This is a genomic window from Aeromonas sp. LsrichE-8G (genome assembly GCF_022869435.1).
GTDB lineage: Bacteria > Pseudomonadota > Gammaproteobacteria > Enterobacterales > Aeromonadaceae > Aeromonas > Aeromonas caviae.
This window is the reverse complement of the sequence record NZ_JALIHH010000046.1, coordinates 56,790-114,272: the sequence shown is the minus strand read 5'-3', so window position 1 is coordinate 114,272 and position 57,483 is coordinate 56,790. Positions and strand designations below refer to the sequence as shown.

The window sequence follows — 57,483 nt, the reverse complement described above, 5'->3', positions numbered from 1 at the left end:
GGATTACTCACCCTTGGCGGCTTTGAACGCTTCCATCATGGCATTGCTGAACACAACTTCTTCTTGTTGGTTCAGGCTGTCGATGGCGACACGCTCGTCAGCCTCGTCCTTGGCACGGACAGACAGGCTCACGGTGCGGTTCTTGCGATCAACGCCCATGAATTTGGCTTCAACTTCGTCACCAACAGACAGCACCAGAGTGGCGTCTTCTACGCGGTCACGAGCAGCGTCGGAGGCACGCAGGTAGCCTTCTACGCCGTCAGCCAGTTCGATCACGGCACCCTTGGCATCAACCTCGGTAACCTTGCCCTTCACAATAGCACCTTTCTTGTTGTCAGACAGGTACTTATTGAACGGGTCTTCTTCGATCTGCTTGACGCCCAGGGAGATGCGCTCACGCTCCGGGTCCACTTGCAGAACAACGGCTTCGATCTCGTCGCCCTTCTTGAATTCACGCACGGCTTCTTCGCCCTGGTTGTTCCAGGAGATGTCAGACAGGTGAACCAGGCCGTCGATGCCGCCATCCAGACCGATGAAGATACCGAAGTCAGTGATGGACTTGATCTTGCCGGAAACACGGTCGCCCTTGGCGTGAGTTTCGGCAAACAGCTGCCACGGGTTGGATTTGCACTGCTTCAGACCCAGGGAGATACGACGACGCTCTTCGTCGATGTCCAGAACCATCACGTCAACCACGTCACCAACGTTAACAACCTTGGACGGGTGGATGTTCTTGTTGGTCCAATCCATCTCGGATACGTGTACCAGGCCTTCAACGCCTTCTTCGATTTCAACGAAGCAGCCGTAGTCGGTCAGGTTGGTCACGCGGCCAGACAGACGGGTGGTCTCCGGGTAACGCTTGGCGATAGCAACCCAGGGATCTTCGCCCAGCTGCTTCAGGCCCAGGGATACACGGGTACGCTCGCGGTCGAACTTCAGAACCTTGACAGCGATCTCGTCGCCAACGTTGACGATTTCGGAAGGATGCTTAACGCGCTTCCACGCCATGTCGGTGATGTGCAGCAGGCCGTCAACACCGCCCAGATCTACGAATGCACCGTAGTCGGTCAGGTTCTTGACGATACCCTTAACTTCTTGACCTTCTTGCAGGTTGGCCAGCAGGCTTTCACGCTCGGAGGTGTTCTCGGTCTCGATCACGGCACGACGGGAAACAACAACGTTGTTGCGCTTCTGGTCCAGCTTGATGACTTTGAACTCGAGTTCTTTGTTTTCCAGGTGAGCGGTGTCACGGATCGGACGCACGTCAACCAGAGAACCCGGCAGGAAGGCACGGATGCCGTTCAGTTCAACGGTGAAACCACCCTTGACCTTGCCGTTGATGATACCGATAACGGTAGCTTGCTCTTCGTAAGCTTTTTCAAGCTGCAGCCAGGCTTCGTGGCGCTTGGCTTTTTCGCGGGACAGCTTGGTTTCGCCGAAACCATCTTCGATAGAGTCCAGAGCCACGTCAACGGAGTCACCTACGTTGATTTCCAGCTCGCCCATGGCGTTCTTGAATTCTTCAGCCGGGATAGCAGACTCGGATTTCAGACCGGCATCAACCAGTACGAAACCGTTCTCGATAGCAACGACAGTGCCCTTGACGATGGAACCTTGACGGGTTTCAACGGCGTTCAGGGACTCTTCAAAGAGTTGAGCAAAAGATTCGATCATTGTTTATGTCACAAATGAAACATCCACTTGCAATCCGGCACAAGCGGGGTTGTTTTAAATTATCTGCGCCATCCTTGGTGCAGACGACTGACATCAGTTTGCGCTGACATCACCAAGTTGTTGCTCTGCATAGGCAAGCACCGTTGCCAGCACTTCATCTATGGTCATGGACGTTGAGTCTACAACAAGAGCATCTTCCGCGGGTTTCAGGGGAGCGACGGCGCGATTTCTGTCGCGATCGTCACGTTCCCGAATCTCGGTTAAAAGACGCTCAAAGTTAACATCAAAGCCCTTATCTTGCAACTGCTTATAGCGGCGCTGGGCCCGCTCCTCGGCGCTGGCGTCGAGGAAAATCTTCACATCCGCCTCGGGGAAAACCACTGTACCCATGTCGCGACCGTCGGCGATGAGACCGGGGGCTTGGCGAAATGCTCGCTGGCGACGCAGCAGGGCTTCACGTACCCGGGGAAACGCCGCGATTTTGCTGGCCGCGTTGCCCACTTCTTCAGTACGAATGGTGCGGGAAACATCCTCCCCTTCGAGGATCACCTTGACCAGCTCCCCTTCTACCTGGAATTGCACATCCAGATTGGCGGCCAGGGGAACCAATGCGGCTTCGGAATCGAGCTCCACATCGTGATGCAGGGCTGCCAGGGAGAGCACCCGGTAGATGGCACCGGAATCGAGCAGGTGCCAGCCCAGTTTTTCAGCCAGCAACTGGCACAAGGTGCCTTTTCCTGCTCCACTTGGGCCATCAATAGTCATCACGGGGGCCATCTGAGCCATAACGTTTCTCCTGCGCACTCGGCATCTTGACTGGTTGCACACATCCCTGTCGGGATGGGTTAATGGGCGCCGATTATACCCGAATGCGCCGTCGCTGGCAGTTGTCAGGGCACACAATTGCGCAAAAGTCGTCGTGATTGTACCTATTCTGACCAATCGGGTTAACCCACTTCTCACGCAAGGTTTTGTTCTTATGGTTGTTCCGGACAATGCGCGCTAAACTGGCCGCCCTTTTTTAAGCAGCTGTAGTCAGGAGCAACCATATGAGCAGCGTTACCCTCGTGGCCAAATCCAAGTTGCCGACCCCCTGGGGCACTTTCACGCTGGTTGGTTTTCAGGAAACCGGCACGGGCAAGGATCATGCCGCGCTGGTGATGGGCGATATCGCAGACGGCGAACCCGTGCTGGGACGCATTCATTCCGAGTGTCTGACCGGGGATGCCCTGTTCAGTCTGCGTTGTGACTGCGGCTTCCAATTGCAGGCCGCGCTGGAAAACATCGCCAAGGCGGGCCGCGGCGTCCTGCTGTATGTCCGTCAGGAAGGGCGAGGCATCGGCTTGCTCAACAAGATCCGGGCCTATCATCTGCAGGATCAGGGGGCCGATACCGTGGAGGCCAACGTGGCGCTTGGCTTTGCCGCCGACATGCGCGACTACACCATCTGTGCCGACATGCTCAAGGCGCTCGAGGTCAAGTCCCTGCGCCTGATGACCAACAACCCGCGCAAGTTGAAGGCGATGGAATCCTTTGGCATCCCGGTGGCGGAGCGCGTGCCCCTTCAGGAAGGTCGCAATCCCCACAACGAGTTTTATCTCTCCACCAAGGCAAACAAGCTGGATCACCTGTTCAAGAAGTAAGGTTGCATCCACCTTGTCAGCATACGCCTCCAGATTGGAGGCGTTTTTATTGGTGATACCACTCAATCATTGAGTATCTGTAGCGCAATGGTGAGAAACATCCCCTTGTGCCAGCAAAAAATCCCGCAATGCCCGGTTCGCCATGGAGAGCGGATCCCCCCGTCGCCAGGCTACGCAGAGATCAAGGAAGATGGGGGGTGAAAAAGGGATGCCGGTGAGGGCCGGCTCCTCTTCCAGCGCCATGCGCAGGAAGGTGGTCACGGCGAATCCCTGACGCACCACCGCCTTGAGCAGCGGGATGAGATTGCTTTCGAACGCGATGTCAGGCTCTACCCCCAGCCCCTGCGCCAACACCTCCATGTGTTCCCTGTGGTAGAAGCCTCGCCGGAACATGGCGAGCTCCTGGCCGAAGAACTGTGGCAGCGAGACCGACTCAGCGCCGCGCAGGGGGTGCTCCTCCCCCACCACCATCAGCATCTCTTCCCGCAGCAGTTGCGCCCCCTCGAGGGCCGGTGGCAGATCGCTGGTGATGAGGATGGCGAGATCCAGACTGCCATCCACCATGCGGCTGAGCAGCTCCCGGGTGCCCGCCTCCTCCACCCGGATCTTCAAGCCGGGGTAGCGATGCTTGAACGCCATCAGGATTGGCGGGAAGTAATAAGAGCCCATCATGTAGGGGATGCCGATGCGCACCTCCCCCCGCTCCAGCCCCTTGAGCTCGGCCATCTCGGCCTCGGCCTGGTGCATCTGGCGCAGCAGCCGTTCGGCGTGGCGACAGAGGACCTCTCCCTCCGGGGTGAGGCGCACGCTGCGGTCCTGCCGGTCAAACAGCCGCAGATCGAGCTGCTGCTCCAGCTTGGCGATGGCCATGCTGACGGCAGGCTGGGCCACGTTCAGCCCCTGGGCCGCCCTGGTGAAGGAGCCGGCATCGCGCACCGCCAGCAGGTATCCGAGCTGTTTCAGATCCATATCAATTTCATTTATCAGGGTGATAACTTAAATATATTATATTTATACGTTTCGTCGCACTACCCTGCACAAAAGTCGTCGGGACAACTCCATATGATCGAAGTAGGCAGTCGCGAATGGATACGCGCCACCCTGGCCCTCAGCCTGGGCTCCTTCCTGGTATTCCTCAACCTCTACCAGACCCATCCCCTGCTGCCGCTCCTGGCAGAGGTCTTCTCCGTCAGCGCCCTGTCCGCCAGCTGGACGCTGGCAGGCTGCACCGCAGGGCTTGCAGGCTCCCTGCTCGTCTGTGCCCGTCTGGCTGATCGGTTCGGACGGCGGCGGATCATGCTGTGGACCCTGGCGGCCGCCATCCTGCTCTCCCTGTGCATCCCCTGGGTCACCCACTTTGATGTGCTGGTGAGCCTGCGCATCCTGCAAGGCGTCCTGCTGGCAGGTCTCCCCGCCACCGCCATTGCCTACATGGGGGAAGAGTTCAGCAAACGTGCCCTGATCGTAGCCGTCGGCGTCTATATCGCGGCCAACTCCCTGGGGGGCATTGCGGGCCGGGTGGTCGGCGGTCTTCTGGCTGGCTGGTTTGGTGACTGGCAGCACACCTTCCTCGGTATCGGGATCATCAGCCTCGCCCTGCTGCCACTGGTCATCTGGCTGCTGCCCGCCCAGCGCTGCTTCGTGGCCGTGGAGGCAGCGCCTGGGCAACTGCACCACGCCATCCAGAGTCACCTTGGCAACCCCTTGCTGGTGGGGGCCTATCTCATCGGCGGCCTCAACTTCATGGTCTTCCTGAACCAGTACAGCTATCTCACCTTCCTGCTGGCCAAGGCCCCCTTCTCCCTGCCGACCCAGTGGCTCGGTATGCTGTTTCTGACCTACCTCACCGGCACCGTCGCCTCTTCACTGAGCGGCCGCGGGGCCCATCGCTGGGGAGCACATCGTCTGCTGCTGGCGGGAATAACCTTGATGGCACTCGGCAGCCTGGCCCTGTTGCAGGGGAGCCTTGTCGCCATCATCGGGGGATTGCTTGTCTCGAGCTTTGGCTTCTTCCTCGCCCACGCCTGTGCCAGCGCCTGGGTCGGCCAGCACGTGGAGCACAACCGGGCGCTCGCCTCATCGCTCTATCTGGTGGGGTATTACCTGGGAGCCAGTCTGGGTGGGCTTTATCTGCACCCCTTCTGGGAGCAAGGGGGGCTCTGGGGTCTGGTGCTCGGCATCGAGCTGGTGTTGATGATCACCGCGGGGTTGAGCCTCTGGCTCGGTCACTTGAAAGGACGTGTGGCGCCAGCTTGTGCGTTGACGCCACAGGGTCAGGCTCCCGTCAACGGGCCCTCCCCTCACAGACCGTCATAATAGTCCGCCGGTACCGGCACCACGGCGCCGGTGCAGAGCTCTTCGTCGATCACCTCATCAAGCGGGCGCAGATGAAACTTGATCTGCCCAGAGGGCAGCATCAATCCTATATCCGGATTGCGTCCGTCATCGATGTTGCCGCTCTTGAAGGGGACATCGGGATGCGTCGCCACCAAGGCCGTGAGCGAGGGCACCACCAGCTCGATATGTTCGAGCCCGGCCTGATGGCTTCTACCCGCCTTGGGGGCGGCCAGTTCGATGCAGGGGACGGTCACCTGCTCCCAGCAGACAGGCTGGTGCAAGCGATAGGTGGCGATGGGACGACCGCCTATCATCCCCTCCACCAGCAAGACTCCGTGGGCGGCCAGCACCGCTTTCAACTCCAGATATTCCGGCAGGGTGGCGGCGCGGTAGCAGAGGTGATCCACCACGGGGGAGTCATTGACTCCCATGACGGCACGCATTTCCGTGAGCAGTTGGCAAACAAATGGGGCCATGGGCCCCAGTGTGGAATCCAGGGGATGTGACATGATCACCATTTCTTCTTCGGTTGGAACAGGACGTCCAGTTCGTCCGTCTCTTTGTCCTTGATGTTTTGCAGCTCCTTCTCGCTGTGCTGCTGCAGGTGTTCTTCCAGCTGGCGCATCCCCTGACGCATGTCCTCTTCCCGCGCCAGCAGGTAGGGATCCTTGTCGGTGACATTGGCCAGCACCCCCAGTCCCTTGGTGTAGAGCTGGCGGCAGGTGCCGTACTGCCCCTGGATCTGAGCATCCATGGCCCGCTTGAGCAGGTTGGCGATGTTGATCTTGAGCTGCATCAGCTCGAGGCGGCGATCCTCCTGGGCAAAGCCCTGAGGATCTATCTTGCCCTTGTTGTGCTCGACCCGCAGCACGGCCCGCATCTTCTTGGCCAGTTGCAGCATCTGGATGGCCTGGCGGTCGGACTCCGGCGTCTTGAAATGTCCCTCGTCCTGGCTGCTGTAGTTCTCCTGCACGTTCTTGATCTGGAGCTGGACATCGGCGATGCGCTGCTTGACCTGTGCATTGGGCATCACCAGCGCGATGGCGCGGTAGGCATCCAGGATCCGGTGTTGCAACAGCAGCACCATGTTTTTGGAAAAGGGCACCAGGTTGACGTTCAGCAACACCTCTTCGGTCTCGTCTGCCACCGCCTTGTGACGGGCAATGGCCTGGCGCTTGTCCGATTCGGCCTTCTGCTTGTATTGCTGCACCACGTTATAGGCGATGACCAGAAACAGGAGTGCGCCGATTGACAGCAATATCAGGGTTAAAATCATAGGGTGTTCACACTCCAGTCCCAATCCAATTGCGAGATCCTACAACAGCTTAGCCTCATAGGGTAGCGCCCAGATCCCGTATTGCCTCACAAGAACGCTCCCAGGCGGTGACCGCATCCGGTGCGTCTTGCTCCATATCGCCCGCCGCCCCCATTACTTGAGGCAAAAACCCTTCGACTGCAGGAATCCCAGCATGAAGGGCCTCGCCTCCTTGCCCAGGATCCCCCTGATCTGCCCGCTCCAGGTCTGATCCTTGTTGTTGCTGCTGCGGGCCTGGTAGTAGTCGTGGATCTGCCGATCATATTGGGCCAGCAGGGCGCGATCGAGCGTCTCTGGATAGCGGTTCTCGTGCACCACCAGCGCCCGGGGCAGCCGCGGTTTTTGCTCCGGCCGCTGGGCGGGATGACCCAGGCAGAGGCCAAACAGCGGGATCACCTGATGGGGCAGACCCAGCACCTCGCTCACCTTGGCCGGATTGTTGCGAATGCCGCCGATATAGACCCCCCCCAGCCCAAGTGACTGGGCCGCCAGCAAGGCATTTTGCGCCATCAGGGCGCCGTCGATGGCCCCGATCATGAGCTGCTCCACGAAGCCGGTGCGGGCCTCCGGCACTATCTGGCTGTGACGATGGTAGTCGGCGCAAAACACCAGAAACTCCGCCGCTTCGACCACATAGGCCTGATGGCCGGCCAGCTCCGCCAGGGTGGCCCGCAGCCCCTTGTCGGTGACCCGGATGATGCTGTTGGCCTGGAGGAAGCTGGAGCTCGCGGCGCTCTGAGCGGCGCTCAGGATCTGATCCAGCTGCTCTGCGCTGACGGGCTCTGGGGTGAACTGGCGAATGGAGCGATGGGAAAGAATGAGATCGATGGTCGGGTTCATGGTACCTCCGGAATGAAGGTCACACTCTACCCAAAAAAAGCGGGGGGCCCAAGGCCCCCCGTCACCCTCAAGGGGCAGGATAGACATAGGGGGCCTGCAACCCAAGCGGGAACCCCAGCGCCCAGTAGAGCAGCAGGAAGCCCGTCCAGCTCACCAGGAAGGCCAGGGAGTAAGGCAGCATCATGGAGACCAGGGTGCCGATGCCTGTGCTCTTCACATACTGCTGGCAATAGACCACCACCAGGGGGAAGAAGACCATCAGCGGGGTGATGATGTTGGAGGCGGAATCCCCCACCCGATACGCGGCCTGAGTCAGCTCGGGCGAGATCCCCACCGCCATCAGCATGGGCACCAGGATGGGGCTGATGAGGGCCCACTTGGCGGAGGCCGAGCCCACCACCAGGTTGACAGTGGCCGTCAGCAGTATGATGCCGACGATGGTCACCTCTCCCGGCAACGCCAGGGCGTGAAGCACCTCGGCACCGGAGAGCGCCAGCAGGGTACCGAGGTTGGAATCCCCGAACGCCTTGATGAAGAGGGCGCAGAAGAAGGCCATCACCATGTAGGAGCCCATCTTGTTCATGGTGGCCGACATGGCGTCGATCACATCCTTGCCGCTCTTGAAGCTGCCGGCGACAAAGCCATAGACGATCCCGGGCAGGATGAAGAGCAGGAAGATGAGGGGCACGATGGACTTCATCACCGGCGCGGCGAAGGTGGTGAGGGAACCGTCCGGTGCCCTCATCGGCGAGTCGCCGGGGGCCAGCGCCAGCCCCAGCAGCACCACGGCCGCCAGCATGGCGAACCCGGCCCAGTTGAAGGCCCGGCTCTCCTGGGCGCTGTAACGACCCATCTCGTCGGCGCTCTCCAGATCCTCGTTGAGAGGCACTTGCTTGAGGCGCGGCTCGACAATCTTCTCGGTGACAAACCAGCCCACGCAGATGATCAGCAAGGAAGAGGCGCCGGTGAACATGATGTTGCACAGGGTGTTGACCATGTAGTCAGGGTCGAACAACTGGGCTGCAGACTGGGTGAACCCCTGAAGCAGCGCATCCCCGCCTGAGGGCAGAAAGTTGGCGGCAAACCCGCCGGAGACCCCGGCAAAGGCCGCGGCAATCCCCGCCAGCGGGTGGCGACCCGCCGCATGGAAGATGATGCCGCCAATGGGGATCACCAGCACATAGCCCGCATCGGCGGCGGTATGGCTGACGATGGCCACCAGGATCAGCATGGGGGTCAGAAAGCGCGCCGGCGTCACCTTGAGCAGCTTCTTGAGCCCGGTGTTGATGAAACCGGACTGCTCAGCCACCCCGACCCCCAGCATGGCCACCAGCACGATGCCAAGAGGAGCAAACCCGGTGAACGTGGTGACCATGCTGGCGAGAAAGTCCGCCAGCCCTGCCCCGGTCAACAGGTTGTTGATGACCACGGCCTCTCCGGTGCGGGGATTGACCAGATCGAAGGAGAACTGGGAACCTATCCAGGAGCCGACCCAGACGATCAGCAAGGCATAGAGGAAGAGCATGGCGGGATCCGGCAGCTTGTTGCCCGCCTTCTCGACCCCGTTCAGAAAGCGGTTCAACCAGCCGTTGGGAGGGGCCGGACGCTCGTTCACTGCAGCTTGACTCATTATGGTGATACTCCATTACCAAGGAATGAGCGCGCATACTAGCGATAACGTCTAATGGATCCCATGATATGAGACAAAAATTCGATTAATTATGTTTAATTTGGCATCTCGCACTTCATAAATGGGAGATGCCGCACATTTATCGACAACTTGCTCAATGGTTTGCGAGGGGGTAGCGACCCAGTCGGCACTGTACAGCGAACCCCGCCGCCGCCACCTCTTCCGGGGTCATGGGACGGCTGAACAGGAACCCCTGGAAGACATGGCAACCCTGGGTCTGCAGGGCCGCGAGCTCGTGCTCCTCCTCCACCCCTTCCGCCAGGATCCCGAGCCCCAGACTGGTGGCCATGGCCACCGTCGCCCGGATCACCGGCAGGTTGAGTCCCACCACGAAGGAGCGGTCCAGCTTGATGGTGTCGATGGGCAACCGGTTGAGGTAGGCCAGGGAGGAGTAGCCCGTCCCGAAGTCGTCGATGGCGATCTTGATCCCCTGCTCGCTCAGGGCGTCGAGGATCTCGATGCACCCCTTCATGTCGAGCATCAGCACCGTTTCGGTCAGCTCCAGGGTCAGCAGCGCCGCCTCCACCGAGAATACCTCGAGCAGTTGGGCCACCAGCTCCGGCAAACTGGCAGAGAGCTGGAAGCCCGAGAGATTGACCGACACCGGCACCCTCACCCCGTCCTGTCGCTGCCACTCCCCCATCTGGGCCAATGCGGTGGAAAGCACCCAGCTTCCGATTTCCCGGATGAGCCCCATCTCTTCGGCCAGCGGAATGAACTCCGCCGGCGACACATGGCCGAGCACGGGATTGTACCAGCGTACCAGGGCCTCGAAACCGATGACCCGACCTTGCGCCACATCCACCTGGGGCTGATAGCGCAGGCTGAGCTCCCCCCGACCAACGGCCTTGGCCAGAAACTGCTTCAGGGTCAGCTTGCGATGCAGGCTTTGCTGCATGCTGGGGGTGAAGCGCTGCCAGCGAAGCCGCCCCATCTGCTTGGCCTGGTACATGGCCATGTCGGCACGGGTGATGAGGTTGTCGCCGTCATCCGCGTCGTCCGGGTAGATGGCGATGCCGATGCTGCCGCCGATAGTGACCTCGGGGACACCGCTCAGCTGCAGTGGCTTGCTCATCTGGGAGAGCATGAGATCCGCCACCTCCTGGGCCCGATCGCTCGCCTGGTTGAGAGGCACCAGGGCGGTGAACTCGTCCCCGCCAAGGCGCGCCAGCTCCACGTCCCGCGGGCAGATCTGCTTGAGCCGTCCGGCGACCCGCTCCAGCAGGCGATCCCCTGCCTTGTGGCCGTAGTTGTCATTGACCAGCTTGAAGTTGTCCAGATCCATGAACACCAGGGCAAAGCGCCCCCCGAGGCCGCAATAGGCTTCCAGGGATTTCATCAGGCCGTAGCGGTTGAGCAGCCCGGTGAGGGAGTCGTGCCAGGCCAGGTGGCGATGCTCCAGCTCTTCGAGCTTGCGATCCGTGATGTCCCGCATGGTCAGCAGGATCCGTGCCCCCTGCTGGATATGGCGAAACTGGTACTGGAACCAGCGCATCCCCTTCTGGGTGCGACACTCCCCTTCGGCCACCACTTCGTCCAGACGGGAGAGGCGACGATAGAAGGCGTCGTCCGCACCGGAGAAGATCTGGGGCAGCGTCAGAATGCCGGTGCCAAAGCACATGTCGAAGTGATGGTTGCCGCTCTCGAGGCGCCCCTCGTTGTCAAAGAGACAGGCCAGGGTGTCGCCGGTGGCGAGGGAGGACTCCTGATAGAGGGTGTCGGCATCGATGACCGCTTCCGCCATCATCATCTGCCGTCCGGCAAGCTGGATCCCGGAAAGACGCAGATAGACCTGCTTCTTGACCCCCTTGGGCGAGAGGGTCCACCACTCGTTGTAACTGCGCTCCTGCTGGAAATCACCGAGATAGCGCTGCAGCAGCAGATCGATGGCGGCGGCCATGTCGGCGGAGAAATCCCGGGACTTCAGCTCGGCCAGGGAGCTCGCCTCCCAGAGCCCGAGGGCAGCATCGTTGGCCCAGTAAATATGATGACGCTGGATGTCATAGACCCAGACAGGCGTGTGGAGGACATCCATCACGGTGAGCAGGCGTTCGTCTAGCGTATTCATGTTGAGTGATGATTCATGCTGAAAGCTCATGGTCGAACCAGTCGCTTGCGCCCCCTGACAGGAGCATTCACGCTGGTACAAAATCCGTTCCGGCCCATAATCGGATAACAAACGGATGAAAAAAGGCCGAAATCATATGAAAACGCTACATGTGATCCCCATGGTACGAAGAAATGGACTCACACTGGTATTGTTGGGCATGGTGATAACCATTGCTATGATTTTTATACTTTTTTTTCTTCGTGAACAACTACTAATCCCCGCCATTTCCCTCCTCCTGGCGGGCCTGATGACAATTCTTGTCGGGGTTTGGAAACTGGGCGAGCCTCATTTTAGTCTCTCTTTGTGTCAGGACTGCCTGCAATACCATCACAAGTACGGCGGCTGGATCCTGAAATGGAGAAATATTCAGCGAATTGACCAACCACGTATCCATTTGGGGTGGGATCTGGTGGAGCTGCCCTACATCGGCTTGAAAATAAAGGATTACGACGCTTTTTTGACGCTGATCACACCCCGGCTCGCCGTCCGTCTGCTGACCGAGCAGCGCGCCGTGCTGATGCAGGCCATGCGAAGCGAGCGCTCCGACTGCCCGACCGGAGGGTGCGGCAGTGGGCTCCTGGGAGAGGGACTGCTGGAGGAGAGCCGCTTCTGCTCACCCTCCGGCCAGCGCTATGAGGGGGTGATCGCCATGCTCGGCAACCGCATGGCACGGCTGCGTGATCTGTTGGGGTACGATCTGCTGGTGCCCGACAACAGCCTGGACAGATCCCCGGAAGATTTCGTCCATCTGCTCCAGCAATACCAGCGCGAGTCGAATCTAATCCAGATCAATTAAACGCCGGATTGCGCTTGCCAAGCCCGGTGACTCTTCATAAGGTCACTGGCTTGTTACAGCCAGAACACCCCCTAAAACCGCTTATGAAGTACATCGAAGAGTTCTATCTGTTCGTCAAGGTGGTGCAAGAGGGCGGTTTCTCCCACGCCGCCGCTGCGCTGGGCATGCCGACCGGCACCATCAGTCGACGTATCTCCCAACTGGAAGAGCAGCTCGGATGCAGCCTGCTGCACAGATCCACCCGCAAGCTGCGTCTCACGGACGAAGGGCTGCGCTATTACGAGCGCCTCTGTACCCCCCTTGCGGAAATAGAGCAGGCCACCGGCGAAATTCGGGGTGAGGAGACGGACATCAGCGGCCTCATCCGCCTCGCGGCCCCCATCGCCCTCTCCAACACCATCCTGGTCGACATGCTGGTGGACTTCGGCCTGCGCTATCCCGGGGTACAATTCGACATCCGCCAGTCCAACGACCATGCCCTCCAGGCAGATCAGGACAGGGACCTGGTCTTTTTCAACGGCGAGCTCCCCCAGACCCTGCCCAACGCCCTCTGTCTGGGTCACATCCAGTACGGTCTGTTCGCCTCCCCCCTCTATCTGGAGAAGATGGGTGTGCCCTCCCACCCGACCCAGCTGGAAGAGCACGATCTCATCTACTGCTGGCCCCACCAGCACTGGCAACTGAGCGGGCGGGACGAACAGACGATCTGCATCAAGCGCACTCCCCGCCTTTGCATCGACCAGACCCAGGCCGCCGTGCGGGCAGCCCAGCGCCACCTCGGCATCGTCAACGCCCCGCAGCACTATGTGCACCCCTTCCTGCAAGATGGTCAGCTCGTCCCCGTCCTGCCGGACTGGCAGTCGGGAAAACGTCCCTTCTACATGCTCCATTGTCAGCCCCGGTTCACCCCGTTGCGTGTTAAGATGTTCGCCGATTTCGTCGAGAAGCACTCTGAGCGCTATCGTACCCGCCAGCAGAACGATCAATTTTCACCGGCGCAGCCGCTGCCCGTTGCATCTGACGGCTGATGACCCACACTTAGCGCAATCCTCGTTACACAGGTCGGCTAACACTATGAATGTATTGATATGTGATGACTCCGGGTTCGCGCGCAAACAGCTGGTGCGCGCCCTGCCCGCCGATTGGGGTGTCACCTTGCACCAGGCCGCGGACGGACTGGAAGGGGTCGAGCAGATCCTGATGGGGCACGGGGACCTGATCTTTCTCGATCTCACCATGCCGGAGATGGACGGTTATGGCGTGCTCGAGACCCTCAAGCGAGAGGGGGTGCGCAGCAAGGTGATCGTGGTTTCCGGCGACATCCAGCCGGAAGCCTATGAGCGTGTCATGGCTCTTGGCGCCCTCGATTTCATCAAGAAGCCGGCTTCCCCGGACACCCTCCTTGCCTTGCTCAAGCGCCACGGTCTGTGGCAATCAGCCACCCAGGTGACGGCCATCCAGCACCAGCCCGTCGCCAGCCACCAGGCTGCCCAGAGCAGCATCCAGTTCACCCCCGAGCTGCGGGATGTCTATCAGGAGCTGGCCAACGTCGCCATGGGCCAGGGGGCGGATCTGCTGGCCCGCCTGCTCGGCGCCTTCGTGCTGCTCCCCATCCCCAACGTCAACGTGCTGGAGGTCTCCGAGCTGCACATGGCGCTCTCGGCCGCCGCCGAGTCGGAGACGCTCTCTGCGGTCTGTCAGGGCTTCATCGGGGCCGGGATCGCCGGGGAGGCCCTGCTGCTGTTCCACGATGCCAGCTTCCAGGACCTGGCCCGCCTGATGAACCATCAGGGGGAGCTGGATCACGGCGCCGAGCTGGAACTGCTGATGGACACCGCCAACGTGCTGATTGGCGCCTTCTTGCGCGGCTATGCCAACCAGCTCGACACCCCTTTTAGCCAGGGTCACCCCGTGGTGCTGGGCCAGCACAGGCCCATTCAGGATCTCATTCGGACCAACCAGAGCCGCTGGCGCCGCACTCTGGCCATCGAGATCAACTATCGGGTGCAGGGCTATGCGGTGCAGTGCGATCTCTTGCTGCTGTTTACCGAAGATTCCATCGCCACCATGAACAACAAGATCATGCACATGCTCTGACCGCCCCGCGGCAGCAACCACCAGGAGTGACCATGGACATTCGGGAGTTTCATTGGCTGATGAACATCGTCCAGAATCTGGACGTGGGGCTGGTCGTGCTCGACAGGGAGTACCGGATTCAGGTGTGGAACGGCTTCATGGAGAGTCACAGCGGCCGGCTGGCAGGCGAAGTGCGCGATCAGGGGCTGTTCTCGCTCTTCCCCGATGTGGACAAGACCTGGTTCGAGCGCAAGGCCAACATGGTGTTCAAGCTCAACAACCGTGCCTTCAGCACCTGGGAGCAGCGCCCCTACCTGTTGCGCTTCTCCAACTACCGCCCCATCACGGGATCGGCCCCCTACATGTACCAGAACCTGACCCTGGTGCCGCTGGCCGACTTCGCCGGAGAGGTCACCCACCTGGCCATCATGATATATGACGCCACCGACGAGGCCATGCTGATCACCGGCCAGCGCCAGGGATGACCGACCCTGCCATGACAACAAGGGCGCCCGATGGCGCCCTTGTTGTTGCGATGGGGAATGGCGTCAACCACTCAGGTACTCGGTGAAGGCGTCGATCACCTCGTCGATGTCATCGTCGGTGATCTGCAGATGGGTCACCAGCCTGAGCTCCCCGTAGCCGGAGAAGAGAATACCGCGCTCCTTCATGAAACCCAGCAAGGTGGCGGGATCTCCCTGGGTCAGGCGCAGGAATACCATGTTGGTCTGCACCTCCCCCATGTTGAGTGTGATGCCTGGCAACGCGGCCAGCCCCTCTGCCAGACGCCTGGCGCGGCGATGATCATCCGCCAGCCGGGCAACGTGCTGATCCAGCGCGAACAGGGCGGCCTGGGCCAGGATCCCTCCCTGGCGCATGCCGCCCCCCAGCATCTTGCGCAGCCGTCTGGCGCGGGCGATGAACGCAGCCGATCCCACCAGCAGGGAACCCACCGGTGCCCCCAGTCCCTTGGAGAGGCAGACAGAGATGCTGTCAAAAGGCGCCGCGATGGCGGCCACCGGTTCCCCGCTCGCCACCACCGCATTGAAGAGGCGAGCCCCGTCCAGGTGCAGCTTCAACCCCTTCTCGTCGACGAATTCGCGCATGGCGCGCAGGTAGGTCAATGGCAGCACCTTGCCGTTATGGGTATTTTCCAGGCAGACGAGGCGCGTCTGGACGAAATGGGGATCATCGGGAGCGATGGCCCCCCGCACATCCTCGATGGCCAGAGTGCCGTCCGCCTGCATGGGGACCGATTGCAGGGCCACCGAGCCCAGCACGGCAGAGCCCTGGGCCTCGTAGCGATAGATGTGGGAAGCCGCCCCCAGCACGGCTCCTTCCCCACGCTGGCAGTGACTCATCATGGCCAGCAGGTTGGACATGGTGCCGGAGGGCACGAACAGAGCCGCCTCCTTGCCAAGCAGTTCGGCGCCGCGGCGCTCCAGCGCATTGATGCTGGGATCTTCCCCATAGACATCGTCTCCCACCTCGGCATGCAGCATGCTCTGGCGCATGGCTTCCGTGGGTTGGGTCACGGTATCACTTCGTAAATCGATATAGCGCATGTCATCCTCCTGATGCAGGACGATGACATTAACCAGCCGACACCCGGCTGGCAAGAAACGGCAAGCGGGAATGTGAGCCCGGCGGCTCACCAGGGCAGCGACTGACCCTGCAGATCCACGAAACGGCCCGAGTGCGCGGGCGTCAGTGTGGCCATCAGATCCAGCAGGCGGACGGCGACCTCGGCGGGGTCCTGCAGCAAGGTGGGATCCATCTCCTGAAGAAAAGGTTGCTGCATGGGGGTATTCATGAGGCCGGGATGCACGGTGATGACACCGGCGCCGGGAAAACGTCCTGCCCACTCACCCGCCAGGATCCGGGATCCCATGTTGAGGGCGGCCTTGCTCATGCGGTAGCTGTAGTGGCACATGGCCTCCTCGCCCCCCTTCTCCAGGCTTCCCGCCCGATCCGAGAGAGTGCAGAGCCAGAGCGTGCTCTGGGACATCATGCGCCGGCTGAGGTTGGCACCAAGGGCCAGGTGGGGCCAGGCATTGGCCAGCAGACTCTCTTCGAGCCATTGGGGGGTCACCTCCTCCACCCGCCGCTCCGGCATGTGGGCAAGATCGTGCAGCAGGCCTATGGTGTTGATCACCACTGTGGGCAGGGAGTCCCCGTCATAGAGGGTGAACAGGGCCTCGAAGGAGAGCGGGTCCACCTCCTGCAGCGGAAAGTAGCAGGCGGGATCCAGCCCCCTGGGCAGTTGCCTGCCCGCCAGCAACCACTCTTCGCCCCGTCTGGCCAGCTCCCGTGCCAGCGCACTGCCCAACCCGCCACTGCCCAGGATCAGATAGCTCATCTGCGTGTCCTTGGATTTGATCACTGCTTAGAGGGTATCAGAAGAATGGCGGACTGCCGGGAACACTCGTCAGGCTCAGGCCTCGGCCAGATGGCGCCCAAACTCCCGCGCCCGGGCCAGGTCCAGAAAACCGTCCGCCTGCTTGTGGCTGCGCAGGAACTGATAATAGGCGAGCAGGGTCACCAGTTGCTCCTCGTCCGGCATGGGCTTTCCCGGACGGGTCTCCTGCACCAGCGCCCCCGCCGCCGCCAGCGCGTCCCTGTCCACCACCTCGGCCTGACGATAGAGATACCCGCAACCGGTGGCGAGCCACTCCAGCGAGCAGTTGGCCCCCATGGCAATCTGGTTCGCCTTGCCAAGGCCGGGCTCGGCCCCTTTCAGATACTTGCGGATCAGGGCTTCACTCAACCCCACCTTGCGGGCAAAAGCGCTCACGCTCCCCTCCCCGATCAGGCTTTGCAGCCTGGCGGCAAATCCTTCCATCACCCCTTCTCCTCTCACTGACACCGGGAGCTTGACCCGTCGGAGTCAGAACCATAGTTCGAATTCGCGAAGGGGGCATTATTGCCTTGTCCGCCGGAAGAGACCAAGATGCTGGCACATGATTTTGCCCCTTTGTTTTCGCATTGTTATCTCCAGAGGAGTCACCATGTCCGTATCCCGTCTAGCCCTGCACGAGCAAGGCCCCACCTTCTCCCGCCTCATCATGGGCTACTGGCGCCTGATGGAGTGGCAGCTTTCCCCCGCCGCCCTGCTGGACCTGATGAAATATCACCTTGATCTCGGGGTCACCACCATCGATCACGCCGACATCTACGGTGGCTACCAGTGCGAGGAGGCCTTCGGCCATGCCCTGCGCCTGGAACCCTCCCTGCGCGATCGGATGGAGATCGTCAGCAAGTGCGGCATCGCCCTCACCGCCAATCCGGCCCACGCCCTGAATCACTACAACACCGGCAAGGGACACATCGTCGCCAGTGCCGAAGCCTCCTTGCAAAAGCTCGGCACCGATTATCTGGATCTGTTGCTGATCCATCGCCCCGACCCCCTGATGAACGCCGACGAGGTGGCCGACGCCTTCATCACCCTCAAGCAGGCAGGCAAGATCAAGCACGCCGGGGTCTCCAACTTCACGCCCCATCAATTCGCCCTGCTGCAATCCCGCCTGCCCTTCCCCCTGGTCACCAACCAGCTGGAGATCTCCCCGCTCCATCAGGAGGGGACGCTGGATGGTGCCCTGGATCAATGCCAGCAACTGCGCATCAAGCCCATGGCCTGGTCCTGCCTTGGCGGCGGGCGGCTGTTCCATGCCCCCGACTATGTCCCGCTGCGAGCGGAACTCGAGCAGATCCGCCAGGAGGTGGGCGCCGACTGTCTGGAGCAGGTGGTCTACGCCTGGGTGATGATGCTGCCGAGTCAGCCGCTGCCCCTCATCGGCTCCGGCAAACGGGAGCGGATCGCCGCCGCCGTGGCAGCCGAGTCCATTGAGCTCACTCGCCAGCAGTGGTTCCGCATCCGCAAGGCCGCTCTGGGTTATGACGTTCCCTGAGTCTGCACCAGACCCTGAAAACAAAAACGGCATGGAGGATTCCATGCCGTTTTCCGTTATCGAGACGATTCAACGATGGCGCTGGGGGCGACCACGGGGTGCATCCGTCTTCGGTTTGGCCTGATTGACCGTGATGGTGCGGCCGCCGACCTCGGTGCCGTGCAACTCGGCGATGGCCTTCTCGGCCTCACCATTGACCGGCATTTCAATGAAACCAAACCCCTTGGACTGACCGGTATCGCGGTCGATGATGATATCGACCTTGTCTACCTGCCCAAATTGGCTGAACACGGTTGTCAGTTCGTCGGCCGTCATCCGGTACGACAGATTACCTACGTAAATCTTCATGCCATCCACTCTCGATTCAAGGTGCCTTATCTATGCATCCACCGACCTGGGAGTAAGGGCACAACCCCCCTGCCGGACCAGCCACGGCATCATGCCATGGCACTTCCAGCTTCGTATCCCAAGTCCTTGATCTCTTGGGTTATCAGAGCAGGAAAGATCAAATCGAATCAGAGGCAGTATCTGAGCATTGGGATGAATTGTCGAGAAAATAGTCAGAGTGGGTGCAGTTCGGCCAGCAATGTGCCGAGGGCACGACGCCCATGCCAGGCACGTTTGAACCCGAATCGATAGACCCCGGGGGCCACTTCGTGAGTCCCTTCCCGGGACAACCCGAGCAGGCTGGTGGCCGTCGCCAGGGTCACCTCATCCAGCCCGAGATCCAGGCTGAAATCGAGCCACTGGCCATCGTGTCCCACCTTGCGATCCCGCTCCATGCCCACCAGCACGGCCCTGGGCAGCGCCAACGCCCGGTCTTCGCCACCATTGAGCAGATAGAGATGGCGTTCATCCCAGGCAAGCTCCGCCAGACGCCAGCGCTGCCAGTTGCGCGGCAACACCATCATCACCAGCACGATACCGCCAAAGACCACCCCGACCCAGGGCAGCAGGCCCATGTCGGGATATCCCAGCCAGAGGGCGGCCACCACAGTGGCGAGACTCGCCAGCAACAGGCAGATCATCACCCCGTAAAACCGCCGGGCCGGGGGCATCAGCCAGCGCACGTTCTCTTGCGCTGCCAGCTCACTGACTCTCATCTTCTCTTCTCCTTCTGTGATGCGAACGGCCTTGCCGTCGCTGCGTTGCCGCGCATTGTGCGCGAGCGACGCGCCGCGATGCAACCGCCACCGCGACACGGATGACGGCCAGCCGCCACTCTTGGTATGCTTGGGGCTGTCTGAGCCCGCACTGGGCGCCATCCCGGGAGTCCCATGTTCGCCACCGCCCTGCTCTTGTCCGCGAGCACACTCTATGCCGAGGCCATCGGCGGCTACTCCGCCGGCTGCCTGAAAAATGCCGTGGCCCTGCCCCTCGAAGGTCCTGGTTATCAGGTGATCCGCACCAAACGGCTGCGCTATTACGGTCACCCCGACCTCATCCATTACCTGCAGCATCTGGCCAACCAGACCAGACTGGCCGGCATGCCGGATCTCTATATCGCAGACCTCGCCATGATGCACGGGGGACCCTTTACCTCAGGTCATCGCAGCCACCAAACCGGCCTGGATGCCGACATATGGTTCAGGATGGCTGACAGGCCCATCAGCCGCTGGGAGCAGGATGCCCCCAGGGAGTGGGCGCTGATCGACGAACCCAGCTACCGGATACTGCCCGGCCGATTCGGCCCCAGGCAACTCAATCTGCTGCGCCTTGCGGCTGATCGCCCCGAGGTGGCGCGCATCTTCGTCAACCCCGTCATCAAGGCCGAGGTGTGCAAACAGGCACCCGGTGAAGCCTGGGTCGGCAAGCTGCGCCCCTGGGTCGGCCACTTCAGCCACTTTCACGTGCGCCTGCGCTGCCCGGCAAACAGTCCGGACTGCCAGCCCCAGGCTCCCATTCCCCCTGGCAATGGCTGTGGGGAGGAGCTGGCCTCCTGGCTCAAGGACAAACCCCAGCTGCCCAAGGTGTCGATGAGCTACCGCGCCCCCCTGTTACCCAGGCGTTGTGAGGGCTGACCACAAGCTGTTATGGTGAACCTATTTCCGAGAGAAATATCAATGGAGAACAACAAGATGGCCACTTCACTCTGGCAGCGTGGTACCCGTGCCCTGCTGACCCTGACCCTGCTGCTGGGCTTGACCGGCTGCGGCATGAACACCATTCCGACCCTGGATGAGCAGGTCAAGGCGAGCTGGGGACAGGTCGAGAACCAGTACCAGCGCAGGGCCGATCTCATTCCCAACCTGGTGGCCACCGTCAAGGGGTACGCCAGCCACGAGCAGGAGACGCTCAAGGCGGTCACCGATGCCCGTGCCCGAGTCGGCAGCGTGCAGGTAAGTGACCCCTCCCAGCTCAAGGCGTTCGAGGCGGCGCAGGAGCAGCTCTCCAGCGCCCTCTCCCGGCTGATGGTGGTAGTCGAGCGCTACCCGGATCTGAAGGCCGATCAGCAGTTCCTGACCCTGCAGGCCCAGCTGGAAGGCACCGAGAATCGCATCGCGGTGGCCAGACGGGATTACATCGAAGCAGTACGCCAGTTCAATACCGAGATCCGTACCTTCCCCGGGGTCATCTGGTCCAAGCTGCTCTACTCCGATCTGGAAGCCAAACCCACCTTCAGCGCCAAACCCGGTGCCGATGAGGCGCCCAAGGTCAGCTTCCAATGAACGTGATGAGACGCTGGCTGGCGCTCTGTCTGCTGCTCTGTGCCACGGCGCTGCATGCCGCCCCCGATTTCCCGGCCCTGACAGGGCGAGTGGTGGACGAGGCCAATCTGATGTCCCGCAAGCAGGCTCACCAGCTCGCACAGCAACTGGCCGTCTTCGAGAAGCGCAGCGGCGTCCAGCTGGTGGTGGTCTCCATCGACACGCTGGCGGGGGATACCATCGAAGAGTACGGCTACCAGCTCGGTCGCCACTGGGGCATCGGCCAAAAAGGCAAGAACAACGGCGTTCTGCTGATCATCGCCCAGGACGAGCGCAAGGTGCGCATCGAGGTGGGTTATGGCCTGGAAGGTGCCCTGCCCGACGCCATCGCCGCCAATATCATCCAGACCCGGATCCTGCCCGCCTTCAAGCGCGGTGACATGGTGGCCGGCATCCTCGCCGGCAGCCAGGGCATCATGCAGGCCCTGGCCGGGGAGTATCAGCCCGTGGACAACACCAGCAAGGCCGACAAGCAGGGCGGTCCCTGGCTCTTCATCCTGGTGGTGATTGCGATGATCGTGCTGCACAACCTGCGCGGCGGCGGCGGTGGGCCGGGAGGACGTCGCCAGGCCGCCTACATGGCCGGTGGATTCGGTGCCGGCTCCTTTGGCGGCCGCACTGGCGGTGGTGGTGGCGGTTTCAGTGGTGGCGGCGGCAGCTTTGGCGGCGGCGGTGCATCTGGCGGTTGGTAATCAGGGAAAAAGAGACAACAAGATGATTTCGAAACAGTTTTTCCACACCTTGCAGGCCAGGGTTCGACAGGCCGAGCAGGCCACGGATGCCGAACTGGTCACCGTGCTGGCCCCGGCCAGCGATGGCTATCGCTATATCCCGACCCTGTGGGCCGCCCTGCTGGCCATGCTCACCCCCCTGCTGGTCTTCCAGCTCGGCTTCTGGCTTGGCTGGTACGAGATCCTGCTGGTGCAGTGGTCGGTCTGGTTGCTGCTGAGCCTGCTGTTCCACTGGACGCCCATCAAGATGCGACTCATTCCCAACAAGGTACGCCGTCACCGGGCCGCCCTGATGGCCCGCCTGCAGTTTGTCGAGCAGGGACTTCACCGCACCCGGGACCGGCTCGGGGTGCTCATCTTCGTCTCGGTAGCGGAGCACTATGTGGAGATCCTGGTAGACGACGGGATCGCCCAGCACATCGACAACACCCAGTGGCAGCAGATCATCGACGACTTCGTGGTTCGGGTACGCAACAAGGAGGTCGAGCAGGGGTTCCTGGAGTGCGTGGAGCGCACCAGCGCCATTCTGACCGACGCCTTCCCCGCCACCCGGGATCAGAACGAGTTGCCTGACAGCCTGATCATTCTCGACAAGCCTTGAACGGGCTTAAAAAACCGGCATTCTGTTCAAGGGATAGGCACTCGATAAAGATTATGAAAAATAAGGGGAAAAGTGGTTGACCCAGGCAGCCCTTTCCCCTAAATTACGCCCCGTTCCAGCGCAACGGCGCAGCGAACACCGTGTTGGCTGAACACGTTAAACCACAGACCAGAATTTGGTGAGGTGTCCGAGTGGCTGAAGGAGCACGCCTGGAAAGTGTGTATACGGCAACGTATCGAGGGTTCGAATCCCTCCCTCACCGCCAAATAAAGTAAAAGGCCCCGTCGCAAGACGGGGCCTTTTACTTTTTCCGATGATGGGCGGCTCGGTTCGCCCCCTGTCGACAGGCGGGCAGGATAGCCCGACTGGACGGCCAGAGGCCGCCCGCAGGGCGAGCGCCAGGGATGGTGCGAGTCAATCCCGAACCAGCTTACAGCTTGAAGAACCGACCTCAGGGTCGGTTTTTGCTTCAAGGAGTCTGCCAACCCCCTGGCAGGAGAAACCCGTCATCGGCGGGGCCAGAAAAAACGGCTTGCCGCGATACCTGGCCAAGTGCCGCCCAGCCAATCCCATCCCTTCCGCCTCTCTGCTCGCTGTTCTCTGCTCTCTGTCGACAGGGGATATGTCCCGAGGGCAGCCAGCTCTTTCTCGTTGACAGCTCATTACGCCAAGAAAAGAGAAAGTGACGATATAAATAACCAATATCCTCTCACAGATAGCACAGTATATTGTGATATCACTTGGATAACCGCCTCGTCCTGCCATGCCGGCACCGTCAACCTGCTCTGCTGACCAGGCGGCACAGGCCGATGCCACCGGACAATACCGGGTCTGCGCAACCTCTCGGATATTGCTCACCGATTGGATATCGTTTTGAAAAACTGATAGTTAAATGGCTACACTAGCCTCACACATCGCATAGGGATATGGACAAATGAGTCTTATTGGCTTGCTGCTGGCCCTGGCAGCCATTCTGGGTGGCAACATGATAGAAGGGGGGCACCCCAGCGCCCTGCTCGATCTACCCGCCTTTCTCATCGTGATCGGCGGTACCGTCGGTGCCGCACTGACCCAGTTTCCCTTCTCCGTGGTTGGTAAAACCCTCAAGCGCTTCAAGTGGCTCATCACTCCCCTGCGCCTCGACATGCTGGAGCAGGCCCAGCTGCTTGAAACCCTGGCGGGCAATGCACGGCGCAGTGGCATGCTGGCACTGGAGGGCATGATCGACGACATCAAGGATCCCTTCCTGCAAAAAGGGGTACAGATGATGGTCGATGGCTACGAGAAGACCAAGATCCACGAGGTACTGGAAAACGAGATCGAGTTCGAGCAGGAAGATATCGAACAGACCGTCAAATTCTACGAGGCCATGGGGGGCTACTGCCCGACCATGGGGATCGTCGGGGCCGTATTTGGCCTCATTCACGCCATGGGCCTGCTGGATGCCCCCGACAAGCTGGGGGGCGCCATCGCGGTGGCCTTTATCGCCACCATCTACGGGGTGTCGGCCGCCAACCTCATCTTCCTGCCCTTCGGCAACCGCTACAAGTCGTTTGCCCACCAGATCCGCCACTACAAGGAGATGACCCTCACCGGCATCCTCTGCATCGTGGACGGCGAATCACAGCAACGGCTGCAAGTGACCCTTGAGCCTTACCTCGGAGGCCACGGTGGCGAAAAAGAAAAAGGCTGAGGCGCCGGAGAACCACGAACGCTGGCTGGTCTCCTACGCCGACTTCATGACACTGCTGTTCGCCCTGTTCGTGGTGCTCTACTCCTTCGCCATGGCCAAGCAGTCGGAGACTCGCGTGCTCATTCAGGGCTTTATCGAATCTCTTGGCAAGATAGGGCTGGTCTCCCTTCCCGCCGGCTCCCCCGTGATGCAAGGGGGCACAGGCATACTGGAACCCGAGTCCAAGACCACCCCCAATACCTCCCAGAAAGAGCAGGTGCTGGATACCCAGACGCCCGCAGCGGCGGCCGACCCTTTCAACGAGACCATCGGCTCCTCGGAGAAACCTACGGCCACGGAGTCCTGGCCCCACAAGACCAAGGAGCAGAATTGGGTCACGGTCACCAAGCAGAAGCTGGATCAGCAGCTCAAGAGCCAAATCGAGTCCAAGGAGATCGAGGTGGAGCAGCTTGGCAGCCAGCTGGTGATCCGCATCGGCGAAAAGACCTTGTTCCCCGCCGACTCCGCCTTCTTGCAGCCCCAGTTCATTCCCCTGGTCAACAAGGTCTCGGACGTGCTGGCGGACATCCCCGGCATGGTGGTGGTCACCGGTCACACCGACAACTCCCAGGCGCCGGTGGAGCTCTATCGCAACAACTGGGAGCTGTCAGTGCTGCGGGCGGCCACCATCACCCACACCTTGTTGACCAACCCCAAGCTGGATTCACGACGGCTGATCGCCCAGGGGGTGGCGGATACCCAACCCCGTTATCCGAACGATACCCCGGCTCACCGCCAGGCCAACCGCCGGGTGGAGATCGTGCTCTCCCAGGGCAAGGCGGCAGAGCAGAGCCTCCCCGTTCTTCAACCCTGAAACAGACCCCGCCATGCGGGGTCTTTTGTTTCCTGCCATCCCCCGGATTTTCAAACTATCCGGTTTTTTTCTGCTACATAAAAACGATTGAAAACAATTCTCAAACGAGAAAGTTGACCCCGCTAGCAAAACACAATTTTCATCCCGTTGATTAATAATTAATCCTTTGAAATGACATGTAAATCAGTACGAAAGTGGCATACTACGTAACATCATTGTTAAGTCACATGATTAATTTGGTTAGGGAAAAACCTATATGTTTGCTGATATTGCCGTCCAGCACTGGGCTTTTGCTGTCTATGTCATTGGCGCCATCTGTATCTGCTTGACCATGATAGGCCTGGCGGCCTTGCTGGGGGGACGCGCCTATGGCCGTGCCAAGAACAAACCCTTCGAATCCGGGGTGGATTCCGTCGGCAACGCCCGCCTGCGCTTCTCCGCCAAGTTCTACCTGGTCGCCATGTTCTTCGTCATCTTCGATGTCGAAGCCCTCTATCTCTTTGCCTGGTCCGTCTCCGTTCGGGAGAGCGGCTGGGTCGGCTTCATCGAAGCCACCATCTTCATCACCCTGCTGCTGGTAGGCCTCCTCTACCTGTGGCGCATTGGTGCCCTTGACTGGGCCCCGAAAAAGCGTGTCCTGACTGACAAGAAACCAGACTGAACTACCGATTATCTCTTTGAGGTTGCACCATGAAGTACACCCTGACCCGGATTGACCCGGATGCGCCCGTTGAGCGCTACCCCCAGGAACAGCGCCAGACCGTCGATGATCCACTGGCGCAGCAAGCGACCCGCGGCATCATGATCGGGCGCCTCGAAGAGGTGCTGCAAGACACCGTCAACTGGGGCCGCAAGAACTCCCTCTGGCCCTACAACTTCGGCATCTCCTGCTGCTACGTGGAGATGTGTACTGCCTTCACCTCTCCCCACGACGTGGCTCGCTTCGGCGCAGAGGTCATACGAGCCTCCCCCCGTCAGGCCGACTTCATGGTGATTGCCGGCACCCCCTTCATCAAGATGGCCCCTGTCATCCAGCGGCTCTATGAGCAGTTGCTCGAGCCCAAGTGGGTCATCTCCATGGGGGCCTGCGCCAACTCCGGCGGTATGTATGACATCTACTCCGTGGTACAGGGGGTGGACAAGTTCCTGCCGGTCGATGTCTACATTCCGGGCTGCCCGCCCCGCCCCGAGGCCTTCCTGCAAGCCCTGATGCTGCTGCAGGAGTCCATCGGCAAGGAACGCCGCCCCCTCTCCTGGGTGGTGGGGGATCAGGGGATCTACCGTCCCCAGATGCAATCCGAGAAGGAACGCAAGCGCGGCGAGCGGATCAACGTGACCAACCTGCGCACGCCGGATGAGATCTGATCATGAAACTGACTCGAGAATTCCCAAGCAATTACACCATGGCCCAGTGGCAAACCGCCGATCACGCCGATGCCCAGGTGGTCGGCGAGCTGTTCGCCCACTTCGGTGCCGAGCGCTTCACCGTGCAGAGCACCCGTACCGGCGTGCCGGTCATCTGGCTCTCCCGGGATCTGCTGCTGGACGTGATGGGCTTCTTGCAAAAGCTGCCCTCCCCCTTCGTGATGCTGTTCGATCTCAGCGCCACCGACGAACGGATGCGCAGCCATCGCCACGGCCTGCCGGAGAGCGACTTTACCGTCTTCTATCACCTCATCTCCATCGACCGTAACGCCGACGTGATGCTGAAGGTGGCGCTCAAGGAGAGCGATCTCCATCTGCCCACCGTCAGCCGCCACTTCCCCAACGCCAACTGGTACGAGCGGGAAGTGTGGGATCTGATGGGGATCACCTTCGATGGCCACCCCCATCTGACCCGCATCATGATGCCCAAGAGCTGGCAAGGGCACCCCTTGCGCAAGGACTACCCGGCGCGCGCCACCGAGTTTGATCCCTTCATGCTCGATGCGGTCAAGCAGGATCAGGAGCAGGACAACCTGCTGTTCAAGCCGGAAGAGTGGGGCATGGCCCGCGGCAACGAGAATGAGGACTACATGTTCCTGAACCTCGGGCCGAACCACCCCTCCGCCCACGGCGCCTTCCGCCTGGTGCTGCAACTCGACGGGGAAGAGATCCGCGACTGCGTGCCCGACATCGGCTATCACCACCGCGGCGCCGAGAAGATGGGCGAGCGACAGTCCTGGCACAGCTACATCCCCTACACCGACCGGGTCGAATACCTGGGCGGTGTGATGAATAACCTGCCCTATGTGCTGGCGGTCGAGAAGCTGGCCGGCATCAAGGTGCCGGCGCGGGTCGACATGATCCGGGTGATGATGGCGGAGCTGTTCCGCATCCAGAGCCACCTGCTGTTCCTTGGCACCTACATTCAGGACGTGGGGGCCATGACCCCGGTCTTCTTCACCTTCACGGACCGCCAGAAGATCTACACCATCATCGAGGCCATTACCGGAGCCCGCATGCACCCGGCCTGGTTCCGCATCGGCGGCGTGGCCCACGATCTGCCTGCCGGCTGGACCCGCCTCATCCAGGACAACCTGTTGAGCTGGCTGCCCAAGCGGTTGATGGAGTATGAAAAGGCGGCCATGCGCAACAGCATACTGCGGGGCCGCACCATAGGCGTCGCCGCCTACAACACGGCCCAGGCCCTGGCCTGGGGCACCACGGGGGGCGGTCTGCGGGCCACGGGGCTCAACTTTGACGTGCGCAAATGGCGCCCCTATTCCGGTTACGATCAGTTCGAGTTCGAGGTGCCGGTGGGCAGCAACGGGGACGCCTACGACCGCGCCACCGTGCGCATTGAGGAGATCCGCCAGAGCCTGTCCATTATCGAGCAGTGCATGAAAAACATGCCTGAGGGCCCCTTCAAGGCGGATCACCCGCTTACCACGCCACCGCCCAAAGAGCGCACCCTGCAGGACATCGAAACCCTGATCACCCACTTCCTGCAAGTCTCCTGGGGGCCTGTCATGCCGGCCGCCGAGTCCTTCCAGATGATAGAGGCGACCAAGGGGGTCAACAGCTATTACCTGACCAGCGATGGCTCCACCATGAGCTACCGGACCCGGATCCGCACCCCGAGCTTCGCCCACCTGCAGCAGATCCCCTCGGTGATCCGCGGCCAGATGGTGTCGGATCTTATCGTCTACCTGGGCAGTATCGATTTCGTTATGTCAGATGTGGATCGTTGAGTCCTCTCGCCCCGGCAGCCGGGGCGAAGGGCAAGACGCGCAGTAAAGGGACAAGCCACAAAAGGTCAAGTCATGAGCCAATGTCAGTGTCACAATAACCAGACCCCACAAGGGCAAGGGGCATGCAGCAGCCAGCAGGGAGATTTCGTCCTGAGCCAGGCTGAGCGCGATGCCATCGAACACGAGAAACACCACTACGAAGATCCCCGTGCAGCCAGCATCGAAGCGCTCAAGATAGTGCAACAGGCCCGTGGCTGGGTGCCTGACGGCGCCATTCACGCCATCGGCGCCGAGCTCGGCATCCCCGCCAGCGACGTGGAAGGGGTCGCCACCTTCTACAGCCAGATCTTCCGCCAGCCGGTGGGTCGTCACATCATCCGCGTCTGCGACAGCATGGTCTGCTACATCAACGGCCACGAGCAGTTGCTTGCTGGTCTGAAAGAGGTCGTCAATCTGGCCCCCGGTCAGACCTCCCCGGATGGCCGCTTCACCCTGTTGCCCGTCTGCTGCCTCGGCAACTGCGACAAGGGGCCGGCCATCATGATCGATGACGATACCTATGGCGGACTCGATGCCGTCAGCCTGCTGAAAACCCTGGAGGCTTACCCATGAGCATTCAGCCAGGCAAGACGCTTGCCTCCCTCGGCACCGCCAACCGCATCCCCCGCACCGCCGAGACTCACCCTCTCACCTGGCGCCTGCGGGACGATGGTCAGCCGGTGTGGCTCGAGGAGTATCAGGCAAAACAGGGCTACGAAGCCGCCCGCAAGGCCCTTGGCCAGATGAGCCCGGATGACATCGTCAGCACCGTCAAGGACGCCGGCCTCAAAGGACGCGGCGGCGCCGGTTTCTCCACCGGCGTGAAGTGGGGCCTGATGCCCAAAGACGAGAGCATGAACATCCGTTACCTGCTCTGCAACGCCGACGAGATGGAACCCAATACCTACAAAGACCGCATGCTGATGGAGCAGCTGCCTCACCTGCTGATCGAGGGGATGATCATCAGTGCCCGGGCTCTCAAGGCCTATCGCGGCTACATCTTCCTGCGCGGCGAGTACGTGGATGCCGCCATCCACCTGCGCCGCGCCGTGGAAGAGGCCAAGGCCGCGGGGCTCCTTGGCAAGAACATCCTGGGCTCGGGCTTTGACTTCGAGCTGTTCGTCCACACCGGCGCAGGTCGCTACATCTGCGGCGAAGAGACGGCCCTCATCAACTCCCTGGAAGGACGGCGCGCCAACCCGCGGGCCAAACCCCCCTTCCCCGCCGTCTCCGGCGTCTGGGGCAAGCCCACCTGCGTCAACAACGTCGAAACCCTGTGCAACGTCCCCGCCATCATCGGCAACGGTGTGGCCTGGTATCAGGGGCTGGCACTGCCGGGTTCGGAAGATCACGGCACCAAGCTGATGGGCTTTTCCGGCAAGGTCAACAATCCCGGCCTGTGGGAGCTGCCCTTTGGCATCACCGCCCGCGAGCTGTTCGAAAACTACGCCGGTGGCATGAAGCCCGGCTATCGCCTGAAAACCTGGCAACCGGGCGGCGCCGGCACCGGCTTCCTGCTGCCCGAGCACCTGGATGCCCAGATGTACGCTGGCGGCATCGGCAAGGTGGGCACCCGCATGGGTACGGGCCTTGCCATGGCGGTGGATGACAGCATCAACATGGTCTCCCTGCTGCGCAACATGGAGGAGTTCTTTGCCCGCGAATCCTGCGGCTGGTGCACCCCCTGCCGCGACGGCCTGCCCTGGAGCGTCAAGATCCTGCGGGCGCTGGAGCGGGGCGAGGGCCAACCCGAGGATCTCTCGACCTTGGAACAGCTCGTCAGTTTCCTGGGCCCGGGCAAGACCTTCTGTGCCCATGCCCCCGGCGCCGTCGAGCCCCTTGGCAGTGCGATGAAGTATTTCCGGTCCGAGTTCGAGGCCGGGGTCAAGGCCCCCCATGACAATCACAAGCTGTTCAAGGGTATCCAGCCCAACCTGCTGGGCGAGCGCTGGTAAGCGCCAGGACGCATCGGGCAATAGCCGATTTCATAAAACAGGTTTCAGGGAAGTTGTATGGCAACCATTCATGTAGACGGTAAAGAGTACGAGGTAGACGGGGCAGACAACCTGCTGCAAGCCTGTCTGTCGCTGGGTCTGGACGTCCCCTATTTTTGCTGGCACCCGGCGCTGGGTAGCGTCGGTGCCTGCCGCCAGTGCGCGGTCAAACAGTATCAGAATGCCGACGACAAGCGCGGCCGCCTGGTCATGTCCTGCATGACCCCCTCCACCGATGGCACCTATATCTCCATCGAGGATGAAGAGGCGAAGGAGTTTCGCAAGACGGTGGTGGAGTGGCAGATGACCAACCACCCCCACGACTGCCCGGTGTGCGAAGAGGGTGGCGCCTGCCACCTGCAGGACATGACGGTGATGACCGGCCACAACAGCCGCCGCTACCGTTTCACCAAGCGCACCCACCAGAATCAGGATCTGGGCCCCTTCATCAACCACGAGATGAACCGCTGCATCGCCTGCTACCGCTGCGTGCGCTATTACAAGGATTACGCCGGTGGCGAGGATCTCGGGGTCTATGGCGCCCATGACAACGTCTACTTCGGCCGGGTCGAGGATGGCACCCTGGAGAGCGAATTCTCCGGCAACCTGGTGGAGGTCTGTCCCACTGGCGTCTTCACCGACAAGACCCACTCCGAGCGTTACAACCGCAAGTGGGACATGCAGTTCGCCCCCAGCATCTGCCAGGGGTGCTCGGTCGGCTGCAACATCAGCCCGGGTGAGCGCTACGGCGAGCTGCGCCGCATCGAGAACCGTTTCCACGGCGCCCTGAACCACTATTTCCTCTGCGATCGCGGCCGCTTCGGCTACGGTCACGTCAATCTGACCGACCGCCCGCGCCAACCCCTGCTGCAAGATGGCAGTGACAAGCTGGCCATCACGGTGGATGGCGCCCTGAACCGGGCCGCGGATGCGCTGCGCACCGCCAGCGGCGTCATCGGCATCGGCTCACCCCGCGCCTCCTTGGAGAGCAACTTCGCCCTGCGCGAACTGGTGGGGGCCGCCAACTTCTACTCCGGGGTCGAGCAGAGCGAATGGAAATGCCTGCAGAAGATGCTGGACATTCTGGAGCACGGCGGCGTGCGTACTACCAGCCTGCGCGACATGGAAGAGGCCGACGCCGTGCTGGTGCTCGGGGAAGATGTCACCCAGACCGCCGCCCGCATCGCCCTGGCCCTGCGTCAGGCGGTGAAAGGCAAGGGGCGCGACATTGCCCGCAAGCTGAAGGTGGACCTCTGGCAGGTCGCTGCCGTGCAGACCCTGGCCCAGAACCAGCGCTACCCCTTGCTCATCACCAGTCTGGATGCCACCCGCCTGGATGACGTGGCGAGCAGCACCCTGCACGCCCCCCACGCGGATCAGGCGCGCCTCGGGTTTGCCATCGCCCACCTGCTGGATGCCAGTGCACCTGCACCAACGGATCTCTCCCCCGAACAGCAGGCCCTCGCCGCCCAATGGGCCGACCTGCTTGGCAACGCCAAAAAGCCCCTCATCATCGCAGGCAATGGTGCCCGCAACGAGGCGCTGATCGAAGCGGCCAGCAACATCGCCCGCGCCCTCAAGGGCCGTGGCCAGGCCGCGGAACTTGCCCTGGTGGCTCAGGAAGCCAACAGCCTGGGGCTGGCCATGCTGGCCCGGCATGCCGCCCCGCTGGAGGCAGCCCTCGAGCGCATGGAAGGGGAAGAGAGGCTTGCCCTGGTCGTTCTTGAGAACGACCTCTACCGCCGAGCCCCCCGCAGCCGGGTGGACGCCGCCCTGGATCGCCTGCAACACCTGCTGGTCATCGACCATCAGGAGACGGCCACCGCGAAGAAGGCGGATCTGGTGCTGCCTGCCGCCAGCTTTGCCGAAGGCGACGGGACGCTTATCAACATGGAAGGCCGCGCCCAGCGCTTCTTCCAGGTCTATGCTCCCGCCTTCTACAACGCCGATATCCAGGTGCGCGAGAGCTGGCGCTGGCTGGATGCCCTGCAAGGGAGCCAGCAACCGCGTTCGGTTCGCTGGAACACCTTCGACGATGTGAGTCGCGATTGCGCCGCCAGCGCCCCGCTGCTCACCACCATGGGTGAAGCTGCACCCAACGCCGGCCTGCGCATTCGCGGCATGAAGCTCGCCCGGGAGCCGCACCGCTACAGTGGTCGCACCTCCATGCTGGCAAACCAGAACGTGAGCGAGCCCAGAGTCGCCCAGGATCCCGATTCGCCGTTCGCCTTCTCCATGGAAGGCTACGCCGGTGCCCGCCAGCCCCTCTCCCAGGTACCGTTTGCCTGGGCGCCGGGCTGGAACTCCCCCTCCGCCTGGAACAAGTTCCAGGACGAGGTGGGTGGCAACCTGCGTGCCGGGGATCCCGGTCGCCGCCTGCTGGAGCCGGGCGAAGGCAACCTGGGCTGGTTTGGCGCCATCCCGGCTCCCTTCCAGCCCGCCGCATCCCTGCAGGTGGTGAGCTATGACCAGCTGTTCGGTGGCGAGGAGCTCTCCGCCAGAAGCCCGGTCATCCAGGCTCGCATGGGGGAACCCACCCTGGTACTGAACCCGGCGGATGCCGAGCGCCTGGCACTGTCCCCTGACGCGCTGGTGGCCTTCTCCTGGGGTGGCAACCACTGGCGCCTGCGTCTGCGCCTGAGCGATGCGCTGGCTCAGGGCCTGGCAGGGTTGCCACTCGGGGTGAACGGCCTGCCGACCGCCCTGCACCACGCCCTGATCGATAACCTGCAGGAGGTCATCGCATGAGCGACTCTCTGATGGATCTGCTGATCGAGGTCGGCAAGGCCCTGGTCGTGCTCGTGGGGATCGTGGGGGCCGGCGCCTTCATGAGCTTCATCGAGCGCCGCCTGCTGGCACTGTGGCAGGACCGTTACGGCCCCAACCGGGTTGGCCCCTTCGGCCTGCTGCAACTGGCGGCCGACATGGTCAAGATGTTCTTCAAGGAGGACTGGATCCCGCCCTTTGCGGATCGCCGGATCTTCGTGCTGGCCCCCATCATCGCCTTCACCGCCTTCATCCTGGCGTTTGCGGTGGTGCCCATCACCCCCACCTGGGGCGTGGCGGATCTCAACGTGGGGCTGCTCTATATCCTGGCGATCGCCGGGCTGGCGGTCTATGCCGTGCTGTTCGCCGGCTGGTCGAGCAACAACAAATACTCCCTGCTCGGCAGCCTGCGCGCCTCGGCCCAGACCCTCTCCTACGAGGTGTTCCTTGGCCTCTCGCTCATGGGCATCGTCATCCAGACCGGCAGCTTCAACCTGCGTGACATCGTCGAGGCCCAGGCCGGCATGTGGAACGTGATCCCCCAGATCCTGGGCTTCGTCACCTTCCTGTTTGCCGGGGTCGCCGTCACCCACCGCCACCCGTTTGACCAGCCGGAGGCCGAGCAGGAGCTCGCCGACGGCTATCACATCGAGTACGCGGGCATGAAGTGGGGTCTCTTCTTCGTGGGGGAGTACATCGGCATCGTGCTGATCTCTTCCCTCATCGTGACCCTCTTCTTCGGTGGCTGGCACGGCCCCTGGCTGCCGCCCTTCATCTGGTTCGCCCTGAAGACAGCCTGTTTCATGGTGTTCTTCATCCTGCTGCGGGCCTCCCTGCCCCGCCCGCGCTTCGACCAGGTGATGTCCTTTGGCTGGAAAGTGTGCCTGCCCCTGACCCTGCTCAACATGCTGGTCACCGCTGCCGTGGTGCTGATGAATGCGTGAGCAAAACGAGATGGACATGACGATGATTCGGCCGTCTGCGGCAAGGAAACGCCCAGGCGCCAGTGCTGATAAATGTGCAGTGAGGCACCTATGAAAATTACGAGCATTATCAAGGGTGTTGGCACCCAGTTGCGCAGTCTTGGGATGGTCTTCTCCCATGCCTGGCGCCCCCGTGAAACCCTGAGCTACCCGGAGCAGCCGGTCTACGCCGCCCCCCGCTTTCGCGGTCGCATCGTACTGACCCGGGATCCCGATGGCGACGAACGCTGCGTGGCGTGCAACCTGTGTGCTGTTGCCTGCCCGGTCGGTTGCATCTCTTTGCAGAAGTCGGAGCGGGAAGATGGCCGCTGGTACCCGGAGTTCTTTCGCATCAACTTCTCCCGTTGCATCTTCTGCGGCCTGTGCGAGGAGGCCTGCCCCACCACCGCCATCCAGCTGACGCCGGATTTCGAGATGGGGGAGTATCGTCGCCAGGATCTGGTGTACGAGAAGGAAGATCTGCTGATCAGCGGCCCCGGCAAATACCCGGACTACAACTTCTACCGCATGAGCGGGATGGCCATCGACGGCAAACCCAAAGGGGATGCCGAGAACGAAGCCAAGCCCATCGATGTCAAGAGCCTGCTGCCCTAGGAGTCAATCATGGAACTGGCATTCTATGCCGCGGCCCTGGTCGCCGTTTACAGCACGCTGCGGGTGATCAGCACCAGCAACCCCATGCATGCGCTGCTCAATCTCATCATCTCCCTCATCGCCGTGGCCATGATCTTCTTCTGCCTGGGCGCCGCCTTTGCGGGGGCCCTGCAGGTGATCGTCTACGCCGGCGCCATCATGGTGCTGTTCGTGTTCGTGGTGATGATGCTGAACCTGGGGAGCGCCCAGGATCAGGAGAAGAAGTGGCTCACCCCCATGACCTGGGGTGGCCCGGCCCTGCTCTCCCTCATTTTGCTGGGCTTTCTGGCCCACGGCATTCTCGGCGTGACCGGCGGTGAACTGGGTCTGACCGAGGTCAGCGCCAAGGAAGTCGGTATCGCCCTGTTCGGCCCCTATGTGCTGGCGGTGGAGCTCGCCTCCATCCTGCTGCTGGCGGGTCTGGTCACCGCCTATCACCTGGGCCGCGAGGACAAGAGCGGGGAAGTGCTCTCCGTGCCTCGCACCACACAGGAAGGAGGTCAGCAATGAGCGACATCCCCGTGGTGAGGCATGGCCTGCTGCCGGCAGCCCGCCCCCTTTCCATCCAGCAAGCACAAGGAGCATGGCGATGAGTGGAATTCCCATGGAGCACGGCCTCCTGCTGGCGGCTATTTTGTTTGCCATCGGCCTGTGCGGCCTGCTGATACGCCGCAACCTGTTGTTTATCCTCATGAGTATCGAAATCATGATGAACGCGTCCGCCCTGGCATTCGTGGTGGCGGGTAGCCGCTGGGCCCAGGCCGACGGCCAGATCATGTACATACTGGTGATTTCTCTGGCGGCAGCGGAGGCCAGTATCGGCCTCGCCCTGTTACTGCTGCTCTATCGTCGTTACCACACCCTGAACGTGGACACTGTGAGCGAGATGCGCGGATGAGCCTCCTATATCTGACTTTCCTGTTCCCGCTGCTGGGATGGCTGCTGCTGGCCTTCTCCCTCGGCCGCCTCGGCGAGCGCACCTCGGCGCTCATCGGTGTCGGCAGCATCGGTCTCTCGGCCCTCACTACCCTGTGGGTCGGCATCGATTTTCTCAATACCATGCCGGAAGGCGGCGTCTATACCCAGACCCTGTGGCAGTGGATGACGGTGGGCGAGTTCCAGCCCGCCTTCCGTCTCTCCCTGGATGGGCTGTCGCTGACCATGCTGGGGGTCGTGACCGGGGTGGGCTTCTTCATCCACCTGTTCGCCTCCTGGTACATGCGCGGGGAAGAGGGGTATTCGCGCTTCTTCACCTACACCAACCTCTTCATCGCCAGCATGCTGTTCCTGGTGCTGGCCGATGACCTGCTGTTCGTCTATCTGGGCTGGGAAGGAGTGGGGCTGTGCAGCTACCTGCTGATCGGCTTCTACTACAAGGATCGCAACAACGGCGCCGCCGCCCTCAAGGCGTTCGTGGTGACCCGGGTCGGCGACGTCTTCCTCGCCATCGGGCTCTTCGTGCTCTACCGCGAGCTCGGCACCCTCAACATTCACGAGCTGCTGGTGCGCGCCCCCGCGATGTTCGCAGAAGGCTCCCCTGCCCTGTCGTTTGCCTGCCTGATGCTGCTCGGCGGCGCGGTCGGCAAGTCAGCCCAGCTGCCGCTGCAGACCTGGCTGGCGGACGCCATGGCGGGTCCGACCCCGGTTTCGGCGCTGATCCACGCGGCCACCATGGTGACTGCCGGCGTCTACCTGATAGCCCGCACCCACGGCCTCTTCCTGCTGGCACCGGAGATCCTCCATCTGGTGGCGCTGGTTGGTGCCATTACCCTGGTACTGGCGGGCTTTGCGGCGCTGGTGCAGACCGACATCAAGCGGATCCTGGCCTACTCCACCATGAGCCAGATTGGTTACATGTTCCTGGCCCTGGGGGTCGGTGCCTGGGAAGGGGCCATCTTCCACCTGATGACCCACGCCTTCTTCAAGGCGCTCTTGTTCCTCTCCGCCGGGGCCGTCATCGTTGCGACCCACCACGAGCAGAACATCTTCAAGATGGGAGGTCTGCGGCATCGCCTGCCGCTGGTCTATGCCTGCTTCCTGGTGGGGGGCTCGGCCCTGGCCGCGCTGCCGCTGGTGACCGCCGGTTTCTACAGTAAAGACGCCATCCTCTGGCAGGTGCAGGCCAGCGGCCAGAGCGCCCTGCTGTGGGCCGGTCTGGGTGGTGCCTTCCTCACCTCCCTCTACACCTTCCGCCTCATCTTCATCGCCTTCCACGGCAAGGAGCAGACCCAGGCTCACGCCGGACAGGGCCTTGCCCACCATCTGCCACTGCTGGTGCTGCTGGTGCTCTCCACCGGGGTGGGTGCATTGATAGTGCCGCCGCTCGCCGGAGTACTGCCGGCAGGCCCGGGGGATCACATCGAAGAGGGACGCCATGGCCTCGAGATCCTCTCCGGCGTCATCGCCGTGGCAGGCATTGCGCTGGCCGCCTTCCTCTTCCTCGGCGAACGTCGCCTGGCGAAGGGGATCGCCGAGAGTGCACCGGGGCGGGCTCTGTCCACCCTCTGGTTCAATGCCTGGGGCTTTGACTGGCTTTATGACCTGATTTGGGTCAAGCCCTACCTGCTGGCGACTCGCCTGCTCGGCAAGGATCCGCTGGACAGGATGATGAACCTGCCCGCCGTGCTGGCCCAGGGGGGGCATCATCTGCTGGCCTGGACAGTCTCCGGCAAGTTGCGCTGGTACGCAGCCTCCATGGGGATGGGCGCCGCCCTGATCCTGGCCCTGCTGCTGCTCGGCTGATCCATGAGCCCAATATTGTGTGGCAGGCTCAGCGCCTGCCCGACTAGAACCTAGATGAGAGCTGATATCGTGACCTTACTCTGGATCTTGCTAATTCCCTTCATCGGCGGCTTGCTCTGCTGGCAGATGGAGCGGCTCGGCGGACAATTCGTTCGCTGGGTGGCCCTCGCCTCCATGAGCGCCTGTCTGGTGCTCTCCAGCGCCATCTGGCTCGGTGGTGACTTCACCCTCGCCAACCCCGGCCTCCCCGTCTGGGCAGCCGAGTGGCAACAACCCTGGATCCCCCGCTTCGGCATCTCCCTGCACCTCGCCGTGGACGGGCTGTCGCTCCTGATGGTGATCCTCACCAGCTTCATCGGCGTGTTGGCCATCCTCTGTTCCTGGAAGGAGATCGTCCAGCGCATCGGCTTCTTCCACCTCAACCTGCTGTGGATCCTGGGGGGCGTGCTCGGCGTCTTCATGGCGGTGGATCTGTTCCTCTTCTTCTTCTTCTGGGAGATGATGCTGGTGCCGATGTACTTCCTGATCGCGCTCTGGGGCCACTCGGTCACCGATGGCAAGTCGCGCATCAACGCCGCCACCAAGTTCTTCATCTACACCCAGGCGAGCGGCCTCATCATGCTGGTGGCCATCCTGGGCCTGGTACTGACCCACCACGCCGCCACCGGTGTCTTCACCTTCAACTATCAGGAACTGCTCAACACCCCCATGAGCAGCACGGTACAGTGGCTGCTGATGCTGGGCTTCTTCATCGCCTTCGCGGTCAAAATGCCCCTGGTGCCGCTCCATGGCTGGCTCCCTGATGCCCACAGCCAGGCGCCCACCGCAGGCTCCGTGGACTTGGCGGGCATCTTGCTGAAAACCGCGGCCTACGGCCTGCTGCGCTTCACTCTGCCGCTTTTCCCCGAGGCGTCCGCCGAGTTTGCCCCCTACGCCATGGTGCTCGGCCTCATCGGCATCGTCTATGGCGCCCTGCTGGCCTTTGCCCAGACCGATATCAAGCGGCTGGTTGCCTACACCAGCATCTCCCACATGGGCTTCGTGATGATCGCCATTTACTCCGGCAGCGAGCTCGCCCTGCAAGGGGCAGTGGTACAGATGATTGCCCACGGGCTCTCGGCCGCCGGCCTCTTCATCCTGTGCGGCCAGCTCTACGAGCGCCTGCACACCCGGGATCTGCGCCAGATGGGCGGTCTCTGGGGACGGTTGCGCTACCTGCCCGGCGTGATGCTGTTCTTCTCCGTCGCATCCCTCGGGATGCCGGGGACCGGCAACTTCGTCGGCGAGTTCCTGATCCTCATCGGCAGCTTCCAGGTGGCCCCCGTCATCACCGTCATCGCCACCTTCGGGCTGGTGCTGGCCTCGGTCTACTCCCTCATCATGCTGCAGCGGGCCTGCTTCGGGACGCCCCGGGAAGAGAGCATGCTCAAGGGGCTGGATACCCGGGAACTGACCATGATGCTGACCATCGCCGGCCTCTTGGTGCTGCTCGGTCTTTATCCCCAGCCGGTGCTCGACACCGCCAGCAGCAGCCTCCTGAGCGTGCTGCACTGGTACGCGCTGCCGGGCACGGGGGCGCTGCAATGATGCTTTCTCTTTCGCCTTCCTTGTCCATGTCGGGAGCACTGTCATGACGTTTACTGTTTCTCAACTGCTGGCCCTGCTGCCCCTGTTGCTGACCACGGGGGCCATGGTGGCCCTGATGCTGGCCATCGCCTGGAAGCGCTGTGACGACACCGCCTTCGTGGTCACCATCATCGGCCTCAACCTCGCGCTCTTCTCCCTGCCCATCGTGATGGCCCAGGGGGATCAGGGGGTCACTCCCCTGCTGCAAGTGGACGCTTACGCGGTCTTCTACATGGGGCTGGTGCTCATCGGGGCCCTGGCCACCTGCACCTTCGGTCGCACCTGGCTCAAGGGCTATCCGGACAACCGGGAAGAGTTCTACCTGCTGCTGCTCATCGCCACCGCAGGTGGTCTGGTACTGGCGGCCTCCCGTCACCTCGCCTCGCTCTTCATCGGGATCGAGATGCTGACCCTGCCCATGTTCGGTCTGGTGGGGTATGCCTATCGCGAGCGGCACTCGCTGGAAGCCAGCATCAAGTACATGGTGCTCTCCGCCAGTGCCACCGCCTTCCTGCTGTTCGGCATGGCACTGCTCTACGCCCAGGCCGGAAGCCTGAGCTTCAGCGATCTCGGTGTGACCCTGGCCCAGAGCCCGGCTCACCATCCGCTGCTGATGGGGGGCTTTGGCCTGATGCTGGTCGGCTTTGCGTTCAAGTTGTCCCTCGCCCCCTTCCACCTCTGGACCCCGGACGTCTATGAAGGGGCGCCGGCACCGGTGGCCACCTTCCTCGCCACAGTGAGCAAGATAGCGGTGTTCTGCGTGCTGCTGCGCTTCTACCTGGCAGTACCCGCCACCTCAGATCCCATGATCCACTGGCTGCTGGCGGCCATGGCGGTCGTCTCCATCGTGGTCGGCAACCTCCTGGCGCTGATCCAGACCAACATCAAGCGGATGATGGGTTACTCCTCCATCTCCCACTTCGGCTATCTGCTGGCGGTGGTGGTGGCAAGCCGCCTCGGCGAGATGCCGGTGGAAGCGGCGGGTGTCTACCTGCTGATGTACCTGTTCACCAGCCTGGGGGCCTTCGGCGTCATCAGCATGATGTCCAGCCCCTATCGCGGCAAGGATGCGGACTCCCTGCACAGCTATCGCGGTCTGTTCTGGAAGCGCCCCTATCTGACGGCGGTGATGACGGTGATGATGCTCTCCCTCGCGGGGATCCCCATGACACTGGGCTTCATCGGCAAGTTCTACCTCATCGGCGTCACCGTCGATGCCAAGCTGTGGTGGCTCAGTGGCGCCATCGTGCTCGGCAGTGCCCTGGGGCTCTACTACTACCTGCGGGTCATGGTCACCCTCTACCTGCGTGAACCCGGTATGCAACTGCGCGATGCCAGGGCCGACTGGGCCTTCTCCTCCGGGGGCCTGGTGGTGCTGCTCTCCGCCATTCTGGTGGTATTGCTCGGCATCTACCCCCAGCCCGTCATCAGCCTGGTGCAGGGCTTCCAGCACGTGGTGCTGCGCTAGCCTCAGGTTCACAGTTCACACAGCAAAACCGGCCTCCGTGGCCGGTTTTTTATGTCCGCCAAGGCCCGGTCCGGCTTGCCCGTCTGGCAGGCGATACTAGATCGGCCCCCTCAATCCATCCCATATCCTCCAGCAAGCAGCTGGCGGAGCAGCGAGCTGAAGACGGCCTCGCCCCCATCGTGATCGTCTCCTCCTGCCCTCCCCATTCTCAGACCCATGCCCATAAAAAAACCGGCCACAAGGGCCGGTTTTTGGTTTCTTGCTGGCGCTTAACCCAGGCGAACCCGAGCATTGCGGAACATGCGCATCCAGGCGCCATCCTCACCCCAGTTGTCCGGGTGCCAGGAGTTGGCCACGGTGCGGAACACCCGCTCCGGGTGCGGCATCATGATGGTGGCGCGACCGTCCGCACTGGTCACCGCGGTGATACCGTCAGGGGAGCCGTTGGGGTTGGCCGGGTATTGCACGGTGACGTTGCCGCGGTTGTCCACGAAACGCAGCCCCACCAGACCGCTTTGTTGCAGCGCAGCCAGGTGAGCGGCATCGCGCACTTCCACGCGCCCTTCCCCGTGGGAGACGGCAATCGGCATCACGGAGCCCGCCATCCCGGCGAAGAAGGCGGACGGGGAGTCCTGCACTTCCACCAGGCTGAAGCGCGCCTCGAAGCGCTCGGAGCGGTTGCGCACGAAGCGCGGCCAGAGATCGGCCCCCGGGATGAGGTCACGCAGGTTGGACATCATCTGGCAGCCGTTGCACACCCCCAGGGAGAGGGTATCGCCGCGCTCGAAGAAGCGCTGGAACTGCTCACGGGCGTTGTCGTTGAACAGGATGGACTTGGCCCAGCCTTCACCCGCCCCCAGCACGTCGCCGTAGGAGAAGCCGCCACAGGCCACCAGGGTCTGGAAATCTTCCAGCTTGATGCGCCCCTCGAGGATGTCGCTCATGTGCACGTCGACAGCGGTGAAGCCGGCGCGGTCAAAGGCGGCCGCCATCTCCACGTGGGAGTTGACCCCCTGCTCGCGCAGCACCGCCAGACGGGGAGAAACCCCGCGAGCGATATAGGGCGCGGCCACGTCGTCGGACGGGTTGTAGGTGAGCCTGGCCTGCAGACCCGGATCGGTGGCGTCCTGGCGGGCGGCATGCTCCTGATCGGCGCACTCCGGGTTGTCCCGCAGGCGCTGCATCTGCCAGCTGGTCTCGCCCCAGATGGTGCGAAGGGCGGTGCGGCTGGCGCGATAAACCTCGCTGCCGGCACGCTGGAACAGGATGAGGTCGTCTTCGCGCACCGTGCCCAGCACGTGGGAGCAGGCTGCCAGACCGTGACCGGCCAGCAGGGTCAGCACCGCTTCCTTGTCTTCGCGACGAACCTGGATGACGGCACCCAGCTCCTCGTTGAACAGGGCCGGCAGCAGGTCGCCACCCACGCGATCGAGCTGTATGTCGAGGCCGCAGTGACCGGCAAACGCCATCTCGGTCAGGGTGACGAAGAGGCCGCCGTCGGAGCGGTCGTGGTAGGCAATCAGCTTGCGATCCGCCACCAGCGCCTGGATGGCGTTGAAGAAGCCCTTGAGCTGGACCGGGTTGTCCAGATCCGGGGCACTTTGCCCAAGCTGGCGGTAAACCTGGGCCAGGGCCGAGGCGCCGAGGCGCTGCTTGCCGTTGCCAAGGTCGATGAGGATAAGGTCGGTCTCACCGAGATCGGTGCGCAGTTGCGGGGTCACGGTATTGCGCACGTCCTCGACCCGGGCAAACGCCGAGATGAGCAGGGAGAGCGGCGAGGTGACGCTGCGCTCTTCCCCGTCCTGCTGCCAGCGGGTCTTCATGGACATGGAGTCCTTGCCCACCGGGATGGTGATGCCAAGGGCCGGGCAGAGCTCTTCGCCCACCGCTTTCACGGCTTCGTAGAGACCCGCATCTTCCCCCGGGTGGCCGGCTGCGGACATCCAGTTGGCGGAGAGCTTGACCCGCTTGAGGGAGCCGATATTGGCCGGTGCCAGGTTGGTCAAGGCCTCGGCCACCGCCATGCGGGCGGAGGCGGCATGAGAGAGCAGCGCCACCGGGGTGCGCTCGCCCATGGACATGGCTTCACCGTGGTAGCTGTCGTAGGTCGCGGCGGTGACGGCGCAGTCAGCCACCGGGATCTGCCAGGGGCCGACCATCTGGTCGCGGTTGACGAGGCCCGTTACGGTGCGATCGCCGATGGTGATGAGGAAGGACTTCTCCGCCACGGTCGGCAGGCGCAGCACGCGCTCGGCGGCGTCGCTGAGGGTGATGCCGTCCAGTTGCAGCGCCTTGCCCTGGGCGGGCAGGCTCTGCACGTCGCGGTGCATCTTGGGCGCCTTGCCAAGCAGCACGTCCAGCGGCAGATCGATGGGCTGGTTGTCAAAGTGATCATCAGAGAGAGTGAGATGCTTCTCTTCGGTGGCGGTGCCGATGACGGCATAGGGGGCGCGTTCGCGCTCGCACAGGGCCTTGAACAGAGGCAGCTTGTCCTGGGCCACAGCCAGCACATAGCGCTCCTGGGATTCGTTGCACCAGACTTCCAGCGGGCTCATGCCCGGCTCGTCGTTCGGAATGGCACGCAAGTCGAAGCGACCACCACGCTCCCCGTCGCTCACCAGCTCCGGCATGGCGTTGGAGAGACCACCGGCGCCCACGTCGTGGATGAAGACGATGGGGTTGTCGTCCCCTAGTTGCCAGCAGCGGTCGATCACTTCCTGGCAGCGACGCTCCATCTCGGGGTTGTCACGCTGCACGGAGGCGAAGTCGAGATCTTCGGCAGACTGACCGGACGCCATGGAGGAGGCTGCGCCGCCACCCAGGCCGATGTTCATGGCCGGACCACCCAGCACGATGAGGGCAGCCCCCACCGGGATCTCCCCTTTCTGGACGTGCTCGCTGCGGATGTTGCCGATGCCACCCGCCAGCATGATGGGCTTGTGGTAGCCGCGCACCTCGACGCCGTTGTGGCTCGGCACCTGCTCTTCGAAGGTACGGAAGTAACCCAGGATGGCAGGGCGACCGAATTCGTTGTTGAAGGCGGCGCCGCCAAGGGGCCCTTCCTGCATGATGTCAAAGGCGCTGACGATGCGGCTCGGCTTGCCGAAGTCCTGCTCCCAGGGCTGCTCGAAGCCGGGAATGCGCAGGTTGGAGACGGAGAAGCCCACCAGGCCCGCCTTGGGTTTGGCGCCACGCCCTGTCGCACCCTCGTCGCGGATTTCGCCGCCGGAGCCGGTGGCGGCACCCGGGAAGGGAGAGATGGCGGTCGGGTGGTTGTGGGTCTCCACCTTCATCAGGATGTCGACGCGCTCCTGGTGATACTGGTACTCACCGTTGGCGGGGCTCGGGAAGAAGCGGCCACCCTGGCTGCCTTCCATCACCGCGGCGTTGTCTTTGTAGGCAGACAGGACATGGTCCGGCGTCTGCTCGAAGGTGTTCTTGATCATCTTGAACAGCGACTTGGGCTGCTGTTCGCCGTCGATGGTCCAGTCGGCGTTGAAGATCTTGTGACGGCAGTGCTCGGAGTTCGCCTGGGCAAACATGTAGAGCTCGATGTCGTTGGGATTGCGACCCAGCCGGGTGAAGTTGGTCACCAGGTAATCTATTTCGTCATCGGCCAGGGCCAGACCCAGGGTCACGTTGGCCTCTTCCAGGGCGGCGCGACCACCACCCAGCACATCTACCTGGGTAAAGGGGCGCGGCTCGTGGTGAGCAAACAGGGCGGCGGCCTCGTTCATCTCGGCAAAGACCACTTCCATCATGCGATCGTGCAGCAGGGCCGCGATCTCGCTACGCTGGGCCACGCTCAGCTCACCCTTGGCCTGCACGTAATAGGCAATGCCGCGCTCCAGCCGCTTGACCTGTTTCAGGCCGCAGTTGTGGGCGATGTCGGTTGCTTTGGAAGACCAGGGGGAAATAGTGCCGGGGCGGGGGGTAACGAGGAACAGCTGACCGCTGGGGGTGTGTTCCGGGATGGTCGGGCCGTAGCGCAGAAGCTGGCCCAAGGTCGCTCGCTCGGGGGGCGACAGCGGGCTCGTCAGCTCGGCAAAATGCACGTATTCCGCATAGACGCTTGCTATCTCTACTCCTCTCTGTGCGCAGCTCTGCAGCAGCTTGTGGACACGAAACTCAGACAGTGCTGGGGCACCACGCAAGATTTCCATATACCTTTCTCACCAAGTTTTAGAGTGTGGGGGGATTTGAGACGCGCGTATTATAGGGATCAGGCCCATCCTGAACAAACGTTTTTCTCATCTCGCGCGGTGTGACTCCCTTCATACTCTCTGGTATAAAGGTGCCTCTTTTTTGACAAATGCCGTTTTTTTCAACAAGGGTACTCACCTACTTGCGCTGCATTTTTCGACTGTTCATCGGGATGATGTTGACGCTGGCCCTGGCCGGTTGCGACTTCTACCACCCCTCCAGCCAACTGGAGCAGATCCGCCAGCGAGGCGAGATCCGGGTTGGCACCCTCTATGGCCCCACTTCCTATTACCAGCGTGACGACACCGCACTGGGGTTCGACTACGAGCTGGCGCAGCTTTACGCCGACTGGCTGGGGGTCAAGCTGACCATAGTACCGGCCTACAGCACCGCCGAGCTGGTCGAGCAACTGCAAAAGGGCAAGCTGGATCTCGCCGCCGCCGCCATCGTCGTGACCCCGGAGCGGCGCAAGCTGTTCCGCTTCGGTCCTGGCTTCTACCAGGTCTCCCCCAAGCTGGTCTATCGCAACGGCTCCCCCAGGCCCAAGAACCTCGGTGACATCAAGGGCAGCATAGTGGTGCCGGCGGGCTCCACCGGCGAGGACCTGATGAAGGAGCTGGCCAAGCAGTACCCCAACCTGAAGTGGAGCACCAATCGGGATGCGGACGTGGAGGAGCTGCTCAAGCAGGTGGCCGACGGCAAGGTGGACTACACCGTGGTGCAGGACACCATACTGGCCCGTACCCAGCGCTACTACCCCGAACTCACCGAAGGCTTGACCCTCGCCAGCAAGCAGACCGTGGCCTGGGCCATGACCAAGCTGCCCGACGACAGCCTCTACGCCAGCATCATCGACTTCTTCGGTCAGCGCTTCATGGATGGCGCCATCGCCAAGCTCGACGAGAAGTACTTCGGCCACGTGCAGAACTTCGACTTCGTCGACACCCGTACCTTCCTGCAACGGGCCAAGAGCCTGCTGCCCAAGTACCAGGCGCTGTTCCAGACCCACGCCAAGGATATCGACTGGCGGCTGCTGGCCGCCATCAGCTATCAGGAATCCCACTGGGATCCCCAGGCACGTTCCTACACCGGGGTGCGCGGCATGATGATGCTCACCGGTCCGACCGCCAAGGCGATGGGGGTAAACGATCGCACCCACCCGGAAGAGAGCATCAAGGGGGGCGCCCGCTACCTGCAGGAGATGATGGCGAAGGTGCCCGACTCGGTCCCGGCGGACGAGAAAGTGTGGTTTGCCCTCACCGCCTACAACATCGGCTACGGCCACATGATGGATGCCCGCCGCCTGACCAAAGAGCTGGGCAAGAACCCGGACGCCTGGAGCGACGTGAAAGAGGTGCTGCCCCTGTTGCAGCAGTCACGCTGGCATCGCAAGGTACGCTATGGCTATGCCCGTGGCGGCGAGGCGCGCAACTATGTCAACAACGTGCGCCAGTACTACCAGAGCCTGCTCTGGCTCGACAACGAACAGCAGAAGGCCCATCGTCGCGAAGAGCTGGACGAGGACGACAGCAGCGAGCCGGACGTGCCGGCGCAGCGTCCGGCCATCATCGCCGAAGTGGTCAAACAGATCATCACCCCCTAGCCTCGCCGGGGGTGTGTTTTCCTGCCCTGTTCTCTGTTACCATCCTTGGGTATACGAGGGGCGCTGGAGCGAACTTATTGCAATGTATTCATTGCGTTGCAGTTCCTGCCAAGGGCCCTTTCGGCCCCACGCAAGACCAGGGAGGAGAACAGGATGCGAGCACGCAGAAGAGCCATGTTGGCCCGAAAAACCAAATGTGCCTGGAGCCCGAGACGCAAGCTCAAGCTGGCCGACATGAAACGCAAGATCTGGCACAGAAACCGCTCCTTCACGCTGCTGATAGCGGAGCACACAGTATAAACCCGGCATCAGCCGGGTTTTTTTATGCCTTGTCAGGCTGCGCTTCAAACAGAACGGTGCGCTTGGAGACCAGGGTGTTGCAGTGGTTGCAAAAATAATCCACCGCGCCGCAAGCCCGAAGCCGCTCCAGTTCCTGCCCGCAGGCAGGACACAGGGCCCGGATGCGATAACGGGCCTGACACTGGCCACACGTCGTCTCGCGGCTGCGGCTGTCCAGTTCGCCCTGACAGGCAGGGCAGGTCAGCGTGTTCATTCTCTTCTCGACTCCTCTTTAGGTCACTGTGCACCGGCGTCACTTGCAGCCCCTCCCCCGATTTGTCTGCCCTGAGGAGGGCCATCAAGAAAAACGGCTGCCGGTAAGGGCAGCCGCAGGGCTTTATTTCTTCGCTTTGGCCTTGAGCAGGCGCTTGCGCTGGCGTTCCTGGCTCAGGGTCAGGGTGTTCTTCTTGCCCTCGAACGGGTTGACCGACTCCTGGAACTCCACCCGGATCGGCGTCCCCATGATCTTCAACGACTTGCGGAAGTAGTTGATGAGGTAGCGCTTGTAGGAGTCCGGCAGGTCATTCAACTGGTTACCGTGGATCACGATGCGCGGCGGGTTGTAGCCACCGGCGTGGGCATACTTCAGCTTGACCCGGCGACCATTCACCATGGGCGGCTGGTGATCTTCCTGGGCCATCTGCATGATGCGGGTCAGCATGGCGGTGCTGGTGCGGCGAGTCGCGGACTCGTAAGCCTCGTTGATGGATTCGAACAGGTGACCGACGCCACTGCCGTGCAGGGCGGAGATGAAGTGCACCCGGGCGAAGTCGATGAAGCCCAGGCGTCTGTCCAGCTCGTTCTTGACGTCCTCTTTCACCTTCTGATCCAGGCCGTCCCACTTGTTGACCACCAGTACCACGGAGCGGCCGCTGTTGAGCACGAAGCCGAGGATGCTCAAGTCCTGATCCGTGATGGTCTCCCGGGCGTCAATGACCAGCAGGCAGACGTTGGCATCTTCAATCGCCTTGAGCGTCTTGATGACGGAGAACTTCTCCACCGTCTCGTGCACCTTGCCACGGCGACGCACGCCGGCGGTGTCGATGACCACGTATTTCTGATCGTCGCGCTCCATGGGGATGTAGACGGAGTCGCGGGTGGTACCCGGCATGTCGTAGACGATGACCCGATCTTCACCCAGCATGCGGTTGGTCAGGGTGGATTTGCCAACGTTGGGGCGACCGACGATAGCAAATTTGATGGGCAGGTCGGCGAACGGCGTCTCCTTGGTGTCTTCCCGGGTGTCGAGCTCACCGGCGGCCACCATGCGCAGCAGGGCCTCTTCGTCGAACTCCTCCAGCTCCTCTTCCTCTTGTGCCTCGGTGGCAGAGCCGACCAGGGTCTCGAGGTGAGGGGCCAGGGCCAGCTCCAGCAGGCTCAGTACGCCACGGCCGTGGGCGGCCGCCATCTGGTAGACCTCGCCCAGGGCCAGACCGTAGAACTCGGACACCGCGGAGTCACCGTCGATGCCGTCGGTCTTGTTGGCCACCAGAAAAACCTTCTTGTGGGTCTTGCGCAGGTGCTCGGCGATGGCCTGATCCGCCGCGGTGAGACCGGCACGGGCATCCACCATGAAGAGCACCACATCGGCCTCTTCGATGGCCAGCAGGGACTGCTCGGCCATCTTCAGCTCGATCCCCTCCTCGGTGCCATCGATACCGCCGGTATCGACCACGATAAATTCCAGCTCGCCCAGCTTCGCCTGGCCATATTTGCGGTCCCGGGTCAGGCCGGGGAAGTCGGCAACCAGGGCATCCCGGGTACGGGTCAGGCGGTTAAACAGGGTGGATTTCCCCACGTTGGGGCGGCCCACCAGGGCAACTACAGGAGTCATAAAAGCCTCATTCTCAAGACGACAAAGGCTCCGGGTCCGAAGACCAGGAGCCGGATATTCACATTATCGGACGATCAAGGACGCTTGAGGGCGTACAATTTGCCGTCACGGCTCTGCACATACAGGGTGTCACCCTCCACCAGCGGAGCGGCATAGAGACCACTGCTGTCGAGCTGCTGCATGGCCTTGATGGTCCCGTCGGTACGGTCCAGCCAATACAGGTAACCTTCCACATCGCCGACCACCACATAGTCACCCAGGATGACGGGGGCGGTCACGGTGCGGTTTTCCAGCTGGGTGTTGGACCACAGCTCGAGACCGTTGCGACGATCGACCGCAAACAGATGGCTGCGGCTGTCGGTCAGCACGATGGCATTGCCGGTCACCGCCATGTCGCGATAACCGGAATACTTGCGCTTCCACACTTCGTCGCCGCTCATCAGCTTGCGCGCCATCAACTGGCCGTTGTAGGCGATGGCGTAGAGCTCATCACCGGCAATCAGCGGGCTGGCATCGACGTCCACCATCCGATCCAGTTCGGTGGCGCCGCGCGGGTCAGCCACCTTGGATTGACGCACCGGCTGGCCGTTGCTCAGCAGGGCGATGCCCACCTTGCCATCGGCGCGGCCATAGATGACGGCACCGTTGGTGATGATGGGGGCGCCGGCACTGCGCAGGGTCAGGGGCGGTTGCTCTTCGGACAGGGTCCACTGCAGCTTGCCCTCGTCGGTATCGAGCGCCACCAGACGGCCGGAGGTGGTCAGCACCACCACGCGGCCATCCTCGACGGCGGGGCTCGCCACCACTTCCCCAGGAACCGTGGTCTGCCACAGCACTTCGCCGTTGGCCTCGTTCAGGGCGTAGACCACCCCGTTTTCGGACCCGAGGAACAGCTTGCCGTAGCGGGAGACCAGGCCACCGGAGAGACGGGCACTGCGCTTGTCGGCGTTGATGGGCAGATCTGCCAGATCCACGCTCCACAGCGCCTTGCCGCTCTCGCGCTCGAAGGCGGTCACATCGCCATCGCGGGCCGCTGCATAGATGCGGTCCTCTTCCACCACCGGCTTGAGCTGGGAGTAGAAGTTGCCGATGCCATCCCCAACCGAGGAGGACCATGCCGTATCGGCAGTGAACGCGGACTCGACCTTGGGCAGGGGTGCCATGGGGTTGAGATCCTCTTCCGAACTGAACAGGGAGCACCCCTGCAAGGCGAAGGAGACAGCCACCCCCAGCGCCATTCGCTTGTACAGATTACGCATCCGGAGCCTCGCCCGCAGTGACGGCTGGCAGCGCCAGATCATCCATCTTCAGCTTGAGTTCGGCGCTGCTCTGCAGGCCGCCGGCATCCGCCGCCGCCTGATAGGCATCGCGCGCTTCTTCGGCCTTGCCCTGCTTTTGCAGGATGTCGCCGCGCACTTCCGCCACCTGGGCCTTGAAGGCGTCGTTGTTGATCTTGCCAAGCTGGGCCAGGGCCTCGTCAGCCTTGCCCTGATCGCTCAGGACCCTTGCCAGACGCAGGGCGGCGATGGGCTTGATGCTGTCATCGCCACTGGCGGCCACCTGGGTCAGCTGCTCGGCAGCCAGATCCAGCTTGCCCGCCTTGACGGCGGCCGCAGCCAGTTGCAGGGCAGCCAGCTCGGCATAGGCGTCACCCTTGTGGGCGGTAATGAAGCTCTTTGCCTGCTCCAGAGCGGCGTCATCCCCCTTGGCGAGCTGGGCGGTCATCTCGTTGTAAGCCTGGGAGGCGGCTTCCTGGTTGTTCTGCTGCATCTCGTTGTAGTAGCGCCAGCCAAAGAGGCCGACCAAACCGATCACGGTCCCGGCGATCACCGAGGTGCCGTTCTCTTTCCACCAGTTCTTGATGACCTCAACCTGTTGTTCTTCAGTGGTATACACTTCCACAGCTTACTCTCCTTTCGCTGCCAGCAGGGCGATGGCGGCATCGACCGAGACGGTCTGTTGCTCGGCCTGGCCACGCAGATATTTGATGGTGATCTCCCCGCTTTGCACCTCGGTCTCCCCAAGGATCAGGGCAATGGCCGCGCCGCTCTTGTCGGCACGCTTGAGTTGTTTCTTGAAGTTGCCGCCGCCGCAGTGGCTCATGAGGCGCAAGTCCGGCAGGGCATCGCGCAGGCGCTCGGCCAGGGCAAAGCCAGCCTGCTCGGTCCCCTCACCCACCATGCAGAGATAGACATCCACCGCGGGGCGGATGTCAGCATTGAGTTCGAGGGTTTCAAGCATCAGCACCAGACGCTCCATCCCCATGGCAAACCCGACCGCTGGCGTCGGCTGGCCACCGAGCTGCTCCACCAGGCCGTCGTAGCGACCACCGGCACAGACGGTGCCCTGGGCCCCCAGGCTGTTGGTCACCCACTCGAACACGGTCAGGTTGTAGTAGTCGAGGCCGCGCACCAGACGCTCGTTCACCTCGAACTGGATGCCGGCCGCCGTGAGCAGGCGCTTGAGCCCTTCGAAGTGAGCCAGGCTCTCTTCGCCCAGGTGGTCGAACAGACGGGGGGCACCCGCCAGGATGGCCTGCACTTTTTCGTCCTTGGAGTCGAGCACCCGCAGGGGGTTGCTGTACATGCGGCGCTGGCTCTCTTCGTCCAACTCGCTCTTGTACTGTTCCAGATAGGCGACCAGGGCATCGCGATAGGCGGCACGTTCGCTGCTCTGACCGAGGGTGTTGAGCTGCAGGGTCACGTGATCGCTGATGCCGAACAGACGCCACAGGCGGTGGGTCAGCATGATGAGCTCGGCATCGATGTCCGGCCCGTTGATGCCGAACAGCTCGACCCCGAACTGGTGGAACTGGCGATAACGGCCTTTCTGGGGACGCTCGTGACGGAACATGGGGCCCATGTACCACATCCGGCGTTCCTGGTTGTACAGCAGACCGTGCTCGATGCCGGCACGGACGCAACTGGCGGTCCCTTCCGGACGCAGGCTCAGGCTGTCGCCGTTGCGGTCTTCAAAGGTGTACATCTCTTTTTCGACCACGTCGGTCACTTCACCGATGGCACGCTTGAACAGATGGGTCTGCTCGACGATGGGCATGCGCACTTCGCTGTAGCCATAGCTGGCCACGACCTGGCGCAGGATCTGTTCTACTTTCTGCCATACCGGGCTCTGCTCCGGCAGGCAATCATTCATACCGCGAATAGCTTGGATCTGTTTTGCCACGTTGATACTCGAGAAAAAGAGGTAAAATTTGGCCGCATTATAGGGATTTTCGACCCCGAGGTAAAATCGGGTGCCCGGATGCGGGATGTAAAATCAACAACCTAAAGCCGGGGCCACCCCAGGTGGCCCCGTCATGGTTCAACCTTTGTCCACCTGGATCTGGTTGGCCGGATCCAGCATGGCGGCCCGGGCACGGATGCGACGCTCCAGGGTCGGGATCAAATCCTTGTTGTCGAGCCGGTCGACCCGCTGGCCCCCCTCGTAGAAGGCACTCTTGTTGGCGGCGCCCGCAAGGCCGAGATCGGAGACCAGCGCCTCCCCCGGACCGTTCACCACACAGCCGATGATGGAGACATCCATCGGGGTGATGATGTCTTCGAGCCGCTCTTCCAGGGCGTTGACAGTGCCGATGACGTCGAACTCCTGACGGGAGCAGGAGGGACAGGCGATGAAGTTGATGCCGCGGGAGCGGATGCGCAGGGACTTGAGGATGTCGAAGCCCACCTTCACCTCTTCCACCGGATCGGCGGCCAGAGAGATGCGCAGGGTGTCGCCAATCCCTTCGCTCAGCAACATGCCAAGGCCGATGGCGGACTTGACCGCGCCGGCGCGAAAACCGCCCGCTTCCGTGATGCCCAGATGCAGGGGTTGATCGATCTGCTTTGCCAGCAGGCGATAGGCTCCGACCGCCAGGAAGACATCGGACGCCTTGACACTCACCTTGAAGTTCTGGAAGTCGAGGCGATCCAGGTAATCCACGTGGCGCATGGCGGACTCCAGCAGCGCCTCCGGGGTCGGCTCGCCGTATTTCTCCTGGAGATCACGCTCAAGGGAACCGCCGTTGACGCCGATCCGGATGGGGATGTTGTAGTGACGGGCGCAATCCACCACCGCACGCACCCGCTCTTCGTTGCCGATGTTGCCCGGGTTGATGCGCAGGCAGTCGGCCCCGTACTCGGCCACTTTGAGGGCGATGCGGTAGTCGAAGTGGATGTCGGCCACGATGGGGATGCGGGTCTGCTGCTTGATGAGCTTGAACGCTTCCGCCGCCTCCATGGTGGGGACGGAGACCCGGACGATGTCGGCGCCGACCCGCTCGATCCGCTGGATCTGCTCGACGGTAGCGGCCACGTCCGTGGTCTTGGTGTTGGTCATGGTCTGTACCGTGATGGGGGCATCGCCCCCAACCGGCACGTTGCCGACCATGATCTGTCTGGATTTGCGACGAACGATGGGTGATTCGTGTGCGGGCTTTTCGTGAACAGACATGGCGGACTGATTACTCCTGCGGCAGTGAGAAGCGGGCAGTCCGGCCGTTGTTGTAACGGCTCATGTCGAAGGACTTGCCCTGATATTCGAGATTGACCGCCATGGGCGCGCCAATGATGAATCTGAGTGGCTCGGGTCCTTCCAGTACCAGTTCGTCGTTCGCCTTCTTCAGACCGCTGAACAGGGTCTTGCCGTTGGCATCCTTGACGTCCAGCCAGCAATCGGCGGTGAAGCTCATCTTGAGCTGGGGCGCCTTGGCGGGCTCGGTGGTCGTGCTCTCGGCAGTCGAGACCGCACCGGAAACGTCCGTCGGGACGGCTGCGCTGGCATCCGTAGCGACCACAGGCAGGGTCGCGGTGGCACCGCTCACCACAACCTGGGTGGACACGGCATCGGACGCTGCGGGCAGCACCGGCTCGGCGACCTCCACGGCGGGGGCAACATTCGCTTCCGGCGTATTGACGGTCGCGCTCATCTCGGTCGCCGCCAAGGCGTCGTCACCGGCAGAGCGGCGCGCCGTGCTCTGCCACCACCAGGCGACGGAGAGCCCGATCAGCACCAGGATCACCAGCCAGGTCACCACCTTGAGCCGGCTGTCATTGGCCTGCTGGCGGGAGCGACGGGAGAAGCTCTGCATGTCGATATTGTCGGGGGGAGTCAGTCCCAGCTTTTCGTAGGCGGCGAGGATGGTCTCCTCGGGGATGCCCACGAGCTTGGCATAGGCCCGCAGATAGCCACGAATGAAGGTATGGGACGTGTGCTTGTCATAGGTATCCGCTTCGATGGCGGCGATCAGGGTCAGACGAAGGTGAATGCGGGACGCAACCTGTTCCCGGGTCCAGCCGAGCTGTTCACGGGCGTTGCGCAGCAGCTGGCCTGGGCCCGCTGCCTGGGAGTCGTCTTGGAAATCGTGTGGCTGTTCAGTAGTCATTGGCTAAGTAACGCTTGGCTTGTTGCGAAGTGGGATATTGCCTTACCAGCTCAGTCCCGAATTGGTGAAGTAATGCCGGTTTGTCCATGGCCTGGGCCAGCCGCAGCCGGAGCCAGAGGCTCTCCTCGTTCTCCTCTGCCACATCGGCAAAGCGCGCGAGGTAAGACTGGACATCAGGAAGCTTGCCATCTTTCATGGAAAGCTCGGCCATGTCCAGCAATAACCTAGGATTGCGGGGATTATACCCCAAGGCCAGACGATAATACTCGCCAGCCTTGTCATTTCTGTGATTTTGCATCGAGCAGAGCGCCGCATTCTCGTAGGTATCGGCGATCTTCACGTAATCGGGCTGGCTGACGGCCTGCAAGAACGCCTTTTCCGCTTCGTCGAAGCGGCCACGGTTGCAGAGGAAGGCGCCATAGTTGTTCATCGCGTCAGCATTGGACGGATCCATGGCCAGCGCTTTCTTGTAGCTCGCCTCGGCGGCCTTGAAATCCGACACCTGCTGGTAGAAATTGGCAAAACCGATGTAGACCTGAGGATTGTTGGGATCGTACTGAAGGGCGCGGTCGAGATTGAATTTGGCCTGCTCGGCATTGCCCTGGCGCAGATACTGGATACCCAGATCGAGACGAGTCTGGGCGGCGGCCTTGAGGTCGGGGCCCACTTCACGCTGGGTCGAATTCTGGCCAGCGTAAGTGGTCTCTGTGACACAGCCTGGCAGCGCACAGAGCGCTGCCACTACGATCAATGTACGGATATCCATTTCCTGTCTATACAATGGCTTAGGAGTTAAACCATTTTGACGGAAATCCCATCCTGTTGCATCCGATTTTTCATGGTGCGCTTGGTGCGGTCGATCACCTCTCCCACCAGCTGCCCACAGGCGGCGTCGATGTCGTCACCACGGGTCTTGCGCACGATGACGGTCAGGCCGTATTCCATCAACACCTTGGAGAAACGGTCGATACGGCTGTTGCTCGGCTTGCCAAACGGGTTGCCCGGGAAGGGGTTGAACGGGATCAGGTTGATCTTGCAAGGAGTTTCCTTGAGAACCTTGGCCAGCTCATGGGCATGCTGCATGTCGTCGTTGATGTGATCGAGCAGCACATACTCCACGGTCACCCGGCCGCCGTTGGCGTTGGACTTGGCCAGATAGCGGCGTACCCCGGCAAGGAAGGACTCGATGTTGTACTTGTCGTTGATCGGCATGATCTCGGAGCGAAGCGCATCGTTCGGCGCATGCAGAGAGATGGCCAGGGCCACGTCGATCTGGTCGCCCAGCATGTCCAGCGCCGGCACCACACCGGAGGTGGAGAGAGTGACGCGGCGCTTGGAGATGCTGAAGCCGAAGTCATCCATCATCAGCTTCATGGCAGGTACCACGTTGGCGAGGTTGAGCAGCGGCTCACCCATGCCCATCATCACCACGTTGGTGATGGGGCGCTTGCCACCCACCACTTTGGCGGCACGCCATACCTGACCGATGATCTCGGAGACTTTCAGGTTGCGGTTGAACCCTTGCTGGGCGGTGGAGCAGAAGGTGCACGCCAGGGCGCAGCCCACCTGGGAGGAGACGCACAGGGTCGCGCGGTCCGCTTCCGGAATGTAGACGGTCTCCACCTCCTGATCGCCCACCTGCAGCGCCCATTTGATGGTGCCATCGGCGGAGCGCTGTTCACGGCTGATCTCGGGGGCACGGATCTCGGCAATGGCCTTGAGCCGCTCGCGCAGCGCCTTGTTGACGTTGCTCATCTGATCGAAATCATCACAACCGAAGTGATAGATCCACTTCATTATCTGGTCTGCCCGGAACGGCTTCTCGCCCAACTCGACGAAGAAGGCACGCATGGCATCCCGGTCGAGATCCAGCAGGTTGGTTTTTGTTTCGCTCATCAGGGGCCTCAGCTCACACACTTCATAAATTATCGGCTGACCTACGTCAGGGGGCGGCATTGTACAAATAATGGGTCTAGCTTTCCACCTGGAGAATAAGTGGATATTGGTAGGATGACCAAAAAACAAAAGGGAGCCGAAGCTCCCTTGTTCACCAGCAGACAACATCAGCCGCGCGGGCAGATCTCGTCGTCGGAGAAGAAGTAGGCGATTTCACGGGCGGCAGAGGCCGGGGCATCGGAGCCGTGGACGGCGTTGCGATCGATGCTCTCGGCGTAGCAGGCGCGCAGGGTGCCGGCCAGGGCCTCTTTCGGGTTGGTGGCGCCCATGATTTCACGGTGACGACGGATGGCGTCTTCACCTTCCAGCACCTGTACCATGACGGGGCCAGAGGTCATGAAGCCGACCAGACCATCATAAAACGGCTTGCCCTGGTGCTCGGCGTAGAAACCGGCGGCCTGTTCGCTGGTCAGGTGCAGCATCTTGGCGGCGATGACTTTCAGGCCGGCGCTTTCGAAGCGGCTGTAAATGGCACCAATCAGGTTCTTGCTGACCGCATCCGGCTTGACGATGGAGAAGGTACGTTCGATAGCCATTGAGTTCTTTCCTTAACTACAGAGTTTTATTGTAGGAATCCATGTTCGGCGGCGATTATACGTAAACAAAAAACGAAATAACACACAAAAAATCAACTTTTTGTTAAACAAAAGAATCCTTGAAACAACATGGTGACTCATCTTGTGCCAGGACAGAGAGAAAAAATGTGCGCTTGCGCACGATCGGCATGCTAATGCCTCAAAACCGTATCAATTGCTCAGCAAAGCAGCACTGGAAAGGGCACCCTGAGGTGCCCTTGTGATGCCGTTCACTGACTCAGCGCGTCTCCGCCATCAGGGTATGGGCGATGGTGCGCATCCCCAGGGTATTGGCCCCGGGCGCCCACAGACTGTCACCGTTCTCGCTGAAACAGGCGGCGAGATCGACATGCAGCCAGCCTCTTCCCTCATCAGGGACAAAGCGGGAGAGGAAGCCTGCCGCATTGGAGGCCCCCCCCGGTCCGCCGCCCGGCACGGGGCGGCTGTTGGCGGTGTCGGCATAGTGGGACGGGCACTGCTGGCGATGCCAGGGCTCCAGCGGCAGCGGCCATGCTGGCTCCTGCTCCGCATCCGAATAGGCCATGGCGCGGCTCACCAGCCCCTTGTCCAGTCCAAACAGGGCGTTGTAACGCCCCCCCAGCGCCATCACGGCCGCCCCGGTGAGGGTGGCAGCGTCGATGATGAGCGGCGCACCAGACTCGCCGGCCAGTTGCAAGCCGTCGGCCAGGATCAGACGCCCTTCGGCGTCGGTGTTGACCACCTCCACCGTGGTGCCGTTCTTGTAGGTGAGGATGTCACCCAGCTTGTAGGCATGGCCGGATACCAGGTTCTCGGCGCAGCAGAGGATGAGCTTCACCCGCTTGTCGAGGCCACGCAGAATAGCCAGCGCCAGCGCGCCGGTGACGATGGCGGCGCCGCCCATGTCGTGTTTCATGGTCAGCATGCCCTGGGAGGTCTTCATGGAGTAGCCGCCGGAATCGAAGGTGATCCCCTTGCCCACCAGGGCGGCCGCTACCGGCGCCTTGGGATCCTTGCCCGGATTGAAATCCAGCTCCAGCATCACGGGCTCGCGGTCACTGCCACGACCCACTTGATAGAGACCGACCCAGCCCGCCTGTTGCAGCGCCTCTCCCTTGAGGATGCGATGGCTGATCCGGTCCGGTGCCAGCTCGGTGAGGAAGGCGGCGGCTTCGACCGCCAGCTCCAGCGGCCCCAACTGCTCCGGGGTGG

Annotated in this window: 52 protein-coding genes and 1 tRNA gene (1 of these 53 cut by a window edge); 28 read left to right on the top strand and 25 right to left on the bottom strand. The window is 62.0% G+C overall.

The window, feature by feature from the left end:
* Positions 1-3 precede the first annotated feature (3 nt).
* Positions 4-1,674 (bottom strand): 30S ribosomal protein S1, encoded by a 1,671-nt coding sequence (gene rpsA / locus MUW49_RS10010; protein WP_010675001.1) that lies wholly within the window; start codon positions 1,672-1,674, stop codon positions 4-6.
* Between the two features lie 93 nt (positions 1,675-1,767).
* Positions 1,768-2,460, bottom strand: coding sequence for a (d)CMP kinase (cmk, locus tag MUW49_RS10005; protein WP_041215039.1), 693 nt, complete (start codon positions 2,458-2,460; stop codon positions 1,768-1,770).
* A 263-nt stretch (positions 2,461-2,723) separates the two neighbouring features.
* Between cmk and ribA the strand changes: the two genes are divergently transcribed.
* Positions 2,724-3,317 carry a GTP cyclohydrolase II gene (ribA, locus tag MUW49_RS10000; protein ID WP_010675003.1) on the top strand — a complete coding sequence of 198 codons (594 nt, stop codon included), beginning with the start codon at positions 2,724-2,726 and terminating at the stop codon, positions 3,315-3,317.
* 66 nt (positions 3,318-3,383) lie between these two features.
* Here the strand turns inward: ribA and MUW49_RS09995 are convergent, their stop codons facing one another.
* Positions 3,384-4,286 carry a LysR family transcriptional regulator gene (locus MUW49_RS09995; RefSeq protein ID WP_010675004.1) on the bottom strand — a complete coding sequence of 301 codons (903 nt, stop codon included), beginning with the start codon at positions 4,284-4,286 and terminating at the stop codon, positions 3,384-3,386.
* Between the two features lie 93 nt (positions 4,287-4,379).
* Here MUW49_RS09995 and MUW49_RS09990 point away from each other — a divergent pair, with 93 nt between their 5' ends.
* Positions 4,380-5,633, top strand: coding sequence for an MFS transporter (locus tag MUW49_RS09990; protein ID WP_244812669.1), 1,254 nt, complete (start codon positions 4,380-4,382; stop codon positions 5,631-5,633).
* Here MUW49_RS09990 and MUW49_RS09985 read toward each other — a convergent pair.
* The 5 genes from MUW49_RS09985 to MUW49_RS09965 all read right to left on the bottom strand — a co-directional run bounded on the left by MUW49_RS09985 (position 5,618) and on the right by MUW49_RS09965 (position 11,534).
* A complete protein-coding gene (locus MUW49_RS09985; protein WP_244812668.1) occupies positions 5,618-6,172 on the bottom strand; it encodes a VOC family protein in 555 nt (184 codons plus the stop codon). The genes MUW49_RS09990 and MUW49_RS09985 overlap by 16 nt on opposite strands.
* Positions 6,166-6,930, bottom strand: a complete 765-nt coding sequence (locus MUW49_RS09980; RefSeq protein ID WP_210538191.1) for a DNA repair protein — start codon at positions 6,928-6,930, stop codon at positions 6,166-6,168. The genes MUW49_RS09985 and MUW49_RS09980 overlap by 7 nt, the downstream gene beginning before the upstream one ends.
* 153 nt (positions 6,931-7,083) lie before the next feature.
* On the bottom strand, positions 7,084-7,809 hold the full coding sequence (nfsA, locus tag MUW49_RS09975) for an oxygen-insensitive NADPH nitroreductase (protein ID WP_103858887.1): 726 nt from the start codon (positions 7,807-7,809) through the stop codon (positions 7,084-7,086).
* Between the two features lie 67 nt (positions 7,810-7,876).
* On the bottom strand, positions 7,877-9,439 hold the full coding sequence (locus MUW49_RS09970) for an AbgT family transporter (RefSeq protein WP_113070138.1): 1,563 nt from the start codon (positions 9,437-9,439) through the stop codon (positions 7,877-7,879).
* A gap of 154 nt (positions 9,440-9,593) precedes the next feature.
* Complete coding sequence (locus tag MUW49_RS09965) at positions 9,594-11,534, bottom strand: EAL domain-containing protein (RefSeq protein ID WP_113978782.1); 1,941 nt, start codon at positions 11,532-11,534, stop codon at positions 9,594-9,596.
* Between the two features lie 148 nt (positions 11,535-11,682).
* On the opposite strand from MUW49_RS09965, the gene MUW49_RS09960 reads away from it, so the two are divergent.
* The 4 genes from MUW49_RS09960 to MUW49_RS09945 all read left to right on the top strand — a co-directional run bounded on the left by MUW49_RS09960 (position 11,683) and on the right by MUW49_RS09945 (position 14,966).
* Complete coding sequence (locus tag MUW49_RS09960; RefSeq protein WP_275058586.1) at positions 11,683-12,405, top strand: DUF2982 domain-containing protein; 723 nt, start codon at positions 11,683-11,685, stop codon at positions 12,403-12,405.
* An 83-nt stretch (positions 12,406-12,488) separates the two neighbouring features.
* Positions 12,489-13,433, top strand: a complete 945-nt coding sequence (locus tag MUW49_RS09955; RefSeq protein ID WP_113978772.1) for a LysR family transcriptional regulator — start codon at positions 12,489-12,491, stop codon at positions 13,431-13,433.
* A 46-nt stretch (positions 13,434-13,479) separates the two neighbouring features.
* Complete coding sequence (locus tag MUW49_RS09950; RefSeq protein ID WP_161470303.1) at positions 13,480-14,502, top strand: response regulator; 1,023 nt, start codon at positions 13,480-13,482, stop codon at positions 14,500-14,502.
* A 32-nt stretch (positions 14,503-14,534) separates the two neighbouring features.
* On the top strand, positions 14,535-14,966 hold the full coding sequence (locus MUW49_RS09945; protein WP_010675014.1) for a PAS domain-containing protein: 432 nt from the start codon (positions 14,535-14,537) through the stop codon (positions 14,964-14,966).
* A gap of 63 nt (positions 14,967-15,029) precedes the next feature.
* Here MUW49_RS09945 and ltaE read toward each other — a convergent pair whose 3' ends face one another.
* The 3 genes from ltaE to MUW49_RS09930 form a co-directional block, all read right to left on the bottom strand.
* Positions 15,030-16,046 carry a low-specificity L-threonine aldolase gene (gene ltaE / locus MUW49_RS09940; protein WP_113070137.1) on the bottom strand — a complete coding sequence of 339 codons (1,017 nt, stop codon included), beginning with the start codon at positions 16,044-16,046 and terminating at the stop codon, positions 15,030-15,032.
* A gap of 86 nt (positions 16,047-16,132) precedes the next feature.
* A complete protein-coding gene (locus MUW49_RS09935; RefSeq protein WP_244812667.1) occupies positions 16,133-16,840 on the bottom strand; it encodes a short-chain dehydrogenase in 708 nt (235 codons plus the stop codon).
* 75 nt (positions 16,841-16,915) lie between these two features.
* Positions 16,916-17,323: a transcriptional regulator gene (locus tag MUW49_RS09930; protein WP_039038703.1), complete on the bottom strand. Its 408-nt coding sequence runs from the start codon at positions 17,321-17,323 to the stop codon at positions 16,916-16,918.
* A 166-nt stretch (positions 17,324-17,489) separates the two neighbouring features.
* On the opposite strand from MUW49_RS09930, the gene MUW49_RS09925 reads away from it, so the two are divergent.
* Positions 17,490-18,389 (top strand): aldo/keto reductase family oxidoreductase, encoded by a 900-nt coding sequence (locus tag MUW49_RS09925; protein WP_200163641.1) that lies wholly within the window; start codon positions 17,490-17,492, stop codon positions 18,387-18,389.
* Between the two features lie 69 nt (positions 18,390-18,458).
* Here the strand turns inward: MUW49_RS09925 and MUW49_RS09920 are convergent, their stop codons facing one another.
* Together MUW49_RS09920 and MUW49_RS09915 are read right to left on the bottom strand one after the other, a co-directional pair.
* Positions 18,459-18,737 carry an RNA-binding protein gene (locus tag MUW49_RS09920; RefSeq protein ID WP_029314670.1) on the bottom strand — a complete coding sequence of 93 codons (279 nt, stop codon included), beginning with the start codon at positions 18,735-18,737 and terminating at the stop codon, positions 18,459-18,461.
* 212 nt (positions 18,738-18,949) lie between these two features.
* Complete coding sequence (locus tag MUW49_RS09915; protein WP_039038705.1) at positions 18,950-19,492, bottom strand: hypothetical protein; 543 nt, start codon at positions 19,490-19,492, stop codon at positions 18,950-18,952.
* Positions 19,493-19,666: 174 nt separating this feature from the next.
* Between MUW49_RS09915 and mepA the strand changes: the two genes are divergently transcribed.
* From mepA to nuoN, 20 genes are all read left to right on the top strand, one after another.
* Entirely contained in the window at positions 19,667-20,410 is a 744-nt protein-coding gene (mepA, locus tag MUW49_RS09910; RefSeq protein ID WP_128296954.1) for a penicillin-insensitive murein endopeptidase, read from the top strand.
* 42 nt (positions 20,411-20,452) lie between these two features.
* Positions 20,453-21,058, top strand: coding sequence for a LemA family protein (locus MUW49_RS09905; protein WP_010675022.1), 606 nt, complete (start codon positions 20,453-20,455; stop codon positions 21,056-21,058).
* Positions 21,055-21,789 carry a TPM domain-containing protein gene (locus tag MUW49_RS09900; protein ID WP_200163639.1) on the top strand — a complete coding sequence of 245 codons (735 nt, stop codon included), beginning with the start codon at positions 21,055-21,057 and terminating at the stop codon, positions 21,787-21,789. The genes MUW49_RS09905 and MUW49_RS09900 overlap by 4 nt, the downstream gene beginning before the upstream one ends.
* Before the next feature lie 22 nt (positions 21,790-21,811).
* Positions 21,812-22,429 carry a TPM domain-containing protein gene (locus tag MUW49_RS09895; RefSeq protein ID WP_010675024.1) on the top strand — a complete coding sequence of 206 codons (618 nt, stop codon included), beginning with the start codon at positions 21,812-21,814 and terminating at the stop codon, positions 22,427-22,429.
* Between the two features lie 177 nt (positions 22,430-22,606).
* Positions 22,607-22,694 (top strand) — tRNA-Ser (locus MUW49_RS09890).
* Between the two features lie 669 nt (positions 22,695-23,363).
* Entirely contained in the window at positions 23,364-24,122 is a 759-nt protein-coding gene (locus tag MUW49_RS09885; RefSeq protein WP_029314677.1) for a flagellar motor protein, read from the top strand.
* Positions 24,100-24,975 carry a flagellar motor protein MotB gene (locus tag MUW49_RS09880; RefSeq protein ID WP_182958416.1) on the top strand — a complete coding sequence of 292 codons (876 nt, stop codon included), beginning with the start codon at positions 24,100-24,102 and terminating at the stop codon, positions 24,973-24,975. The genes MUW49_RS09885 and MUW49_RS09880 overlap by 23 nt, the downstream gene beginning before the upstream one ends.
* A gap of 256 nt (positions 24,976-25,231) precedes the next feature.
* Positions 25,232-25,636 carry an NADH-quinone oxidoreductase subunit A gene (locus MUW49_RS09875; RefSeq protein ID WP_039038710.1) on the top strand — a complete coding sequence of 135 codons (405 nt, stop codon included), beginning with the start codon at positions 25,232-25,234 and terminating at the stop codon, positions 25,634-25,636.
* A 29-nt stretch (positions 25,637-25,665) separates the two neighbouring features.
* Positions 25,666-26,340: an NADH-quinone oxidoreductase subunit B gene (locus MUW49_RS09870; protein WP_010675028.1), complete on the top strand. Its 675-nt coding sequence runs from the start codon at positions 25,666-25,668 to the stop codon at positions 26,338-26,340.
* 38 nt (positions 26,341-26,378) lie between these two features.
* A complete protein-coding gene (gene nuoC, locus MUW49_RS09865; RefSeq protein ID WP_197713285.1) occupies positions 26,379-28,148 on the top strand; it encodes an NADH-quinone oxidoreductase subunit C/D in 1,770 nt (589 codons plus the stop codon).
* Positions 28,149-28,220: 72 nt separating this feature from the next.
* Positions 28,221-28,760 (top strand): NADH-quinone oxidoreductase subunit NuoE, encoded by a 540-nt coding sequence (gene nuoE / locus MUW49_RS09860; protein WP_010675030.1) that lies wholly within the window; start codon positions 28,221-28,223, stop codon positions 28,758-28,760.
* Positions 28,757-30,142 (top strand): NADH-quinone oxidoreductase subunit NuoF, encoded by a 1,386-nt coding sequence (gene nuoF / locus MUW49_RS09855; RefSeq protein ID WP_244812666.1) that lies wholly within the window; start codon positions 28,757-28,759, stop codon positions 30,140-30,142. The genes nuoE and nuoF overlap by 4 nt, the downstream gene beginning before the upstream one ends.
* A 57-nt stretch (positions 30,143-30,199) precedes the next feature.
* On the top strand, positions 30,200-32,929 hold the full coding sequence (nuoG, locus tag MUW49_RS09850; RefSeq protein WP_244812665.1) for an NADH-quinone oxidoreductase subunit NuoG: 2,730 nt from the start codon (positions 30,200-30,202) through the stop codon (positions 32,927-32,929).
* Positions 32,926-33,891 (top strand): NADH-quinone oxidoreductase subunit NuoH, encoded by a 966-nt coding sequence (gene nuoH / locus MUW49_RS09845; RefSeq protein ID WP_010675033.1) that lies wholly within the window; start codon positions 32,926-32,928, stop codon positions 33,889-33,891. The genes nuoG and nuoH overlap by 4 nt, the downstream gene beginning before the upstream one ends.
* A 90-nt stretch (positions 33,892-33,981) precedes the next feature.
* Positions 33,982-34,524 carry an NADH-quinone oxidoreductase subunit NuoI gene (gene nuoI, locus MUW49_RS09840; RefSeq protein ID WP_010675034.1) on the top strand — a complete coding sequence of 181 codons (543 nt, stop codon included), beginning with the start codon at positions 33,982-33,984 and terminating at the stop codon, positions 34,522-34,524.
* Between the two features lie 9 nt (positions 34,525-34,533).
* Positions 34,534-35,073 carry an NADH-quinone oxidoreductase subunit J gene (gene nuoJ / locus MUW49_RS09835; protein WP_010675035.1) on the top strand — a complete coding sequence of 180 codons (540 nt, stop codon included), beginning with the start codon at positions 34,534-34,536 and terminating at the stop codon, positions 35,071-35,073.
* Between the two features lie 79 nt (positions 35,074-35,152).
* Positions 35,153-35,461: an NADH-quinone oxidoreductase subunit NuoK gene (nuoK, locus tag MUW49_RS09830; protein WP_010675036.1), complete on the top strand. Its 309-nt coding sequence runs from the start codon at positions 35,153-35,155 to the stop codon at positions 35,459-35,461.
* On the top strand, positions 35,458-37,305 hold the full coding sequence (nuoL, locus tag MUW49_RS09825) for an NADH-quinone oxidoreductase subunit L (protein ID WP_202040402.1): 1,848 nt from the start codon (positions 35,458-35,460) through the stop codon (positions 37,303-37,305). Before nuoK ends, nuoL begins: the two co-directional genes overlap by 4 nt.
* A 69-nt stretch (positions 37,306-37,374) precedes the next feature.
* Positions 37,375-38,892 carry an NADH-quinone oxidoreductase subunit M gene (nuoM, locus tag MUW49_RS09820; protein WP_010675038.1) on the top strand — a complete coding sequence of 506 codons (1,518 nt, stop codon included), beginning with the start codon at positions 37,375-37,377 and terminating at the stop codon, positions 38,890-38,892.
* 43 nt (positions 38,893-38,935) lie between these two features.
* On the top strand, positions 38,936-40,399 hold the full coding sequence (gene nuoN, locus MUW49_RS09815; RefSeq protein WP_113977582.1) for an NADH-quinone oxidoreductase subunit NuoN: 1,464 nt from the start codon (positions 38,936-38,938) through the stop codon (positions 40,397-40,399).
* Between the two features lie 269 nt (positions 40,400-40,668).
* Here the strand turns inward: nuoN and purL are convergent, their stop codons facing one another.
* The gene (purL, locus tag MUW49_RS09810; protein WP_124243918.1) at positions 40,669-44,562 is read right to left on the bottom strand and encodes a phosphoribosylformylglycinamidine synthase; all 3,894 of its coding nucleotides are present in this window, start codon (positions 44,560-44,562) and stop codon (positions 40,669-40,671) included.
* 149 nt (positions 44,563-44,711) lie between these two features.
* Here purL and mltF point away from each other — a divergent pair, with 149 nt between their 5' ends.
* On the top strand, positions 44,712-46,205 hold the full coding sequence (gene mltF, locus MUW49_RS09805; protein ID WP_042880710.1) for a membrane-bound lytic murein transglycosylase MltF: 1,494 nt from the start codon (positions 44,712-44,714) through the stop codon (positions 46,203-46,205).
* Between the two features lie 322 nt (positions 46,206-46,527).
* Here the strand turns inward: mltF and MUW49_RS09800 are convergent, their stop codons facing one another.
* The 11 genes from MUW49_RS09800 to pepB all read right to left on the bottom strand — a co-directional run.
* Complete coding sequence (locus tag MUW49_RS09800; RefSeq protein ID WP_039038718.1) at positions 46,528-46,758, bottom strand: zinc ribbon domain-containing protein; 231 nt, start codon at positions 46,756-46,758, stop codon at positions 46,528-46,530.
* 123 nt (positions 46,759-46,881) lie between these two features.
* Entirely contained in the window at positions 46,882-48,378 is a 1,497-nt protein-coding gene (gene der, locus MUW49_RS09795; protein WP_010675045.1) for a ribosome biogenesis GTPase Der, read from the bottom strand.
* A gap of 74 nt (positions 48,379-48,452) precedes the next feature.
* The gene (bamB, locus tag MUW49_RS09790) at positions 48,453-49,637 is read right to left on the bottom strand and encodes an outer membrane protein assembly factor BamB (RefSeq protein WP_244812664.1); all 1,185 of its coding nucleotides are present in this window, start codon (positions 49,635-49,637) and stop codon (positions 48,453-48,455) included.
* Complete coding sequence (locus MUW49_RS09785; RefSeq protein ID WP_010675047.1) at positions 49,630-50,280, bottom strand: tetratricopeptide repeat protein; 651 nt, start codon at positions 50,278-50,280, stop codon at positions 49,630-49,632. Before MUW49_RS09785 ends, bamB begins: the two co-directional genes overlap by 8 nt.
* Before the next feature lie 3 nt (positions 50,281-50,283).
* Complete coding sequence (gene hisS, locus MUW49_RS09780) at positions 50,284-51,561, bottom strand: histidine--tRNA ligase (protein ID WP_039038721.1); 1,278 nt, start codon at positions 51,559-51,561, stop codon at positions 50,284-50,286.
* A gap of 138 nt (positions 51,562-51,699) precedes the next feature.
* Positions 51,700-52,830: a flavodoxin-dependent (E)-4-hydroxy-3-methylbut-2-enyl-diphosphate synthase gene (ispG, locus tag MUW49_RS09775; protein WP_010675049.1), complete on the bottom strand. Its 1,131-nt coding sequence runs from the start codon at positions 52,828-52,830 to the stop codon at positions 51,700-51,702.
* A 10-nt stretch (positions 52,831-52,840) separates the two neighbouring features.
* Entirely contained in the window at positions 52,841-53,761 is a 921-nt protein-coding gene (locus MUW49_RS09770; RefSeq protein WP_041213013.1) for a RodZ domain-containing protein, read from the bottom strand.
* Positions 53,751-54,542 (bottom strand): PilW family type IVa pilus biogenesis/stability lipoprotein TapF, encoded by a 792-nt coding sequence (gene tapF, locus MUW49_RS09765; RefSeq protein ID WP_244812663.1) that lies wholly within the window; start codon positions 54,540-54,542, stop codon positions 53,751-53,753. The genes MUW49_RS09770 and tapF overlap by 11 nt, the downstream gene beginning before the upstream one ends.
* An 11-nt stretch (positions 54,543-54,553) precedes the next feature.
* Positions 54,554-55,657 carry a bifunctional tRNA (adenosine(37)-C2)-methyltransferase TrmG/ribosomal RNA large subunit methyltransferase RlmN gene (locus MUW49_RS09760; RefSeq protein ID WP_039038724.1) on the bottom strand — a complete coding sequence of 368 codons (1,104 nt, stop codon included), beginning with the start codon at positions 55,655-55,657 and terminating at the stop codon, positions 54,554-54,556.
* Positions 55,658-55,824: 167 nt separating this feature from the next.
* Positions 55,825-56,253 (bottom strand): nucleoside-diphosphate kinase, encoded by a 429-nt coding sequence (ndk, locus tag MUW49_RS09755; protein ID WP_045524435.1) that lies wholly within the window; start codon positions 56,251-56,253, stop codon positions 55,825-55,827.
* 277 nt (positions 56,254-56,530) lie between these two features.
* Positions 56,531-57,483, bottom strand: the 3' portion of a protein-coding gene (gene pepB / locus MUW49_RS09750; protein ID WP_039038726.1) for an aminopeptidase PepB. 331 nt of this gene lie beyond the right edge of the window; 953 of the gene's 1,284 nt are visible here — the last part of the coding sequence; the start codon falls outside the window, past its right edge — the gene reads right to left on this strand; it ends in the stop codon at positions 56,531-56,533.

Coding starts and splice junctions, on each gene's coding strand:
- MUW49_RS09760 (WP_039038724.1), bottom strand. CDS start 55,657: ATGAGCGAAACAAAAACCAACCTGCTGGATCTCGACCGGGATGCCATG.
- ltaE (WP_113070137.1), bottom strand. CDS start 16,046: ATGCGCTATATCGATTTACGAAGTGATACCGTGACCCAACCCACGGAA.
- MUW49_RS09970 (WP_113070138.1), bottom strand. CDS start 9,439: ATGAGTCAAGCTGCAGTGAACGAGCGTCCGGCCCCTCCCAACGGCTGG.
- nuoN (WP_113977582.1), top strand. CDS start 38,936: ATGACGTTTACTGTTTCTCAACTGCTGGCCCTGCTGCCCCTGTTGCTG.
- MUW49_RS09895 (WP_010675024.1), top strand. CDS start 21,812: ATGATTTCGAAACAGTTTTTCCACACCTTGCAGGCCAGGGTTCGACAG.
- nuoL (WP_202040402.1), top strand. CDS start 35,458: ATGAGCCTCCTATATCTGACTTTCCTGTTCCCGCTGCTGGGATGGCTG.
- mltF (WP_042880710.1), top strand. CDS start 44,712: ATGCCGTTTTTTTCAACAAGGGTACTCACCTACTTGCGCTGCATTTTT.
- MUW49_RS09925 (WP_200163641.1), top strand. CDS start 17,490: ATGTCCGTATCCCGTCTAGCCCTGCACGAGCAAGGCCCCACCTTCTCC.
- MUW49_RS09905 (WP_010675022.1), top strand. CDS start 20,453: ATGGAGAACAACAAGATGGCCACTTCACTCTGGCAGCGTGGTACCCGT.
- nfsA (WP_103858887.1), bottom strand. CDS start 7,809: ATGAACCCGACCATCGATCTCATTCTTTCCCATCGCTCCATTCGCCAG.
- MUW49_RS09945 (WP_010675014.1), top strand. CDS start 14,535: ATGGACATTCGGGAGTTTCATTGGCTGATGAACATCGTCCAGAATCTG.
- nuoE (WP_010675030.1), top strand. CDS start 28,221: ATGAGCCAATGTCAGTGTCACAATAACCAGACCCCACAAGGGCAAGGG.
- ispG (WP_010675049.1), bottom strand. CDS start 52,830: ATGTCTGTTCACGAAAAGCCCGCACACGAATCACCCATCGTTCGTCGC.
- MUW49_RS09770 (WP_041213013.1), bottom strand. CDS start 53,761: ATGACTACTGAACAGCCACACGATTTCCAAGACGACTCCCAGGCAGCG.
- MUW49_RS09800 (WP_039038718.1), bottom strand. CDS start 46,758: ATGAACACGCTGACCTGCCCTGCCTGTCAGGGCGAACTGGACAGCCGC.
- rpsA (WP_010675001.1), bottom strand. CDS start 1,674: ATGATCGAATCTTTTGCTCAACTCTTTGAAGAGTCCCTGAACGCCGTT.
- nuoF (WP_244812666.1), top strand. CDS start 28,757: ATGAGCATTCAGCCAGGCAAGACGCTTGCCTCCCTCGGCACCGCCAAC.
- purL (WP_124243918.1), bottom strand. CDS start 44,562: ATGGAAATCTTGCGTGGTGCCCCAGCACTGTCTGAGTTTCGTGTCCAC.
- nuoH (WP_010675033.1), top strand. CDS start 32,926: ATGAGCGACTCTCTGATGGATCTGCTGATCGAGGTCGGCAAGGCCCTG.
- MUW49_RS09995 (WP_010675004.1), bottom strand. CDS start 4,286: ATGGATCTGAAACAGCTCGGATACCTGCTGGCGGTGCGCGATGCCGGC.
- bamB (WP_244812664.1), bottom strand. CDS start 49,637: ATGCGTAATCTGTACAAGCGAATGGCGCTGGGGGTGGCTGTCTCCTTC.
- MUW49_RS09885 (WP_029314677.1), top strand. CDS start 23,364: ATGAGTCTTATTGGCTTGCTGCTGGCCCTGGCAGCCATTCTGGGTGGC.
- MUW49_RS09955 (WP_113978772.1), top strand. CDS start 12,489: ATGAAGTACATCGAAGAGTTCTATCTGTTCGTCAAGGTGGTGCAAGAG.
- MUW49_RS09935 (WP_244812667.1), bottom strand. CDS start 16,840: ATGAGCTATCTGATCCTGGGCAGTGGCGGGTTGGGCAGTGCGCTGGCA.
- nuoG (WP_244812665.1), top strand. CDS start 30,200: ATGGCAACCATTCATGTAGACGGTAAAGAGTACGAGGTAGACGGGGCA.
- MUW49_RS09980 (WP_210538191.1), bottom strand. CDS start 6,930: ATGATTTTAACCCTGATATTGCTGTCAATCGGCGCACTCCTGTTTCTG.
- MUW49_RS09920 (WP_029314670.1), bottom strand. CDS start 18,737: ATGAAGATTTACGTAGGTAATCTGTCGTACCGGATGACGGCCGACGAA.
- der (WP_010675045.1), bottom strand. CDS start 48,378: ATGACTCCTGTAGTTGCCCTGGTGGGCCGCCCCAACGTGGGGAAATCC.
- nuoC (WP_197713285.1), top strand. CDS start 26,379: ATGGCCCAGTGGCAAACCGCCGATCACGCCGATGCCCAGGTGGTCGGC.
- MUW49_RS09985 (WP_244812668.1), bottom strand. CDS start 6,172: ATGGTGATCATGTCACATCCCCTGGATTCCACACTGGGGCCCATGGCC.
- MUW49_RS09900 (WP_200163639.1), top strand. CDS start 21,055: ATGAACGTGATGAGACGCTGGCTGGCGCTCTGTCTGCTGCTCTGTGCC.
- ndk (WP_045524435.1), bottom strand. CDS start 56,253: ATGGCTATCGAACGTACCTTCTCCATCGTCAAGCCGGATGCGGTCAGC.
- nuoK (WP_010675036.1), top strand. CDS start 35,153: ATGAGTGGAATTCCCATGGAGCACGGCCTCCTGCTGGCGGCTATTTTG.
- MUW49_RS09875 (WP_039038710.1), top strand. CDS start 25,232: ATGTTTGCTGATATTGCCGTCCAGCACTGGGCTTTTGCTGTCTATGTC.
- mepA (WP_128296954.1), top strand. CDS start 19,667: ATGTTCGCCACCGCCCTGCTCTTGTCCGCGAGCACACTCTATGCCGAG.
- MUW49_RS09990 (WP_244812669.1), top strand. CDS start 4,380: ATGATCGAAGTAGGCAGTCGCGAATGGATACGCGCCACCCTGGCCCTC.
- cmk (WP_041215039.1), bottom strand. CDS start 2,460: ATGGCTCAGATGGCCCCCGTGATGACTATTGATGGCCCAAGTGGAGCA.
- MUW49_RS09950 (WP_161470303.1), top strand. CDS start 13,480: ATGAATGTATTGATATGTGATGACTCCGGGTTCGCGCGCAAACAGCTG.
- MUW49_RS09960 (WP_275058586.1), top strand. CDS start 11,683: ATGAAAAAAGGCCGAAATCATATGAAAACGCTACATGTGATCCCCATG.
- ribA (WP_010675003.1), top strand. CDS start 2,724: ATGAGCAGCGTTACCCTCGTGGCCAAATCCAAGTTGCCGACCCCCTGG.
- MUW49_RS09915 (WP_039038705.1), bottom strand. CDS start 19,492: ATGAGAGTCAGTGAGCTGGCAGCGCAAGAGAACGTGCGCTGGCTGATG.
- MUW49_RS09870 (WP_010675028.1), top strand. CDS start 25,666: ATGAAGTACACCCTGACCCGGATTGACCCGGATGCGCCCGTTGAGCGC.
- MUW49_RS09965 (WP_113978782.1), bottom strand. CDS start 11,534: ATGGATGTCCTCCACACGCCTGTCTGGGTCTATGACATCCAGCGTCAT.
- nuoJ (WP_010675035.1), top strand. CDS start 34,534: ATGGAACTGGCATTCTATGCCGCGGCCCTGGTCGCCGTTTACAGCACG.
- MUW49_RS09930 (WP_039038703.1), bottom strand. CDS start 17,323: ATGGAAGGATTTGCCGCCAGGCTGCAAAGCCTGATCGGGGAGGGGAGC.
- nuoI (WP_010675034.1), top strand. CDS start 33,982: ATGAAAATTACGAGCATTATCAAGGGTGTTGGCACCCAGTTGCGCAGT.